The organism is Streptomyces sp. NPDC050263 (genome assembly GCF_040655955.1).
Taxonomy (GTDB): Bacteria; Actinomycetota; Actinomycetes; order Streptomycetales; family Streptomycetaceae; genus Streptomyces.
On sequence record NZ_JBFAKW010000003.1, the window covers coordinates 114,182 to 167,451 of the forward strand.

General features: G+C 72.1%; 52 protein-coding genes, 2 tRNA genes, 1 pseudogene and 1 riboswitch (1 of these 56 cut by a window edge). Of the genes and pseudogenes, 37 read left to right on the plus strand and 18 right to left on the minus strand.

Annotated elements, in window-relative coordinates; translation table 11 throughout:
• The 4 genes from dxs to AB0J04_RS02220 all read left to right on the plus strand — a co-directional run.
• Positions 1-1,559 carry the 3' portion of a 1-deoxy-D-xylulose-5-phosphate synthase gene (gene dxs, locus AB0J04_RS02205; protein WP_363166457.1) on the plus strand. 331 nt of this gene lie to the left of the window's left edge, so only the last 1,559 of its 1,890 coding nucleotides appear in the window; the start codon falls outside the window, past its left edge; the stop codon is at positions 1,557-1,559.
• On the plus strand, positions 1,556-2,941 hold the full coding sequence (locus AB0J04_RS02210) for an aspartate aminotransferase family protein (protein WP_363166458.1): 1,386 nt from the start codon (positions 1,556-1,558) through the stop codon (positions 2,939-2,941). The genes dxs and AB0J04_RS02210 overlap by 4 nt, the downstream gene beginning before the upstream one ends.
• An 87-nt stretch (positions 2,942-3,028) precedes the next feature.
• Positions 3,029-3,640, plus strand: a complete 612-nt coding sequence (locus AB0J04_RS02215; protein ID WP_363166459.1) for an XRE family transcriptional regulator — start codon at positions 3,029-3,031, stop codon at positions 3,638-3,640.
• Positions 3,637-3,759 carry a DUF6126 family protein gene (locus tag AB0J04_RS02220; RefSeq protein WP_363166460.1) on the plus strand — a complete coding sequence of 41 codons (123 nt, stop codon included), beginning with the start codon at positions 3,637-3,639 and terminating at the stop codon, positions 3,757-3,759. The genes AB0J04_RS02215 and AB0J04_RS02220 overlap by 4 nt, the downstream gene beginning before the upstream one ends.
• Before the next feature lie 30 nt (positions 3,760-3,789).
• Here AB0J04_RS02220 and AB0J04_RS02225 read toward each other — a convergent pair whose 3' ends face one another.
• Positions 3,790-4,587, minus strand: coding sequence for a tyrosine-protein phosphatase (locus AB0J04_RS02225; protein ID WP_363166461.1), 798 nt, complete (start codon positions 4,585-4,587; stop codon positions 3,790-3,792).
• A gap of 247 nt (positions 4,588-4,834) precedes the next feature.
• Here AB0J04_RS02225 and AB0J04_RS02230 point away from each other — a divergent pair, with 247 nt between their 5' ends.
• The 6 genes from AB0J04_RS02230 (at position 4,835) to AB0J04_RS02255 (ending at position 12,312) form a co-directional block, all read left to right on the plus strand.
• The gene (locus AB0J04_RS02230; protein ID WP_363166462.1) at positions 4,835-6,910 is read left to right on the plus strand and encodes an alpha-galactosidase; all 2,076 of its coding nucleotides are present in this window, start codon (positions 4,835-4,837) and stop codon (positions 6,908-6,910) included.
• Between the two features lie 304 nt (positions 6,911-7,214).
• Positions 7,215-7,372, plus strand: a riboswitch (cyclic di-AMP (ydaO/yuaA leader).
• A gap of 4 nt (positions 7,373-7,376) precedes the next feature.
• Positions 7,377-8,339 carry a LysM peptidoglycan-binding domain-containing M23 family metallopeptidase gene (locus AB0J04_RS02235; RefSeq protein ID WP_363166463.1) on the plus strand — a complete coding sequence of 321 codons (963 nt, stop codon included), beginning with the start codon at positions 7,377-7,379 and terminating at the stop codon, positions 8,337-8,339.
• Positions 8,340-8,590: 251 nt separating this feature from the next.
• On the plus strand, positions 8,591-9,757 hold the full coding sequence (locus tag AB0J04_RS02240) for an SGNH/GDSL hydrolase family protein (RefSeq protein WP_363166464.1): 1,167 nt from the start codon (positions 8,591-8,593) through the stop codon (positions 9,755-9,757).
• Positions 9,741-10,451: a DUF6250 domain-containing protein gene (locus AB0J04_RS02245; protein ID WP_363166465.1), complete on the plus strand. Its 711-nt coding sequence runs from the start codon at positions 9,741-9,743 to the stop codon at positions 10,449-10,451. Before AB0J04_RS02240 ends, AB0J04_RS02245 begins: the two co-directional genes overlap by 17 nt.
• Before the next feature lie 126 nt (positions 10,452-10,577).
• The gene (locus AB0J04_RS02250; protein WP_363166466.1) at positions 10,578-11,363 is read left to right on the plus strand and encodes an SGNH/GDSL hydrolase family protein; all 786 of its coding nucleotides are present in this window, start codon (positions 10,578-10,580) and stop codon (positions 11,361-11,363) included.
• Positions 11,364-11,580: 217 nt separating this feature from the next.
• The gene (locus AB0J04_RS02255; protein WP_363166467.1) at positions 11,581-12,312 is read left to right on the plus strand and encodes an SIMPL domain-containing protein; all 732 of its coding nucleotides are present in this window, start codon (positions 11,581-11,583) and stop codon (positions 12,310-12,312) included.
• 38 nt (positions 12,313-12,350) lie between these two features.
• Here AB0J04_RS02255 and AB0J04_RS02260 read toward each other — a convergent pair whose 3' ends face one another.
• Positions 12,351-12,971 (minus strand): TetR family transcriptional regulator C-terminal domain-containing protein, encoded by a 621-nt coding sequence (locus AB0J04_RS02260; RefSeq protein ID WP_363166468.1) that lies wholly within the window; start codon positions 12,969-12,971, stop codon positions 12,351-12,353.
• Positions 12,972-13,047: 76 nt separating this feature from the next.
• Complete coding sequence (locus tag AB0J04_RS02265) at positions 13,048-14,229, minus strand: Glu/Leu/Phe/Val dehydrogenase dimerization domain-containing protein (RefSeq protein WP_363166469.1); 1,182 nt, start codon at positions 14,227-14,229, stop codon at positions 13,048-13,050.
• Positions 14,230-14,366: 137 nt separating this feature from the next.
• On the opposite strand from AB0J04_RS02265, the gene AB0J04_RS02270 reads away from it, so the two are divergent.
• From AB0J04_RS02270 to AB0J04_RS02295, 6 genes are all read left to right on the plus strand, one after another.
• Positions 14,367-15,596 carry an MBL fold metallo-hydrolase gene (locus tag AB0J04_RS02270; protein ID WP_363166470.1) on the plus strand — a complete coding sequence of 410 codons (1,230 nt, stop codon included), beginning with the start codon at positions 14,367-14,369 and terminating at the stop codon, positions 15,594-15,596.
• A gap of 312 nt (positions 15,597-15,908) precedes the next feature.
• Positions 15,909-17,966, plus strand: coding sequence for an ATP-binding protein (locus AB0J04_RS02275; RefSeq protein WP_363166471.1), 2,058 nt, complete (start codon positions 15,909-15,911; stop codon positions 17,964-17,966).
• A 77-nt stretch (positions 17,967-18,043) separates the two neighbouring features.
• Complete coding sequence (locus AB0J04_RS02280; RefSeq protein WP_363166472.1) at positions 18,044-18,481, plus strand: roadblock/LC7 domain-containing protein; 438 nt, start codon at positions 18,044-18,046, stop codon at positions 18,479-18,481.
• A gap of 2 nt (positions 18,482-18,483) precedes the next feature.
• Positions 18,484-18,855, plus strand: coding sequence for a DUF742 domain-containing protein (locus tag AB0J04_RS02285; protein ID WP_363166511.1), 372 nt, complete (start codon positions 18,484-18,486; stop codon positions 18,853-18,855).
• A complete protein-coding gene (locus tag AB0J04_RS02290; protein ID WP_363166473.1) occupies positions 18,833-19,501 on the plus strand; it encodes an ATP/GTP-binding protein in 669 nt (222 codons plus the stop codon). Before AB0J04_RS02285 ends, AB0J04_RS02290 begins: the two co-directional genes overlap by 23 nt.
• A gap of 61 nt (positions 19,502-19,562) precedes the next feature.
• Complete coding sequence (locus AB0J04_RS02295; RefSeq protein ID WP_363166474.1) at positions 19,563-20,132, plus strand: GAF domain-containing protein; 570 nt, start codon at positions 19,563-19,565, stop codon at positions 20,130-20,132.
• Positions 20,133-20,148: 16 nt separating this feature from the next.
• Here AB0J04_RS02295 and AB0J04_RS02300 read toward each other — a convergent pair whose 3' ends face one another.
• A complete protein-coding gene (locus AB0J04_RS02300) occupies positions 20,149-20,778 on the minus strand; it encodes a GPP34 family phosphoprotein (protein ID WP_363166475.1) in 630 nt (209 codons plus the stop codon).
• A gap of 271 nt (positions 20,779-21,049) precedes the next feature.
• On the opposite strand from AB0J04_RS02300, the gene tdh reads away from it, so the two are divergent.
• The 7 genes from tdh to AB0J04_RS02335 all read left to right on the plus strand — a co-directional run bounded on the left by tdh (position 21,050) and on the right by AB0J04_RS02335 (position 26,051).
• Entirely contained in the window at positions 21,050-22,084 is a 1,035-nt protein-coding gene (tdh, locus tag AB0J04_RS02305; RefSeq protein ID WP_363166476.1) for an L-threonine 3-dehydrogenase, read from the plus strand.
• A 36-nt stretch (positions 22,085-22,120) separates the two neighbouring features.
• Positions 22,121-23,317, plus strand: a complete 1,197-nt coding sequence (locus AB0J04_RS02310) for a glycine C-acetyltransferase (protein ID WP_363166477.1) — start codon at positions 22,121-22,123, stop codon at positions 23,315-23,317.
• Positions 23,318-23,357: 40 nt separating this feature from the next.
• Positions 23,358-24,260, plus strand: a complete 903-nt coding sequence (locus tag AB0J04_RS02315; protein WP_363166478.1) for a LysR family transcriptional regulator — start codon at positions 23,358-23,360, stop codon at positions 24,258-24,260.
• 76 nt (positions 24,261-24,336) lie between these two features.
• Positions 24,337-24,951: an XRE family transcriptional regulator gene (locus tag AB0J04_RS02320; protein WP_363166479.1), complete on the plus strand. Its 615-nt coding sequence runs from the start codon at positions 24,337-24,339 to the stop codon at positions 24,949-24,951.
• Positions 24,948-25,478, plus strand: a complete 531-nt coding sequence (locus AB0J04_RS02325; protein WP_363166480.1) for a GNAT family N-acetyltransferase — start codon at positions 24,948-24,950, stop codon at positions 25,476-25,478. The genes AB0J04_RS02320 and AB0J04_RS02325 overlap by 4 nt, the downstream gene beginning before the upstream one ends.
• Positions 25,479-25,508: 30 nt before the next feature.
• The gene (locus tag AB0J04_RS02330) at positions 25,509-25,868 is read left to right on the plus strand and encodes an MmcQ/YjbR family DNA-binding protein (RefSeq protein ID WP_363166481.1); all 360 of its coding nucleotides are present in this window, start codon (positions 25,509-25,511) and stop codon (positions 25,866-25,868) included.
• A 109-nt stretch (positions 25,869-25,977) separates the two neighbouring features.
• Positions 25,978-26,051, plus strand: a tRNA-Pro gene (locus AB0J04_RS02335).
• 223 nt (positions 26,052-26,274) lie between these two features.
• On the opposite strand, the gene AB0J04_RS02340 is transcribed toward AB0J04_RS02335, so the two are convergent.
• Positions 26,275-27,615 carry a hypothetical protein gene (locus AB0J04_RS02340; protein ID WP_363166482.1) on the minus strand — a complete coding sequence of 447 codons (1,341 nt, stop codon included), beginning with the start codon at positions 27,613-27,615 and terminating at the stop codon, positions 26,275-26,277.
• Positions 27,616-28,018: 403 nt separating this feature from the next.
• Between AB0J04_RS02340 and AB0J04_RS02345 the strand changes: the two genes are divergently transcribed.
• Positions 28,019-29,329, plus strand: a complete 1,311-nt coding sequence (locus AB0J04_RS02345; RefSeq protein WP_363166483.1) for a diacylglycerol kinase family protein — start codon at positions 28,019-28,021, stop codon at positions 29,327-29,329.
• A 27-nt stretch (positions 29,330-29,356) separates the two neighbouring features.
• Here the strand turns inward: AB0J04_RS02345 and AB0J04_RS02350 are convergent, their stop codons facing one another.
• On the minus strand, positions 29,357-29,725 hold the full coding sequence (locus AB0J04_RS02350; protein WP_363166484.1) for an amphi-Trp domain-containing protein: 369 nt from the start codon (positions 29,723-29,725) through the stop codon (positions 29,357-29,359).
• A 281-nt stretch (positions 29,726-30,006) separates the two neighbouring features.
• Here AB0J04_RS02350 and AB0J04_RS02355 point away from each other — a divergent pair, with 281 nt between their 5' ends.
• Positions 30,007-30,753, plus strand: coding sequence for a sigma-70 family RNA polymerase sigma factor (locus AB0J04_RS02355; RefSeq protein ID WP_363166485.1), 747 nt, complete (start codon positions 30,007-30,009; stop codon positions 30,751-30,753).
• Here the strand turns inward: AB0J04_RS02355 and murJ are convergent.
• From murJ to AB0J04_RS02385, 6 genes are all read right to left on the minus strand, one after another.
• Positions 30,674-32,242, minus strand: coding sequence for a murein biosynthesis integral membrane protein MurJ (gene murJ / locus AB0J04_RS02360; protein ID WP_363166512.1), 1,569 nt, complete (start codon positions 32,240-32,242; stop codon positions 30,674-30,676). The genes AB0J04_RS02355 and murJ overlap by 80 nt on opposite strands.
• 98 nt (positions 32,243-32,340) lie before the next feature.
• Complete coding sequence (locus AB0J04_RS02365; protein ID WP_363166486.1) at positions 32,341-32,739, minus strand: (2Fe-2S) ferredoxin domain-containing protein; 399 nt, start codon at positions 32,737-32,739, stop codon at positions 32,341-32,343.
• Between the two features lie 6 nt (positions 32,740-32,745).
• Positions 32,746-33,276 carry an NUDIX hydrolase family protein gene (locus AB0J04_RS02370; RefSeq protein WP_351918651.1) on the minus strand — a complete coding sequence of 177 codons (531 nt, stop codon included), beginning with the start codon at positions 33,274-33,276 and terminating at the stop codon, positions 32,746-32,748.
• Between the two features lie 24 nt (positions 33,277-33,300).
• Positions 33,301-34,437 carry an amidohydrolase family protein gene (locus tag AB0J04_RS02375; RefSeq protein ID WP_363166487.1) on the minus strand — a complete coding sequence of 379 codons (1,137 nt, stop codon included), beginning with the start codon at positions 34,435-34,437 and terminating at the stop codon, positions 33,301-33,303.
• Position 34,438: 1 nt separating this feature from the next.
• Positions 34,439-35,842 carry a glutamine synthetase family protein gene (locus AB0J04_RS02380; protein ID WP_363166488.1) on the minus strand — a complete coding sequence of 468 codons (1,404 nt, stop codon included), beginning with the start codon at positions 35,840-35,842 and terminating at the stop codon, positions 34,439-34,441.
• A gap of 79 nt (positions 35,843-35,921) precedes the next feature.
• Complete coding sequence (locus AB0J04_RS02385) at positions 35,922-36,713, minus strand: SAM-dependent methyltransferase (RefSeq protein ID WP_363166489.1); 792 nt, start codon at positions 36,711-36,713, stop codon at positions 35,922-35,924.
• 122 nt (positions 36,714-36,835) lie between these two features.
• Here AB0J04_RS02385 and AB0J04_RS02390 point away from each other — a divergent pair, with 122 nt between their 5' ends.
• A complete protein-coding gene (locus AB0J04_RS02390) occupies positions 36,836-37,705 on the plus strand; it encodes a Cof-type HAD-IIB family hydrolase (protein WP_363166490.1) in 870 nt (289 codons plus the stop codon).
• Between the two features lie 4 nt (positions 37,706-37,709).
• Here AB0J04_RS02390 and AB0J04_RS02395 read toward each other — a convergent pair.
• Positions 37,710-38,121: pseudogene (locus AB0J04_RS02395) on the minus strand (response regulator transcription factor); the annotation flags it as partial.
• Between the two features lie 206 nt (positions 38,122-38,327).
• On the opposite strand from AB0J04_RS02395, the gene AB0J04_RS02400 reads away from it, so the two are divergent.
• The gene (locus AB0J04_RS02400) at positions 38,328-39,581 is read left to right on the plus strand and encodes an amidohydrolase (RefSeq protein ID WP_363166491.1); all 1,254 of its coding nucleotides are present in this window, start codon (positions 38,328-38,330) and stop codon (positions 39,579-39,581) included.
• A 62-nt stretch (positions 39,582-39,643) separates the two neighbouring features.
• Here the strand turns inward: AB0J04_RS02400 and AB0J04_RS02405 are convergent, their stop codons facing one another.
• Positions 39,644-40,444, minus strand: coding sequence for a lysophospholipase (locus AB0J04_RS02405; protein ID WP_363166492.1), 801 nt, complete (start codon positions 40,442-40,444; stop codon positions 39,644-39,646).
• Positions 40,445-40,593: 149 nt separating this feature from the next.
• Here AB0J04_RS02405 and AB0J04_RS02410 point away from each other — a divergent pair, with 149 nt between their 5' ends.
• Both AB0J04_RS02410 and AB0J04_RS02415 read left to right on the plus strand, forming a co-directional pair.
• Positions 40,594-41,367: a sulfite exporter TauE/SafE family protein gene (locus tag AB0J04_RS02410; RefSeq protein ID WP_363166493.1), complete on the plus strand. Its 774-nt coding sequence runs from the start codon at positions 40,594-40,596 to the stop codon at positions 41,365-41,367.
• A gap of 4 nt (positions 41,368-41,371) precedes the next feature.
• Positions 41,372-42,112, plus strand: coding sequence for a cobalt-precorrin-6A reductase (locus AB0J04_RS02415; protein WP_363166494.1), 741 nt, complete (start codon positions 41,372-41,374; stop codon positions 42,110-42,112).
• 27 nt (positions 42,113-42,139) lie between these two features.
• Here the strand turns inward: AB0J04_RS02415 and AB0J04_RS02420 are convergent, their stop codons facing one another.
• The 3 genes from AB0J04_RS02420 to AB0J04_RS02430 form a co-directional block, all read right to left on the minus strand.
• Entirely contained in the window at positions 42,140-44,224 is a 2,085-nt protein-coding gene (locus tag AB0J04_RS02420; protein WP_363166495.1) for an MDR family MFS transporter, read from the minus strand.
• A gap of 85 nt (positions 44,225-44,309) precedes the next feature.
• Positions 44,310-45,083, minus strand: a complete 774-nt coding sequence (cobF, locus tag AB0J04_RS02425) for a precorrin-6A synthase (deacetylating) (RefSeq protein ID WP_363166496.1) — start codon at positions 45,081-45,083, stop codon at positions 44,310-44,312.
• A 42-nt stretch (positions 45,084-45,125) separates the two neighbouring features.
• Entirely contained in the window at positions 45,126-45,620 is a 495-nt protein-coding gene (locus tag AB0J04_RS02430) for a DUF309 domain-containing protein (RefSeq protein ID WP_363166497.1), read from the minus strand.
• A gap of 99 nt (positions 45,621-45,719) precedes the next feature.
• Here AB0J04_RS02430 and AB0J04_RS02435 point away from each other — a divergent pair.
• From AB0J04_RS02435 to AB0J04_RS02455, 5 genes are all read left to right on the plus strand, one after another.
• Positions 45,720-45,796, plus strand: a tRNA-Pro gene (locus tag AB0J04_RS02435).
• A 152-nt stretch (positions 45,797-45,948) separates the two neighbouring features.
• A complete protein-coding gene (locus AB0J04_RS02440) occupies positions 45,949-46,935 on the plus strand; it encodes an aldo/keto reductase (protein WP_363166498.1) in 987 nt (328 codons plus the stop codon).
• A gap of 45 nt (positions 46,936-46,980) precedes the next feature.
• Positions 46,981-47,553 (plus strand): TetR/AcrR family transcriptional regulator, encoded by a 573-nt coding sequence (locus AB0J04_RS02445; protein WP_363166499.1) that lies wholly within the window; start codon positions 46,981-46,983, stop codon positions 47,551-47,553.
• Positions 47,554-47,751: 198 nt separating this feature from the next.
• Positions 47,752-48,930: an acyl-CoA dehydrogenase family protein gene (locus AB0J04_RS02450; RefSeq protein ID WP_363166500.1), complete on the plus strand. Its 1,179-nt coding sequence runs from the start codon at positions 47,752-47,754 to the stop codon at positions 48,928-48,930.
• 2 nt (positions 48,931-48,932) lie between these two features.
• Positions 48,933-49,691 (plus strand): SDR family NAD(P)-dependent oxidoreductase, encoded by a 759-nt coding sequence (locus AB0J04_RS02455; protein WP_363166501.1) that lies wholly within the window; start codon positions 48,933-48,935, stop codon positions 49,689-49,691.
• Between the two features lie 12 nt (positions 49,692-49,703).
• On the opposite strand, the gene AB0J04_RS02460 is transcribed toward AB0J04_RS02455, so the two are convergent.
• Positions 49,704-50,489 carry a GntR family transcriptional regulator gene (locus tag AB0J04_RS02460; RefSeq protein ID WP_363166502.1) on the minus strand — a complete coding sequence of 262 codons (786 nt, stop codon included), beginning with the start codon at positions 50,487-50,489 and terminating at the stop codon, positions 49,704-49,706.
• Positions 50,490-50,860: 371 nt separating this feature from the next.
• On the opposite strand from AB0J04_RS02460, the gene AB0J04_RS02465 reads away from it, so the two are divergent.
• From AB0J04_RS02465 to AB0J04_RS02475, 3 genes are all read left to right on the plus strand, one after another.
• Positions 50,861-51,877, plus strand: a complete 1,017-nt coding sequence (locus tag AB0J04_RS02465; protein WP_363166503.1) for a sugar ABC transporter substrate-binding protein — start codon at positions 50,861-50,863, stop codon at positions 51,875-51,877.
• Positions 51,877-52,953: an ABC transporter permease gene (locus tag AB0J04_RS02470; RefSeq protein ID WP_363166504.1), complete on the plus strand. Its 1,077-nt coding sequence runs from the start codon at positions 51,877-51,879 to the stop codon at positions 52,951-52,953. The genes AB0J04_RS02465 and AB0J04_RS02470 overlap by 1 nt, the downstream gene beginning before the upstream one ends.
• A gap of 5 nt (positions 52,954-52,958) precedes the next feature.
• On the plus strand, positions 52,959-53,270 hold a 312-nt coding region (locus tag AB0J04_RS02475; protein ID WP_363166505.1), incomplete at its 3' end, for an ATP-binding cassette domain-containing protein.

Genomic DNA, 53,270 nt, shown 5'->3' on the forward strand with positions numbered 1-53,270 from the left:
AGAACAGCCACGCCTCCACCGCGCTCGGCTGGGCCGACGGCCTCGCCAAGGCCCGCCAGGTGCTGGGCGAGAAGGGCCATGTGGTCGCGGTCATCGGCGACGGCGCGCTGACCGGCGGCATGGCCTGGGAGGCGCTGAACAACATCGCGGCCGCCAAGGACCGGCCGCTGATCATCGTCGTCAACGACAACGAGCGCTCCTACGCCCCGACCATCGGCGGGCTCGCCAACCACCTGGCGACCCTGCGCACGACCGACGGCTACGAGAAGGTGCTGGCCTGGGGGAAGGACGTACTGCTGCGCACCCCGGTCGTCGGCCACACCGTCTACGAGTCCCTGCACGGCGCGAAGAAGGGCTTCAAGGACGCGTTCGCCCCGCAGGGCATGTTCGAGGACCTCGGCCTGAAGTACGTCGGCCCGATCGACGGCCACGACGTCAAGGCCGTGGAGTCCGCCTTGCGCCGGGCGAAGCGTTTCCACGGGCCGGTGCTGGTGCACTGCCTGACCGAGAAGGGACGCGGCTACGAGCCCGCCCTCGCGCACGAGGAGGACCACTTCCACACCGTCGGCGCGATGGATCCCCTCACCTGCGCGCCGCTCGCGCCCGCCGGGGGGCCGTCCTGGACGTCCGTCTTCGGCGACGAGATCGTGGCGATCGGCGAGGAACGCGACGACGTCGTGGCGATCACCGCGGCGATGCTGCACCCGGTGGGGCTCGCCGGGTTCGCCGCACGCTTCCCGGACCGCGTGTGGGACGTCGGCATAGCCGAGCAGCACGCGGCCGTCAGCGCGGCGGGACTGGCGACCGGGGGCCTGCACCCGGTCGTCGCCGTCTACGCCACGTTCCTCAACCGTGCCTTCGACCAGCTGCTGATGGACGTGGCCCTGCACCGCTGCGGGGTCACGTTCGTGCTGGACCGGGCCGGGGTCACCGGCGTCGACGGCGCCTCCCACAACGGCATGTGGGACATGTCCGTGCTCCAGGTCGTGCCGGGGCTCAGGATCGCCGCCCCACGCGACGCCGAGCAGTTGCGCGCCCAGCTGCGGGAGGCGGTCGCGGTGGACGACGCGCCGACGCTGGTCCGCTTCCCGAAGGAGTCGGTCGGACCGGAGGTGCCGGCCGTCGGCCGGGTCGGCGGCATGGACGTGCTGCACCGGGGAGAGCGGGCGGACGTGCTGCTGGTGGCCGTCGGCGTGATGGCGCCGGTGTGCCTCCAGGCCGCCGAGCTGCTGGCGGCCCGCGGCATCGACTGCACGGTGGTGGACCCCCGGTGGGTCAAACCCGTCGACCCCGCCCTGCCCGGCCTCGCCGCCGAACACGCTCTGGTGGCCGTGGTCGAGGACAACAGCCGGGCCGCCGGCGTCGGATCGGCGGTCGCGCTGGCCCTGGGTGACGCCGAAGTCGACGTGCCCGTACGGCGGTTCGGGATTCCGGAGCAGTTCCTCGCGCACGCCAAGCGCGCCGAGGTGCTCGCCGACATCGGTCTCACGCCCGTCGAGATCGCCGGCCGGATCGGCGCGAGCCTGGCCGTCAAGGACGTCAAGGAGAAGGCGGAATGACCACGGAGTTCGACCTCGGCGCCCTCCTCGCCGAGCGCGGAGCCGAGCGCTACGAGCTGCACGGCAGATACCTCAACCACCAACTGCCGCGCATGCTCCACACCATCGGCTTCGACAAGGTCTACGAACGCGGCGAGGGCGCCTACTTCTGGGACGCGGACGGCGACGACTACCTCGACATGCTCGCCGGGTTCGGGGTGATGGGCCTTGGCCGCCACCACCCCGTGGTCCGCAAGGCGCTGCACGACGTCCTCGACGCCTCCCTCGCCGACCTCACCCGCTTCGACTGCCAGCCGCTGCCCGGGCTGCTGGCCGAGAAGCTGCTCGCGCACAGCCCGCACCTCGACCGGGTGTTCTTCGGCAACAGCGGCACCGAGGCCGTGGAGACCGCGCTGAAGTTCGCCCGGTACGCGACCGGCAGGCCGAGGGTCCTCTACTGCGACCACGCCTTCCACGGGCTCACCACGGGCTCGCTGTCGGTGAACGGCGAGTCGGGCTTCCGGGACGGGTTCGCGCCCCTGCTGCCCGACACCGCCGTCCCCCTCGGCGATCTCGACGCCCTGGCCCGGGAGTTGAAGAAGGGGGACGTCGCCGCCCTCATCGTCGAGCCGATCCAGGGCAAGGGGGTGCTGGAGGCGCCGCCCGGCTGTCTGCGGGCCGCGCAGGAACTGCTGCACCGGCACAAGGCGCTGCTCGTCGTGGACGAGGTGCAGACGGGGCTCGGCCGGACCGGTGACTTCTACGCCTACCAGCACGAGGACGGCGTCGAACCGGACCTGGTGTGCGTGGCCAAGGCGCTGTCCGGGGGATATGTGCCGGTCGGGGCCACCCTCGGCAAGGACTGGATCTTCAAGAAGGTCTACTCGTCGATGGACCGGGTGCTGGTGCACTCGGCGAGCTTCGGCTCCAACGCCCAGGCCATGGCGGCGGGGCTCGCCGTGCTGTCCGTCATGGAGAACGAGCAGATCGTCGCGAACGCCCGCGCCACCGGCGAGCTGCTCAAGTCCCGGCTCGCCGCCCTGACCGACAAGTACGAGCTGCTGGCCGACGTCCGCGGCCGGGGCCTGATGATCGGCATCGAGTTCGGCAAGCCCAGGTCGCTGAAGCTGCGCAGCCGCTGGACCATGCTCCAGGCGGCCCGCAAGGGACTGTTCGCGCAGATGGTGGTCGTACCGCTGCTCCAGCGGCACCGGATCCTCACCCAGGTCTCCGGCGACCACCTGGAGGTGATCAAGCTCATCCCGCCGTTGATCATCGGGGAGCCGGAGGTGGACCGGTTCGTCGACGCCTTCACGGCCGTGATGGACGACGCGCACAGCGGCGGCGGCCTGATGTGGGACTTCAGCAAGACGCTGGTCAAGCAGGCGGTCGCCAACCGCTGACACCGCCGGTGCCGTCGGCCCGGTCGCGGGTTTTGCCTCTGGGGCAAGGGATTTGCCACAGAGGCAATTCCGGCGTGCAATGGGGGCATGAGCTCGCCCGAATCGGAGGCGCTTCCCGTCGTCGCCCCCCAGCTGCGCGCCCTGCGGCGCCGGTCCGCCCTCACCCTGGAGGCCGCGGCCGCCGTCGCCGGGCTGTCGCCCGCCCATCTCTCCCGGCTGGAGACCGGGCAGCGGCAGCCCTCACTGCCGATGCTGCTCGCGCTCGCCCGTGTCTACGGTACGACCGTCTCGGAGCTGCTCGGTGAGACGGCCTCCGACCGGGACGCCGTCGTCCGCGCCGCCGACAAGGAGCCGACCCACGCGGGCGGCTGGACGTACTGGCAGGCCGGCGCCTCCGGGCGCGGGATGCAGGCCCTGCGCGTCCACGTCCCGTACGGCTCCCAGGGCGACATCGTGCGCGTGCACCCCGGGGAGGAGTGGCTGCACGTCCTGCGAGGGCGGCTGCGGCTGCGCCTCGGCGACACCACCGACCTGCTCGGGCCCGGGGACAGCGCGCACTTCGACTCGCTGACCCCGCACCGCATCGCCGCGCAGGACGCCGACGGGGTCGAGCTCCTCTTCGTGCACACCCTGCTGCAGAGCCCCACGGCCACCCTGTGCCTGGGCCCCAACCCCTCGGAGACCGGAGTGACGTCATGAGCAACCTCGAGGAGAAGATCCCCCGCGCCCTCTGGATCCGGCTGATCATCTACATCGCGATCGGGCACGTCTTCGCGGCGTTCCTCTGGCTGCTGTTCGAGGCGGGCGCCAACCAGTAGGCCGGCCCTTGTGCGCACGGGTCGGCCGGTTCAGCCGAGCAGTCGCTCGCGGAGCCGCTCGCGGGTCTCGGGGGAGAGCCCGAGGCCCTCCTCCAGATAGGCGTCGACGCCGCCCCAGGTCTCCTCCATGGTGTCGAACGCCGCCGTGAGGTACTCCACGCGGGCGTCGAAGAGGGGGCTGAGCAGTTCCATGACCTCGGGGGAGTAGGCCTCGGCGGAACCGGCGCTGCGCCGTACCTTGTAGCGGCGGTGCTTGGCGTTGGACTCCAGGTAGTCGGTGACGATCGCCTCGCGCTCCACGCCCAGCGCGAGCAGCGTCACCGCGATGGACAGGCCCGCGCGGTCCTTGCCCGCCGCGCAGTGCATCAGGGCCGGGACGCTGTCCTCGGCCAGCGAGTGCAGCACGCGCGCGTGCTCGGCCGTGCGCTCCTTGACGATCCTGCGGTAGGAGGCGATCATCCGGCCCGCGGCCTTGCCGTCGGCGAGGGTCTCGCGCAGCTGGTCGAGGTGGCCGTCCCGGACCATCTTCCAGAACTCGGAGCCGTCCGCCGGGTCCGACAGGGGCAGGTTCAGATTGCGCACGCCCGGCAGCTCGACGTCCGGGCCCTCCAGTTTCTGGTCCGCGGCGTTGCGGAAGTCGAAGATCGTGTGCAGCCCGAGGCCGGAGAGGAACGCGGCGTCCTCGTCGGTCGCGTGCGCGAGGTGGCCGCTGCGGAACAGCACGCCGGGCCGCACGCGCCGGCCGTCGGCGGTCGGCAGACCGCCCACGTCCCGGAAGTTGCGCACGCCGGCCAGCTCGGGCTCGGTCGACGGGATCTGCTGCGTCACAGGGCCTCCCCTCCTGTCGGGCCCGTCGGCGCGGCTCGTGGTGGCCGACGGGACACCCTCCAGGACGATACGACATGGCTTCCCCGGGCAACGGGTTGTCCACAGGCCGGCCGCCCGGACGTCCGCGCAGGTGAAGACTCGTTCGCGGACTCTTCGGCGGACTCGTCGGCCGAAAGTTGCCCAGGGGGCCGACCGCATTCGATGATGTTGGTGCTTGATCGCACCTGTTCGAATTAGTGGGGGTTTGATGCCCGAGATCGCCGACAACGGCCGTACCTGGCTCCTTTCGGGGCCCACGAGCAGCTACGCCCTCCATCTCACCGAGGCCGACGAGCTGGTCCACCTGCACTGGGGTCCGGGCATCGCGCTCGCCGACGCCGAGGCGCTCGCCGCGCTGCCGCCGTCGGAGCGGGGGGCGTCCTTCGAGTCCCCGCTCGACGGACGCGAGGAGTACCCCGTCGAGGGCGGCCCCCGCTTCGCGCGGCCCGCCCTGTCCGTGCGCACCGACGAACGGCGCGGCACCGAGTGGACCTTCGAGGCCCACGAGAGCGACGGCGACGAGCTCAGGCTGCGCTTCCGGGACGCCGGTCTCACCGTCACCCTGCACTACCGGATGCGCGGCGACGTCGTCGAGCGCTGGACGACCCTGCGCAACGACGGCACGCAGCCGCTGGAGCTGCTGCGCGCCGACTCCGCCACCTGGACCCTGCCCGAGCGCGAGGACTGGCGGCTGTCCCAGCTGCACGGCCGCTGGGCCGCCGAGTCGCGGCTCACGCGCTCCCCCCTCACCTACGGTGAGAAGGTCATCGGCAGCCGCCGCGGCCACACCGGCCACCAGCACCTGCCGTGGGTCGCCCTGGACACCGACGCGACCGAGGAGCGCGGCGAGGTCTACGGCTGCGCCCTCGGCTGGTCGGGCTCCTGGCGGATCGCCGTCGCGCAACTCCCCGACGCGCGCGTGCAGATCACCGGCGGCGCGGGCTACGACGACTCGGGCCTGCTGCGGCTGGCGGCCGGCGAGTCCTTCACCACGCCCGTCTTCGCCGGGCTGTGGAGCGACGCCGGCTTCGGCGGCGCGAGCCGCGCCTGGCACGCCTACCAGCGCGCGTACGTCGTCCCGGACGCCGAGCAGGACCGGCCGGTGCTGTTCAACTCCTGGGAGGCCACCTACTTCGACATCTCCGAGGAGCAGCAGGCGACCCTCGCCCGGCGCGCCGCGGCGATCGGGGTCGAACTGTTCGTCGTCGACGACGGCTGGTTCGGGGCGCGCACCGGCGACAACGCCGGGCTCGGCGACTGGCGGCCCAACCCCGACCGCTTCCCGAACGGCCTGAAGCCCCTCGCGGACTACGTGCACGCTCTCGGCATGCAGTTCGGCATCTGGGTCGAGCCCGAGATGGTCAACCCCGACAGCGAGCTGTACCGGGCCCACCCCGACTGGGTGCAGTTCCAAACGGGACGAAAGCGGACGGAGTTCCGCAATCAGCTCGTACTCAACCTCGCGCGAGAGGATGTCCAGGAGTATCTCTGGCAGCAGCTCCACGGGCTTCTCTCCAGTGCCCCCGTCGACTACGTCAAGTGGGACTTCAACCGCTGCTTCACCGACGCCGGCTGGCCGGACGACCCCTACCCGCAGCGCCTCTGGGTCGACCATGTGCGAGCCCTGTACGGCCTCCTGGACCGACTGCGGGCCGCCCACCCGGGCGTCGCCTTCGAGTCCTGCTCGGGCGGCGGCGGACGCATCGACCTGGGGATCATGAGCCGTACCGACCAGGTGTGGACCTCCGACAACACCGACCCGCTCGACCGGCTCGACATCCAGCACGGCTTCAGTCAGATCCACCCCGCCCGGGTCATGGCCGCGTGGGTCACCGACAGCCCCAACGCGCAGCTCAACGGCCGGACCAGCTCGCTGCGCTTCCGGTTCGTCAGCGCCATGGCCGGTGTGCTCGGCGTCGGCGGCGACCTCTCGGAGTGGGGCGAGGAGGAGTTGGCTCAGGCGCGGGAGTGGGTGGACCTCTACAAGGACATCCGGCCCCTCGTGCAACACGGCGACCTCTACCGGCTGCGTCCCCCGGCAGGCGGCCTGAGCGCCGTCCAGTACGTGCGCGGCGACGAGAGCGTCGTCCTCGCCTGGCTCCAGGCCCAGCGGTTCGGGGAGCCCGTACCGGCGCTCCGGCTGCGCGGACTCGACCCGACGGCGTCGTACGAATGCCGCGAAACGGGCGAAATCCACCGGGGTGCGGTGCTGTTGCACCATGGGCTGCGCACCGGCCTGAAGGGCGACCTCGATGCGACGGTTATCCGACTCCGTCGCATCTGAGCTTTCTGTCCGAATTGGATCCTTAATTCCAACTCGCTCCGGAATAAAGGATCCTGGAGGGCTGTCACGTGAGGAGCGTCATATCCGTGACCGTACGTCGTACGTCATGTTCACGTAATTCATGCGCTTTTCAAGGGTATTCAGTGAATCGCGGGCGTTTGGATTCACGGAGCGTGACCGGGAATTCTCGCAGCAGATCAAGAGAAATGCATTAGCCGTGCAACCTCTGCTTGTCCCCGTGCGTCTTGGTCGCTTACGTTCCACACCAATCCGGACGGATGCCTAATCCTGCCGCCGCCCGGAGTCCGCACACCCACCCGTCCACGGCAGGAGCGGGGGACCCACAGGCACAACCGCCTGTTCCGGTCCCGGAACAGGCTTGGGGTAAAGCCGCGCCTCGGCGCGGCCGGGCATCTCCAGCTCGCACCCGACAGCTCACCTCGCAGGCGCCGGAGAGGAATTCGCCATGCCCGCGAAGGGTAAGCACCGCCGTCCGAAGACCCAGCGCTTCACTCGTTCCATAGCCGTCGCCGGAACCGGCGGCGCAGCGCTCGCCCTTCCGCTCATGGGCGCCACCGGCGCCCACGCGGCCCCCGCCCAGTCCGCTTCCCAGTCGGTCGCGCAGACGGTTTCGGAAAGCGCCGTGCAGGCCGCTCCGGTCACCCGGAAGACCGCCGCCGCCAAGACCTACATCGTGCGGTCCGGCGACTGCCTCTCGAAGATCGCGGACGAGCAGAACGTCAGCGGCGGCTGGCAGAAGCTGTACCAGGACAACCGCGCGGCCGTCGGCGACGACCCCTCGCTGATCCACCCCGGCCTCAAGCTCTCGATCGGCAAGCGGGCCGCGACCGGCACGACCGAGTCGTCCGGTTCGTCCTCCTCTTCGGGCGGCTCGTCGTCGAAGTCCTCGACGTCCTCGAAGTCGTCGAAGTCCTCGAAGTCGTCCGACTCGAAGGCCTCCACCTCGTCCTCGTCCTCGAAGGCGACCACCCAGGCCGCCGAGAGCGGCACGAGCGCCTCCAGCGGTTACCGGCTCCCCGTGGCCGGCGCCTCCGTCGGCACCGCGTACCACGTGGCCGGCAGCATGTGGTCCAGCGGCTACCACACCGGTGTCGACTTCGTCGTGCCGACCGGCACCTCCCTCAAGGCCGTGGGCGCGGGCACCGTCGTCTCCGCGGGCTGGGGCGGCGCGTACGGCAACCAGGTCGTCATCAAGCTCGCCGACGGCTACTACGCCCAGTACGCCCACCTGTCGCAGCTGTCGGTCTCGGCCGGTCAGACCGTGACCGCGGGCCAGCAGGTCGGTCTCTCCGGCGCGACCGGCAACGTGACCGGCCCGCACCTGCACTTCGAGATCCGCACCACGCCGAACTACGGCTCGGACGTGGACCCGATCGCCTACCTGCGCTCGCACGGAGTCTCCGTCTAGAGCAGGTCCCGGTCGTCCGACCCCCGCTGACGACCCACCGCCTGACACGCAGCCGAAGGCCGGACCCCGATCCCCGGGTCCGGCCTTCGGTGTTTCCGTAGGCGTTTCCTTGATCGTTTCATTGCGCTGGTGTGGCATGCGTATGGCAGCCCCATGGCATCCGTTTTCGCCCCATCGACAGCCGGGCCAGAGTGAGTACACAGTGATCTCCGTCAGGGGGCAAGCGCTTTCTACCGCTCTTCGGAGGTCTCGTGTCCGGCATCGTCCACCGACGCACCGCCGTCTTCGAGTGCGCCGCGACCAGTGCCGTCCACACCCTGTGCGACGTCTCGTCGGTCACCGTGCCCGCGCAGGTGTACGTCTCCGTCGACGGCGGCCCCGAGCGGCTGTACGCCGTCGACCGCGGCGACCGCGGCGACCTCGGGATCACGGCGACCGGGCGGGGGCCGCACACGGCCGAGCTGTCCGTGAAGGACGTCTTCTCACGGGTGAACCGGTGGGCCCCGCCGCTGGAGTCGGGGGTCGCGCTGACCGGGATCCGCGGCCGCCTGCTGGAGCGACGTGCCGTGAGAGCACCGGAGTCGGTCTTCTACGGCGACTTCGTCACCCAGGGTGTCCTGGCGCTCTGCGCGGACGACGCCTCGGACTGCGCCGACGGGACGGCCGCCCACCCCACCCCGGTCGCCGACGCCCTGCACGCCTCGCTCGCCCAGGTAGGCTTCGGCCGCCAGGGTGTGCTCCAGGCCGGCCACGGGGGAGTGCCGGCCGCCGGTGACGCGTACGGCTGGAACTGCGCGGGCTCCCCGGCCCGGCCGGACCGCGACGCCGACGTGATCGTCGTCAACCAGGGCGCCGACGACACCGCGTTCGGCTCGGCCGAGTTCCGCGCCGCCTGCCGCGCCCATCTCGAACGTCTGCGGGCGGCCGCACCGTACGCCCGCCTTCTCGCCCTGCGTCCCTTCGGCGGAGCGCACGCCGCCGACATCGTCGCGGTGGTCGCCGAACTCGCCGACCGGCGCACGGAGTTCGTCGACGCCACCGGCTGGCTCGCGGCGGCGGACGGTGACTTCCACGACACCGTCCACGCCGAGCGCCCAGGGCCACCGCACGGCGGCCGACCGCCTGATCCCCCTCATCGGAAAGCCCGTGAAGGAGCACCGGTGAACGCCACCCGCCGTCGAAGAACCGTCGCCGTCACCGGCGACCGCACCGCCCCGCACCTCTACACCTCCACCGAGCCGGCCGCCAGCCGCGGCCGCGCGCTCGCCCAGAACCCCGCGTACCGCCTCGGCCGGACCGTGCGCGGCCACCTCCGGTCCGTGTACCCCGACTACTGCCTCGGCACCGAGACCCGCCGTGTCCCCGGGCCCGCCATCACCCTCCCCGAAGGAGCAGACCGTCGTGACGACCACGCGTAGAGCATTCGGAGCCCTCGCCGCCGGCACCGCCCTGGCCGCCCTCTCGCCCGCCGCCACCGCGAGCGCCACGCCCCGCCGCCACCGCCGTCTCATGGCGCACGACGACTTCCGGCACGGGCTGCGGCAGTGGGCCGTGGAACTGGAGAAGGGCGGGACCGTCACCGCCTCGCGCGAAACCCTGGAGGTCGACGTGCCCGCCGGCGCGACGATCTGGTTCAAGCGGCCGTTCACCGGGCCGTACGTCATCGAGTACGTCGCCACGCCCGTCTCCGCGGGCGGGGTCAACGACCGGGTCTCCGACCTCAACAACTTCTGGAACGCCGTCGACGTCCGCTCCCCGCAGGACCTCTTCGCCACCTCGCGCGGCGGGGCCCTCGCCGAGTACGACCACCTCAAGACGTACTACGTCGGCTACGGCGCCAACACCAACACCACGACCCGGCTGCGCCGCTACGTCGGCGAGGCGGGGGTGCGTCCGCTGATCTACGACTACACCGAGCCGCTGCTCGTGCCGAACGAGCCGCACCACGTCCGTATCGTCTCCGACGGTCCGGCCGTCCGCTGGTGGAACAATGGGCGGCTGGTGTTCGACTACACCGACCCGGAGCCGTACCCGAGCGGGCACTTCGCCTTCCGTACCACGTGGAGTCACTTCCGGATCAAGAACTTCCGGGTCTGGTCCCTTATTCCCTGATTGGCAAACTCTTTAAGAGTGTCATATCTCACCGTTCGTCAACCCCTTCCTACGATCGCGTAGGTCACATTCGAGGGTGAATGATGAACGGCTGTGGCAGACGATTCGAAGAATGACAACAGATCAGTGATCGGGTCGTACGTGGCGGTGGGGGACAGCTTCACCGAGGGCGTCGGCGACCCCGGCCCCGACGGGGCGTTCGTCGGCTGGGCCGACCGGTTCGCGGTACTCCTCGCGGACCGGCAGCCCGAAGGCGACTTCAACTACACCAACCTCGCGGTCCGCGGAAAGCTGCTCGACCAGATCATGGAGGACCAACTCCCCAGGGCGGTGGCACTCGCCCCGGACCTGGTCTCCTTCTGTGCGGGCGGCAACGACATCATCCGTCCAGGCACCGACCCGGACGAGGTCGCCGAGCGTTTCGAGCGCGCGATCTCGGCCCTGACCGCCGTAGCCGGCACGGTCATGGTGACCACCGGCTTCGACACCCGAGGCGTCCCCGTGCTCAAGCATCTGCGCGGCAAGATCGCCACCTACAACGGACATGTGCGTGCCGTCGCCGACCGGTACGGCTGCCCGGTGCTCGACCTGTGGTCCCTGAAGTCCGTGCAGGACCGCAGGGCCTGGGACGGCGACCGGCTCCACCTCTCCCCGGAGGGCCACACGCGCGTGGCGCTGCGCGCCGGGCAGGTCCTCGACCTGGAGGTACCGGCCGACCCGGAGCAGCCCTGGCCGCCGCTCCCGCCGCGCGGCCCCCTCGACGTGCGGCGCGACGACGTCCACTGGGCGCGCGAGTACCTCGTGCCGTGGATCGGACGCCGGCTGCGCGGGGAGTCCTCCGGCGACCACGTGACCGCCAAGGGCACGCTGTCGCCGGACGACATCCGGATGCGGATCGCGGCCGTCGCCTGAAGAGACGGTCGCGTGGAGCAGCTGGTGCGTGGAGCAGCTGGTGCGTGGAGCAGCGGTCGGCCGTCGACGTCGTACGGTCGGCCGCTCGCTCCACCAGTGAGGTGAGCGCACGGGAGTGGTGCCCGGGCGGGGCCCGTCACGAGTGCTGGGATGACCCCACCCGCGCCCGCCGCAGTCGCACCCCGTCCCCTCCGCCACCTCGAAGGACCGGTCCCGCATGCGCCTTCCCCGTACGCCCGTCGCCGTGGCCCTCGTCTCCCTGCTCGCCCTGGGCGTCCCGACGCTCGCCGCGGCGCCGGTCGCGGCCCGTCCCGCGCCGGCCGTCCCCGCCACCGTGACGGTGACCGGCGAAGGCAGCGCGAGCGCACCGCCCGACCTCGCGGTGGTCGCCGCCGGTGTGGCGGCCTCCGGCAAGACCTCGCAGGCCGCGCTGGACACGCAGAACAAGGCCGCCGCCGCGCTGCTGGCCGCCGTCCGCGCCCAGGGCGTCGCCGACCGGGACGTCCGCACGGAGAGCGTCTCCCTCAACCCCGTCCACGACCACACGGGCGGGGCCTCCCGGCTGACCGGCTACCAGGCCGCGCAGTCCTTCTCGGTGAAGGTGCGCGAGGTGGCCAGGACCGGCGCGGTCCTCCAGGCCGTCACCGACGCCGCAGGCGACGCGGCCCGCATCGACTCCGTCGTCTTCGACGTCGCCGACCCCGCCCCGCTGAAGGCTCGCGCCCGAGAGGCCGCGCACGACGACGCCCGCGCCAAGGCCGCGCAGTACGCCCACCTCAGCGGCCGCGACCTGGGCCGACTCGTCTCGCTCAGCGAGGACGCGGCCGCCTACCGGCGCCCCGGGCCGTCGGCCGGGGACGCCCCCGGCGCGGGCATGAGCGTCGTGCCCGTCGCCCCCGGCGAGATCCGCGCGGCGGCAACGGTCACAGCGGTGTACGAACTGGCCTGAACCGGACCCGGTCCACTTCTGCACCCGCCCCGGCGGACTCAGCGCTTCTGGGCGCTCAACGTTTCGGAGGGCAGGCCGAGTTCCCGGTCCAGCGCTTCGTCGACCCAGGTCTGCGCGGCGGTACGGGACACCGCGCCGGCGTAGGACGTCAGCTGTACGGCGAGGCCGTCGAGGAGGGCCGTCAGCCGCAGGGCGGCGCCGGACGGGTCCGGGCAGTGGAACTCGCCCGCGGCCACGCCCTCCGCGATCACCTCGGCGAGCGCCGCCTTCCACTCCTTGTCGAGATCCCGGGCGACCTCCCGCAGCGCGGGCTCGCGCAGCGACACCGCCCAGCCCTCGATCCACAGCCGCCAGCCCTTGGCCTGACCGGTGGGCGCGTACCAGCGCACGGCCGACCGCAGCCGGCGCAGCGCCGTCGTGCGGCGGCCGAGCAGCTTGCGCAGGCGCGCGAGGTCGTCCTCGGCCGCGTAGGCGAACGCGCCGGCGACCAGCTTCTCCTTCGTCGAGAAGTGGTAGAGCACCAGCGCGTTGCTCACACCGAGGGCCGCGGCGACGTCGGCGATCCTGACCGCCGCCACGCCCCGCGTCTCGATCTGCTGGATGGCCGCCCGCAGCAGCTCCTCGCGCCGCTCGGCCACGCTCAACCGGACCCTCGCCACGCCGTCACCCTACACAGCCGCCCCGACCTGCGCCGATGCCTTCATCGACGTCTCGTCGGCGTCCGCGTCGGCGCCCTCATCGGTGGCGGCCGAACCGCTCGGTGATCACCGGCAGCCGTTCCGCCGCGAGCGCGTGCGCGGCGGCCCGGGGTGTCGTGCCGTCGGCCTCCGCGCGGGTCAGCACCAGCTCCATCAGGGTGCGCATCGAGCGGCGCGTGTACGCGAAGGCCTCCTGAGGATCCGCGCCGATGTCGCCGAAGAGCGTCCACCACCACCAGGCGTTCGTCCCGGAGTTGACGACCACGTCCGGCAGCACGCTCACCCCGCGCGCGTGCAGCAGTTCCTCCGCCTCGGGCAGCACGGGCATGTTGGCCGCCTCGGCGATCCACCGCGCGTCGATCCGCTCCGCCTCCTGCGCCCCGATCGCGTACGACACGGCGGCCGGTACGAGGACCTCCGCCTCCGAAGTCAGCCAGGCGTCGCCCGGCAGCTCCCGGTCGCCGGGGCGCAGCGCCGCGCGGTCCACCGTGCCGTGGCCGTCCCGAGCGGCCAGCAGTGCCTCCACGTCGAGGCCGGCCGGGTTGGCGATCGTGCCCTTGACGTCGGCGACGGCCACGACCGTCAGCCCCGCGCGCGTGAGGAAGCGCGCCGTGGCCCCGCCCATGGTGCCCAGCCCCTGGAGGGCGACCCGCGTCCCCGCGTAAGCGACCCCGGCCCGGTCCAGAGCGGTCAGCACCGACTCGGCGACCCCGCAGCCGCCGACCAGCTCGTCCAGCCCGATGCCGTCGACCTCGACGGCGAAGGCGGCCGCCAGTCGCGCGCGGGCCGCGCTCTCGTCGTCGAGCAGCGGGTGGACCGCCTGCACCGACGACACCAGCCCCACGTCGGCGATCGCCCGATCCACCAGGTCCTGGGTCAGGCCCAGATCCTCGCCGGTGGTCCAGCAGCTCTCCACGTACGGCCGCACCGCCCGCAGGTACCGCACCAGCAGCCCGTAGGCCGCCGGGTCCCGGGGATCGCAGTCGATGCCGCCCTTGGCCCCGCCCAGCGGGACGTAGCGGGCCTCGGGGTCGTAGTGCAGCGCCTCCTTGAGGCTCATTCCGCGCGCGAGGCCGGTCACCTCCTCCAGGGTGCAGCCCTCCCGCATCCGCAGACCGCCGCTGCACACCCCGCGCACGAGCCGGTCGACGACCAGGAACCCGCGACGGCCCGTGACGTCGTCCGTCCAGGTGAGGGACAACAGGGGGGCGGTGGTCATACGGGCTCCTCGACGTCGTCGACAGGGATCGCTACTGAACAGTGGGTCAGTATCGGAAGCCAGGGCGAAGGCTGTCAACGGGATGTCGGAGGGGGCGACCATAATGGAATGCCTCAGCGACTCCACCTGGAGGTACCGTGTCCGGTTTCCGTTCCCTGCGCTCGGGGCTCCGCGCTCTGCAGCCCGAGGCATTCGGCGCGGATCCCAGTGGTGAGCGCATGGCGCGCATCCGCAGATCGCCCCACTTCAAGGACGGGGTCTTCCAGAACCCCGGCGGTACCGCGCGGACCCGTCCCTCGGGTTCGACGCTCGACTTCGCCAAGGTCTTCTTCGACAAGGAGCAGCGCCCCCGCCGTGCCCCCGTGGGCACCGTGCCGGTGCATGCCACCACTCTCGCCGACCTCGCCAAGCCGCCCGCCACGGGCCTCAGGGTGACCTGGATGGGGCACTCCAGCGTGCTCGCGGAGATCGACGGGCAGCGGGTGCTGTTCGACCCCGTCTGGGGCGAGCGCTGCTCCCCGTTCGCCTTCGCGGGGCCCAAGCGGCTGCACCCGGTCCCGTTGCCGCTGGCCGCGCTGGGCCCGGTCGACGTCGTCGTCATCTCGCACGACCACTACGACCACCTGGACCTGCCCACGATTCTGGCGCTGGCCGGCACCGACACGCTGTTCGCCGTGCCGCTCGGCGTCGGCGCCCACCTCGAGCACTGGGGCGTCTCGGCCGACCGGCTGCGCGAGCTGGACTGGCACGAGGCGACGAAGGTCGGCGGACTCACCCTGACCGCCACCCCGGCCCGTCACTTCTGCGGCCGGGGTCTGCGCAACACCCAGCACACCCTGTGGGCCTCCTGGGTCGTCGCCGGCGAGGAGCACCGGATCTACCACAGCGGCGACACCGGCTACTTCGAGGGCTTCAACGACATCGGCGCCGACCACGGCCCGTTCGACGCGACGATGATCCAGATCGGGGCGTACTCGGACTTCTGGCCCGACATCCACATGACCCCCGAGGAGGGCATGCGCGCCCACCTCGACCTCCAGGGCGGCACGGGCGGGGTGATGATGCCCATTCACTGGGCCACCTTCAACCTCGCCACGCACGCGTGGGCGGAGCCGGGGGAGGGCACGCTGGCCGCCGCCGGCGCGGTCGGGGCGCGCGTCGCCCTGCCGCGTCCCGGCGAGCCCTTCGAGCCCACCGCCGAGACCGTTCCGGGCGAGCCGTGGTGGCGGGTGGTGGCACGCGCCCCGGTCGGCGGCTGGCCGGTCCCGACCGAGACGGCAGCCAAGGCCAAAGCCGATACCGAGGGTGACATTCCGCAGGGCGCCGCCGAGGACGGCGAGGCGCCGGAGGCGATACCGGCGGGCTGATCGGAGCACGCGAAACGGTCGGCTGTGCGGGTCGGGGAGCTAAAGACTCCCTGGCCCGCACAGCCGTTTTCCGACCACCTCTGACCAGGTCTGATCGAACTCTTTCCGTGCTGTTCCTCGGATCGCGCGCCGTATTCGGTCTGCCGTGCGAAGCCTCATACCAGAGCGGGACGCTCGCTGCGGGACTTTGTCAACTGCCCACCGCACCTGATGCGTTGCCGACTACTGTGAGTGGCCGTCGGGCGACACCGGGCCGAATTCTTCGGCTCCCCGACCGACGACCCGGCTCGACGGACCAGTACGAGGACACCGATGTCTCACCTCCGCGCACCCGCCGCACGCGCAGACCGCCGTGAGGGCGGGCGGCACGGGCGGCCGGTCGCCCGCACCGCACCAGCGCCGACCGAGACACACATACGGCCCCAGCTGCTGCGGCTCGCCGTGCTCCCCCCGACCGCGGTCGCCCTCAGCGCCTGCGCGGTCGTCCTGTTCACCGTGCGCTCCACCGGCGTCCGGCCCGGCGCCACCCTGTGGGCGGTCCTGGCCGGCGCGGTCGCGGTGACCGGCGTCGGCATCGTGATCGCCGCCGTGGCCGCGGACCGCGCCGCCCGCTCCGTCAGCGACCGTGTCGCGGCCCTGCGCCGGGGCAGCGCACGCGGCGAGGCCGACCTGCGCCATGTCGTCGAGGCGCTGCGCCGCGGCGAGACCCCGCCCCAGCGCAGGTCGCGCGGCGGCCCGCCCGGCGCGGACGCCGACGACTTCGAGCTGCTCGCCGCCGACCTGGCCCGGGCCCACGACGGGGCCGTCACCGCCGTCGTGCAGGCCGCACAACTGTCCAGCCAGACCGGCAGCGAACAGAAGCTGGAGGTCTTCGTCAACCTGGCGCGGCGTCTTCAGTCCCTGGTGCACCGCGAGATCTCGATCCTCGACGAGCTCGAGAACGAGATCGAGGACCCCGACCTGCTCAAGGGCCTCTTCCACGTCGATCACCTCGCCACCCGCATCCGCCGCCACGCCGAGAACCTCGCCGTCCTCGGCGGGGCCGTCTCCCGGCGGCAGTGGAGCAACCCGGTCTGCATGACGGAGGTGCTGCGCTCCGCCATCGCCGAGGTCGAGCAGTACTCGCGGGTCAAACTCGTCCCGCCCATCGACGGCGAGCTGCGCGGCCACGCCGTCGCCGACGTCATCCACCTGCTCGCCGAACTCGTCGAGAACGCCACGGTGTTCTCCGCCCCGCACACCCAGGTGCTGCTGCGCGCCAACCTCGTCACCTCCGGGCTCGCCGTGGAGGTCGAGGACCGCGGGCTCGGGCTGCCCGTCGAGGAGCAGAGCAGGATGAACGCGCTGCTCGCCGACCCCGACCAGGTCAACGTCGGCCGGCTCCTCGCCGACGGGCGGATCGGCCTGTTCGTCGTCTCCCAGCTGGCCCGACGGCACGGCATCCGGGTCCGCCTCCAGAGCAACATCTACGGCGGCGTCCAGGCCGTCCTGGTCGTCCCGCAGGCGCTGCTGGGCTCCGCGCCCGGCGTCGCCGGAGCCGTGCCGCAGGGACCGGACACCGACGGCGCCGGCCTGCCCCTCGTACCCTCCACGACGCCGCCTGCCACGACCGAGGCGGCCCGCCCGCCCCTGCCGCCGGCCCAGACCGCCCGGCCCACGCCCGGGGGCGGCCGGCCGCCCGCACCGCCGTACCTCCCGCAGAGGACCGCCGACATGGTCCGGCGGCCGGGCGGAGAGCATGTTCCGCCTCCGGCTCAGGCGCCGGAGGCCACCGGCGGAGGCTGGTCGCCGGGCTCGACGCAGGTGCCGGGCGCGACGCCCGTCGGCCCGCAGACGCAGCACACGCCCGCTGCGGGGGTGCCGCTGATCTCCTCGCGTCCGCAGGGCGGTCCGGACCCCGCCGGTGGGGCGACGCCCCCGCACCCGTCGGACGCCCCGAGGGCGAACGGCGGTCGGCCCGCGCCGTTGCCCGTGCGCGGGGCCGCTCGGGCGGCGCGGGCCAATCCGGCCGAGGCCGTGCCCGGCATCCGGCCCGCCGACCGCCCCACCGTCGAAGAGCACGCGGGCATCGCACCCACCCCGCGCGTCGGCACCGTGCGCGGCACCATGGGCAAGCCCCAACTGCCGCGCCGTCGCGCCCAGGAGCACATCGTGCCCCAGCTGCGCGGCGGCCCGGCCCCCCGCCAGGACACCGAGCAGCCCGCCGGCCACGACCCCGGCCTGATGGCGTCCTTCCAGCGCGGCGTCGGCCTCGCCGAGGCCCAGCAGAGCCTGGAGGCGGACGTCATGGACGTGCGGCAGTCCCCGATACCCGAGGCGCATTCCGACCTGTCCACCGCCCGGCACGACGGGAGCGCACCAGCCGGATGACCACTCTCAGCACCCCCACCCCCACCCCCACCCCCAGCGCTCCCGCAGACCTTCGTACCCCAAGGAGTCGATCCACCATGGCGAGCGATGCGCCGACGACCGGCCAGGTATCCGATCTCGACTGGCTGATGAGCGGCCTCGTGCAGCGCGTGCCGCACACCATGAGCGCGGTGCTGCTCTCCTGCGACGGGCTCGTGAAGTCGGTCCACGGCCTCGACCCCGACAGCGCCGACCACATGGCCGCCCTGGCCTCCGGCCTGTACTCGCTCGGCCGCAGCGCCGGCGTCCGGTTCGGCGACGGCGGGGACGTACGGCAGGTCGTCGTCGAACTCGACTCGACGCTGCTGTTCGTCACCACGGCCGGTTCCGGCGCGTGTCTCGCGGTGCTCGCCGGGCGGGAGGCCGACGCGGCGGTGCTCGGTTACGAGATGGCGATGCTGGTCAAGAGCGTCCGGCCGTATCTGATGACCGCGCCCCGGCAGCACGCCGTCGAACCGTCGGTGATGGGGCCTTGAACGTGGCGGCGGCCGGCGACGGGCCCTGGCTCGACGACGCGGCCGGACGGCTGGTGCGCCCTTTCACGGTCAGCAACGGCCGGACCAAGCCCAGCGTCGCCCTCGATCTCATGTCCCAGGTCATGGCCACCGGGGCGACCCCCCTCGGCTACCTCGGCCCCGAACACGCGACCGCGCTCCACCTGACCCGTGCACCCGTGTCGGTCGCCGAGATCGCGGCCCATCTGAAGCTGCCGGCAGCGGTCACCAAGGTGCTGCTGTCGGACCTCCTCGACTGCGGGGCGTTGACCACCAAGCCCCCCGAGTTCCAAAACAACCCCACCGACCGGGCCCTACTGGAGGCAGTGCTCGATGGACTACGACGACAGCTCTGACTGCGACGATCACGACACGTACGGAGATCACCGTGACCACGGCGCTTCCGACGGAAACGGCCCCGACCCCTTCCCGACCGCCCTGAAGATCCTGGTCGCGGGCGGCTTCGGGGTCGGCAAGACGACCTTCGTCGGCGCCGTCAGCGAGATCGCGCCGCTCAGCACGGAGGAGCTGCTCACCACCGTCAGCGCCGCGACCGACAACCTCGACGGCATCGAGAACAAGGTCGAGACGACCGTCGCCATGGACTTCGGCCGGATCACCCTCGACCCGCACCATGTCCTCTACCTGTTCGGCACCCCGGGCCAGGAACGGTTCTGGTTCATGTGGGACGAGCTGTCCGAGGGCGCCCTCGGCGCGGTCATCCTCGCCGACACCCGTCGGCTCGAGGAGTGCTTCGCGGCCGTCGACTTCTTCGAGGAACGCGGACTCGCCTTCATCATCGCCGTCAACGAGTTCGACGGCTCCCACCGCTACGACCCCGAGGAGGTGCGCGCCGCCATCGACCTGGACCCGGCGATCCCCATCGTGCGCTGCGACGCCCGGATCTCCGCCTCCGGCGTCCAGACCCTGCTCACCCTCGTCAGACACCTCATCGCCCACGCACCGGCCGCACCCCAGCCGAGCCGCGGCGCCCACATGTGACGCCCGCACCCAACGCCCCGGAGCCGCATATGACGTACGTCCACAGCGACGGAACCCGGACATGAGCTACGACCCGTCGCGCCCGACCGGTCGTCTGCTGCTCACCCCGGAGGACAGGGAAGCCCCCGCCCGTGCCCTCAGGCTGCGCCGACTCGGCCTCGGGGAACAGCCGGAGCCCGCCCTGGACGCCTTCGCGGACCGGCTCGCCGAGGTGATCGGAGCGCCGTACGCCATGGTCAACTTCCCCGACGAGGAACGGCAGTTCTTCGCCGGGCTGCACACCCCGCAGGGCGGCCGGGCCGCCCGGGGCGGCAAGCCCCGGGTGGGCCGCCGGCTGCCCCGCGACTACGGCTACTGCCCGCATGTCGTCGTCCGGCGCAAGGCGCTGGTCCTGGAGGACGTGGGCGACTACCCGCGCTTCGCCGGCAACCCGGTGGTCGACGAGTACGGCATCCGCTCCTATCTCGGCGCCCCGCTCATCGACACCACCGGCATGGTGCTGGGCACGGTGTGCGTCGCCGACCTCGCGCCCCGGCCCTGGGGGAAGGCCGGCCTGGAGACCATCAAGGCGACGGCCGCCGACCTCGCCGGCCGACTGCAACGCCGGGAGAGCGGCGGATTCCCGCCCTGAGCCCCCGGAGCCCGGGTCAGAAGGCCCGCCAGACGTTGTTGAAGGCCGCGTCCTCGATGGACCGTCGTCGCCGGACGGCGTCGAGCTCCGCCACCGCGTCGCCGACCGCCGCCAGGATCGTCACGACCGCGTCGTCGAGGCGGTCCGGGCCGCCGTCGGCCGGGTCCTCGCGCAGACCGACGGCGGTGGCCAGCGCGGCGAGGACCGGCTCGTCCGACGCCCAGCGCGCGGTGGCGCGCCGACGGGCCGGCGAGTCGACGGGCGCCGTCCGCGCGGACCGGACGCCGAGCAGCCGCCCGCGGGGCCGGCCGACCACTCCGTCCGCCTCCAGCCGGTCGGTATAGGCCGAGGACAGGCCACGGCCCCGGCGCCACAGCCAGTCCTCGACCGACTCGTACGGTTCCTCCCGGACGAGCGCCGCCGCGGCCTCGGCCAGCAGCGGATCGTCCGGCTCCGAGGGCGGGCCGGGCACCAGGAGGTCGTCCTCCACGGTGAGCGCTTCGGCCCGGAGCAGATCGATCGCCTCCGCGCCCGCGAGGGCGAGCGCCAGATCGCCCTGTCCGACCTCACGCACCGCGGTGACGCCGGACGGCACGTCGGGGGTCACGTCCAACGCGACGATCATCAGGTCCCGTGCTGTGGTCATCAGGGGCTCCACGTCAGTCGGCCGGCTCGTGCGGGTTGCGGTCCAGGGTGACACGCCCCAGCGTGGTGTGCGGGAAAGCCGGTCCACAGGAGCGAGGCCACTCGTGTGAAGCGCACTCGTGTGAAGCAGAGCTGTGGCGGCGCTTAAGAAAAGCTCGATGGACCTGGGCCGGTGGAGTGCGGCAGATTGCTGCACGAATCCACACGTCTTCCCGGATGCGGGGCCGCTTCGGCCTGTCCGCGCCCGGGCCCTCACCACGGGAGCCGTTGCGTTGAAGGCACTGGTCAAGGAGAAGGCGGAGCCGGGGCTGTGGCTCACCGACGTCCCGGAGCCCGAGATCGGTCCCGGCGACGTACTGATCAAGGTGTTGCGCACCGGCATCTGCGGCACCGATCTGCACATCCGGTCCTGGGACGGCTGGGCGCGGCAGACCATCCGCACACCGCTGGTGCTCGGGCACGAGTTCGTCGGCGAGGTCGTCGAGACGGGCCGGGACGTCGACGCCGCCGACATCGCGGTGGGGGACCGGGTCAGCGGTGAGGGACACCTCGTCTGCGGCAAGTGCCGCAACTGTCTCGCCGGGCGCCGCCATCTGTGCCGGGCCACCGTCGGCCTCGGCGTAGGGCGCGACGGCGCGTTCGCGGAGTACGTCGCCCTGCCCGCCTCCAACGTGTGGGTGCACCGGGTCGAGGTGGACCTCGACGTGGCGGCGATCTTCGACCCGTTCGGCAACGCCGTGCACACCGCGCTGTCCTTCCCGCTCGTCGGCGAGGACGTGCTGATCACCGGCGCCGGACCGATCGGCCTGATGGCCGCCGCCGTCGCCCGGCACGCGGGCGCCCGCAACGTCATGGTCACCGACGTCAGCGAGGAGCGGCTGGAGCTGGCCCGCAAGATCGGCGCGAGCCTCGCGCTGAACGTGTCGCAGGCGTCCATCGCCGACGGACAGCGGGAGTTGGGGCTGCGCGAGGGCTTCGACGTCGGCCTGGAGATGTCCGGCCGGCCCGAGGCGCTGCGCGACATGATCGCCAATCTGACGCACGGCGGCCGGATCGCCATGCTGGGGCTGCCCGCCGAGGAGTTCCCCGTCGACTGGTCCCGGATCGTCACCTCGATGATCACCATCAAGGGCATCTACGGCCGAGAGATGTTCGAGACCTGGTACGCGATGTCGGTGCTGCTGGAGGGCGGCCTCGACCTCGCCCCCGTGATCACCGGCCGGTACGGCTACGGCGACTTCGAGGCGGCCTTCGCCGACGCGGCCGGCGGCCGCGGCGGCAAGGTCATCCTCGACTGGACCGCGTGACTCCCTTCCTGCGCAAGCACTTCTAGGAGCTTTGAGATGTTCGACTCCGTGCGCGACGACCTGCGCGCCACCCTCGACGAGATCCGTGCCGCCGGTCTGCACAAGCCCGAGCGCGTGATCGGCAGCCCGCAGTCGGCGACCGTATCCGTGACCGCGGGCGGCCGGCCGGGCGAGGTCCTCAACTTCTGCGCCAACAACTACCTCGGCCTCGCCGACCATCCCGAGGTCGTCGCGGCCGCCCACGAGGCCCTCGACCGCTGGGGCTACGGCATGGCGTCCGTGCGCTTCATCTGCGGGACGCAGGAGGTGCACAAGGCGCTGGAGGCGCGGCTGTCCGCCTTCCTCGGCCAGGAGGACACGATCCTGTACTCCTCCTGCTTCGACGCCAACGGCGGAGTCTTCGAGACGCTGCTCGGCCCCGAGGACGCGGTGATCTCCGACGCCCTCAACCACGCCTCGATCATCGACGGCATCCGGCTGTCCAAGGCCCGCCGCTTCCGCTACGCCAACCGTGATCTGGAGGATCTGGAGCGGCAGTTGAAGGACGCGTCCGACGCGCGTCGCCGACTGGTCGTCACCGACGGCGTGTTCTCCATGGACGGCTATGTGGCGCCCCTCGCCGAGATCTGCGACCTCGCCGACCGCTACGACGCCATGGTCATGGTCGACGACTCGCACGCCGTCGGCTTCGTCGGCCCCGGCGGCCGCGGCACCCCCGAACTGCACGGCGTGATGGACCGCGTGGACATCGTCACGGGCACCCTGGGCAAGGCGCTCGGCGGCGCGTCCGGCGGTTACGTCGCGGCGCGCGCCGAGATCGTCGCCCTGCTCCGCCAGCGCTCCCGCCCGTACCTCTTCTCCAACACCCTCGCCCCGGTCATCGCCGCCGCCTCGCTCAAGGTCATCGACCTGCTGGAGTCGGCCGACGACCTGCGCGTACGGCTGGCCGAGAACACGGCCCTGTTCCGCCGCCGGATGACGGACGCGGGCTTCGACATCCTGCCCGGCGACCACGCCATCGCCCCCGTGATGATCGGCGACGCGGCGCGGGCGGCCCGGATGGCCGAACTGCTCCTGGAGCGTGGGGTGTACGTGATCGGCTTCTCCTACCCGGTCGTCCCGCAGGGACAGGCCCGGATCCGCGTCCAGCTGTCCGCCGCGCACTCCACGGACGACGTGAATCGGGCGGTCGACGCCTTCATCGACGCGCGGGCCGAGCTGGCGGGGGTCTGACGGGCCCGAGCGGCCCGGACACATTGCGATAATCGATCCCATGATCGAGGCGCGGCGGCTCCACATCCTCCGTGCGGTGGCCGACCACCGCACCGTGACGGCGGCGGCCGCCGCGCTGTATCTCACCCCGTCCGCCGTCTCCCAGCAGCTGACGGCCCTGGAGCAGGAGACCGGCCACCGGCTGGTCGAGCGCAGCGCCAAGGGCGTACGGCTCACCCCGGCCGGCGAGATCCTGCTCGCGCACACCAACGCCGTCCTCGCCCAGCTGGAGCGGGCCGAGGCCGAGCTGGCCGCCTACAGCTCCGGCGCGGCCGGCACGGTCACGGTCGCCGCCTTCGCGACCGGCATCGCCCTCGTCGTGGCGCCCGCGGTGGCCCGGCTCGCGGGCGTCGCCCCCGGGATACGGATCCGGGTCCAGGACACCGAGGGCGACGCCAGCCTCACGATGGTGCTCGACCGGCAGGTGGACGTCGCCGTGGCCGTCGAGTACCGGGGCGCCCCGGCCGCCGACGACCCCCGGCTCGCGCACATCCCCCTCTACGCCGAGCCCTTCGACGCGGTCGTCCCCGTCACCCACCGTCTCGCCGACGCCCCCGAGGTCCCCCTCGCCGAACTGGCCAAGGACACCTGGATCGGCCCCTACCCCGGCAACCCCTGCCATGACGTGGTCGTCCTGGCCTGCGAGCACGCCGGCTTCCAGCCTCGTCTGGAGCACTCCTCGGACGACTTCCGCGCGGTCGTCGCGCTGGCCTCGGCCGACGCGGGCGTGGCGCTGGTGCCGCGTTCGGCGCTGCGCGGCATGGACCTCACGGGAGTGGTCGTCCGGCCCGTCGACGGGGTGGCGCCGACCCGACGGGTCTTCGCGGCCGTCCGCCGGGGAGCGGAGGAGCATCCGCTGATCCGGCCGGTGCTGGAGGCGCTCGGCGAGGCCGCACGAGGCTGAGCTGCCGGCGGGTGAGGCGCACGCAGGTGAGGCATCCGTAACGCTGTCGTCTCATATTCGGGATAACTTCCCTGATATGAGAAACGAAGAGGATGCGGAGGATGCTGTGGGCGCGGCGGACGCGGTCGAGCCCCCGGACCCCGTCGACGCGCGCCTCGCCGCACGCCTGGCCGAGTTGCGGGCCGAACGCGGTTGGTCGCTGGGGGAGTTGGCGGAGCGCAGCGGGATCAGCCGGTCCACCCTGTCGCGGGCCGAGCGGGCGGAGATCAGCCCGACCGCCTCGCTGCTCAACCGCCTGTGCCATGTCTACGGCCGGACCATGTCCCGGCTGCTCGGCGAGGTCGAGGCGGAGCCCGCGCCGCTGGTGCGGGCCGGCGAGCAGTCCGTCTGGGCGGACCGGGCCTCCGGGTTCGTCCGGCGCTCGGTGTCGCCGCCGCACCCCGCGCTGCGCGCCGAACTGGTCGAGGGCCGGCTCGCCGTGGGCGCCGACCTCAGGTACGACCGGCCGCCCGTGGCAGGGCTGGAGCAGCACATCTGGGTGCTGGACGGCGTCCTCGCCGTGACCGCCCAGGGCGCCGAGCATCGCCTCGACGCGGGGGACTGTCTGCGCCTGCGGGTATGGGGGCCGACCCGGTTCCGGTGCGTGGGCGACGCGGAGACGCGGTATGCGCTGGCGGTGGTGCTGCCGTGACCGATGCCTTCGCGACCCGGCTCGACGCCGTCCGACTGCTCGAGCGGGTCGAGGAGTTGGCCGACCTGCTGATCGACACGGTCGACGGCGGAGCCTCGGTCGGCTTCCTCGCCCCGCTGGACCGGGCGGACGCCCTCGCCTGGTGGAAGGAGCGGGCGCAGGGCGTGGCCGCCGGGCGGCTCGCCGTCTGGGCCGCCCACGACGGCGACCGTGTCCTCGGCACCGTCAGCCTCGCCTTCGCCGGCAAGCCCAACAGCTCGCACCGCGCCGAACTCGTCAAGCTGATGGTCCACCGGGACGCCCGCGGGAAGGGCCTCGGCCGCGCCCTGCTGACCCTGGCCGAGGAGGCGGCCGGCGCGGCCGGCGTCACCCTGCTCCACCTGGACACCGAGACCGAGAGCCCCGCCGAACACCTCTACCGCGCCGCCGGGTGGACCAGCGCCGGGGTCATCCCCGACTACGCGGCGAGCCCCTCCGGCGTGCTCCGGCCGACCACCCTGTACTACAAGCACGTCGCGGCCGGGTGACTGTCAGTGGCAGCCGATACGGTGCGAAGCATGCCGGACGCCGAAGACGTACGTCGTATCGCCCTGTCCCTGCCGGACACCACGGAGAAGATCGCCTGGAGCATGCCCACCTTCCGCGTCGCGGGGAAGATGTTCGCCACTCTGCCCGAGGAGGAGACCTCCCTCGCCGTGCGCTGCCCCAAGGAGGAGCGCGACGAACTGGTGCTCGCCGAGCCCGGGAAGTTCTGGATCGCCGACCACGAGGCCCAGTTCGCCTGGGTACGGGCCCGCCTGGCGGCCCTGGAGGACGAGGACGAGCTGCGGGCCGTCCTCGCCGACTCCTGGCGGCAGGCGGCCCCGAAGCGGCTGCTGGAGGCGTACCCGGAGCTGGGGGTGGCCCCGCAGGACTGACGGCGGCCCGGCGGTCGGGGCGCGAGAAACGGGTGCGCGACCATCGACCCGAGTGCGGTATTGTTTCCATGCGCGTTCGGCCAGGGGAAACCCCAGGTCAGATGGGCAACGGGACGTGGCGCAGCTTGGTAGCGCACTTGACTGGGGGTCAAGGGGTCGCAGGTTCAAATCCTGTCGTCCCGACTTTACGAAGTCGGAGGTCGAGCACCGTTTCAGAGGGAATCTGAAACGGTGCTTTGGCCATTCTCGGGACAAGCCCGAGATGTGAGGCAGTGCCCCTGAGCCACGTCGCGGCACGGCATCGCGGCGTGGCTCAGCCGGCTCCGTCCAGCGGCCGGCGCAACTCGATCTCAAGCCATTGGCTCTCGTGGCGCCACGCGTCCGGAGCGCGTGCCCGGCGAACCGTTCACCCGCCGCCTTGCGGGCGGGGTGGTGCCGCCGACTCGGCATCGGTGGTGGCGCGGCCGGTGGCGGCGAGGAGGGCGAGCAGTGCGAGGACGGCCAGCAGGATGATGACCAGCAGCAGGATGGTCAGGACCGTCGGGTGGTTCCAGAGCGCGAAGACGAGGGCCACGATCAGCAGGGCGGCCAGGGCGATCCACCGGCGGTGGGCCTGGGTCCAGGTGCCCACCCGGCCGGTGCCGACCTGGTGGGCGTAGGCCCACCGCGCCGTGGAGTCCGCGGCGCGCTCGGATGTGCCCCTGACGGCGCGCGCCAGTCGTCCGGGGCCGATCAGGTAGGCGCCGAGCGCGATGACCACGCCGAGCACGATCGCCGTGCGCAGGCTGACCCTGAGGAAGTGCACCAGGGTGTCGAAGACGGCTGCCGCGGCGGCCTCCGACTGAACCTGGGGCGGGAGATGATCCAGGTAGTAGCGGCGGGCGACGACCAGGACGATGGCCACGACCAGGCAGGCGAAGGCCGCGCCCAGAGCCGTACGGGCCAGGGCCCGGCGGCGCCGGTGGGCCAGGAGCACGCCGGCCGCGCCGGTCACCACGACGAGCACGGGAAGCCAGTTCCCGATCACGTCCAACAGATGGGCGCCCTTGCGGATCTTCTCCAGTTGGTCGGACTGGAAGAGCACCATCTGCTTGTCGACGTCGGGGATCTTGGCGGCCGGGGACAGCCCGGCGTCCACGAGTGCCTGTTTGACCTGGTCGACGGCTTCGCCGACGTCGAGGGTCACCGTCCCGCCTTCCACGCCCACGGCGCCGCGGCCTTCGCCGGTGAGCGCGTGCACGACTGCGGCGTGGGCGCGCCGGTTGGCGTTCGTCCAGATCCGCTCGAAGCGGTCGCTCTGTACGAAGCGGGTGGCCACCTTCTCGACCGTGTCGTTGACCGCGGAGTCGAGTTGCGGGCCCAGCCCCTTCACGGCCTGCGCGGCGCGCGGCGGAAGCCCCTGCGACTGGAGCCAGCCGGCGATGTCCGCGGCGGCCTGGCTGCCGTCCACCCGTACGTCCGCGGCATGGGTGATGCGCTTGACGGCCGCGTCCTCGATCGCCGGATCCGAGGCGAGCGGCGAGACGGTCTCCACGTACCGGTCGGTGTCCAGCGCGATGTCGTGCACCCACACCGTCAGGAGGGCGACGGGCACGAGGATGCAGGTGAGCACGATGAGAACGGCCGAGAGGGTGTTCCGCGTGATCCGTGTGGCCGCCGAACCGTGCTTGGGCCCGCCCCCCGCCGCGTCACCCACGCCCGCCTCCGGGACGGCATCGGGCTCGGACGGCTCGTGCGGGCTGGTCATGGGATGCTCCAGGGCTCCTGGGGGATCGGCCTGTCTCCATTTCCGCCGCTCTACGGCGATACGGCCCGCCCAGGCGGTCCGTACGGGCGAGACACGGTCGACCGCCCGCAGCGGTGACGCCGGCCCCGGGGAGACATGAAGGCTCGGCAGCGACGGAAGGTCCGCCGGTCGGCGTGTCGATCGATTCGGGCGGGGGTCAACGCCGGCGGCGGCGGTGAACAGGCGGCGCACACCGCCGGGTGGTGCAATGGGCATGGTGGCGGGAGTGCCCTTGCGTGCACGGCTCGCGGTCGTCGGCGACCCGATCGGCGAGGGCGGACCGGGAGACCGGGGGCCGCAGATCGCCACTGGACGCGGTGCCACGCACAGTCGCGTCGGTCGTGCCCACCGGGCAGGAGGCTCCATGCACAGGGACTCCGGGGCGCGCGGTCGCCTCGTACAGCGTTGGTCCGCACGGCTTGCCCTCGTGGCGGGGCTCGCTGCGGTGGTGGTCCTGCTCGTTTTCGCCGGAGTCCAGAGCATCGTGCTCCTGGGCGCCGGTCTGGCCGGGCTGGCCATATCAGGGGCGAGCCTGTGGTGGGCACTGACCCTGCGTGGAATCGGCAGGCTGCTCTCCTTCACCCTGGCCGCCGTCGCCCCGCTCGCGGTGCTGGCGCTCTTCGCATGGGCGGATCTGCTGTGGGTCGTACTCGCCTCTCTTGCCCTGTGGGCCCTCGCGGTCTCCGTCGGCGGAGCGGCACTCAGCAGGGACGTCGAGCCGGCCGGGCCCCCGGAGACGCGGACTGCTCCTCCCCAGCGCCCCTTCCTCATCATGAATCCACGATCAGGCGGGGGAAAGGTGGGGAAGTTCCACCTCAAGGAGAAGGCCGAGGCGCTCGACGCCGATGTCCTCCTGCTGGACACAGCTCATCAGCAGGACGTGGTCGCGCTCGCCGACAAGGCAGTCGAAGACGGCGCCGACCTCCTCGGAGTCGCGGGCGGCGACGGCACACAGGCCCTGGTCGCGGGAGTCGCCGCCAGGCACGGCATTCCCTTCATGGTGATCTCGGCCGGAACCCGCAATCACTTCGCCCTCGACCTCGGCCTGGACCGGGACGACCCGTCGACCTGCCTGGACGCGCTCGCCGACGGCGTCGAACTCCGCGTCGACCTCGGTTTCATCGGTGAGCGAGCCTTCGTCAACAACGCGTCCATCGGCACCTACGCGGCCGTCGTGCAAAGTCCCGCCTACCGCGACGACAAGGTCCGCACCGTCCTCCAGACGCTTCCCGACCTGCTGACCCACCGACGCGGCCCCCGGCTGGCCGTCCGCACCGCGGACATGGCCATCGACGGCCCCCAGGCCGTGCTCGTCAGCAACAACCCCTACCGGATGGGCGACCTCGCCGGCCTCGGACGCCGCGAGGTCCTGGATTCAGGCGCCCTCGGCGTCCTGGGCGTCAACGTCGACAACGCCGCGCAGGCAGCCGAGTTGCTCGCGGGGAGGCACGCGCCCGGCCTCACCACCCTGACGGCCGAGGAGGTCGTCATCGACGCGGACGAGCCCGAGATCGAAGCCGGGGTCGACGGTGAGGCACTGACCCTGCCGACGCCCGTACGGTGCACGATCCACCCCCGGGCTCTGCGCGTCCGCGTACCACGCCACCGCCCCGGCGTGCCCCGGACGAGGGCCCCCATGGACTGGCGGCGGATACGGAAGCTGGCCCTGAGCTGAGGAGCCGCCGTCCTTCCCCGGCACGATTCAGGGCGTCTTGGCGGCGGACCGCTTCGCGCTTTTGCTCCTGCGGGCGCCCGTGCTGCTCCGCCCGGGCTCGGCGGGCGCATTCTTCCGCTTCGCGGCCTTCTCGGCGCCTGCGACCGTCCGCGACGGCGCTGTCCTGGTCGGCGCGGTCGGCCACTTCAACTCGATCTCCAGCTCGATCTCCCCGTTGCCGATCTCGACCTCCATCTCGCTGCGAAGGTCGTCGGGGATCCGCAGGCTCAGCGTTCCGGGGCTGAGTTCCAGTTCGGCATCCCCGCCTTCCCTCAGCGCGGCTGCGAGTGCCGTGAGCTGGTCAGCCGCCTCAAGGCGTGACAACGTGCGCTTCTGCTCAAACTTGAGGTCCTTCATGAGGGTCTCCGATCTGACAGAAAGAGTGGATAACACCCATTCTGGTGTCATGTGCGGGATCGGACATCCTCATGGCCGGCAGGGTCGCTTGCTCGAACCAGGCCGAGGAGTGGTCCAGGGGCAGCAGAAGGCACAAGGCCACCAGCGCGGTGGCGGATCCCGCGATCCGCAGAAAAACCGCACGATCGCGCCCGACGCCCTCGCTGTGAGTCCGCCGGGCAGCCTGTGGATTCGCCCAACCCCGCGTGACGTCCACGGCTCCGCTGCCAGGATCAGGCGCCATGAGCGCAGGGCACCGCAAGGCCGACCAGCACCGCAGGCCCCACGAGACCGCCAAGGCCGAGAAGCACCGGACACCGCACCGCGCCGGGCACGCGAAGCGGGCCGGCAAGGCGGTGCCGGCCGACGAGTCGACGACCGCGCTGGCGCTGGCCGCCCGGGGCGGTGACGCGGCGGCCGTCGAGGGGTTCGTGCGCGCGCTGCACCGAGACGTGGTCCGCTACGTCGCCCATCTCAGCGCCGATCCGCAGGCCGCGGACGATCTGGCGCAGGACACCTTCCTGCGGGCGCTCGGCGCGCTGCACCGCTTCGAGGGCCGCTCCTCGGCACGGGCCTGGCTGCTGTCCATCGCGCGCCGGGCGGTGTTCGACAGCTACCGGTCCGCCGCTGCCCGGCCGCGCCTCTCGGACGAGGCCGACTGGCAGACGGCCGTGGAGCTGGCCCAGCCGCGCGGGCTGCCCGGCTTCGACGACGGCGTCGTCCTGCTGGATCTGCTGGCCGCGCTGCCGCGGGACCGGCGGGAGGCGTTCGTGCTGACCCAGTTGCTGGGGCTGCCGTACGCGGAGGCGGCCGAGGTCGGCGACTGCCCCGTGGGCACCGTCCGCTCACGCGTGGCCCGCGCCCGCGCCACCCTGGCCGAACTGCTCACCGAGGCGGGCGCGCCCATGGTCAGCGCAGACCTCGCAGCGAGCGCAGTTCGTCGACCTTCGTCAGGCGGGCCACAGCGACGTAGACCAGGCCGAGGGTGAGGACGCCGGCCGTGAGGGCGGTCGCGGTCGGCAGGGTTCCCTCGCCGAGCGCTGCCGCGCACGCCCGGTCGGCGGCCCGGCCCGCGGCGGCGGCGAGGCCCGCGGCGCACAGCAGCTTGGCGTACGTGCGGCGCAGCGCGCCGTCGTCCAGCCGGCCGCCGGTCCGCCGGCGCAGCAGACGCGCGGTGAGCGCAAGCCCGGCCAGGTAGGACAGGGCGTAGGCGCCGGCCATGCCGGTCACCGCCCAGCGGTCGGGCAGCAGCAGATGGCAGCCGGTGGCCAGGGCGATGTTCACCGCCGCGATCCAGACCGCCATGCAGAACGGGGTGCGGGTGTCCTCGAAGGCGTAGAAGCCGCGCAGCAGCAGGTACTGCGCGGAGAACGGGATCAGCCCGAGCCCGAACGCCTGGAGCATGTGCCCGAGCGGCGCCGCGGAGGCCGCGTCGGCCGCGCCGTGCGCGAACAGCAGGGTGGAGATCCGCGGGCCGAGGGCGAGGAACAGGAACGCGGCCGGGACGATGACGACCCCGCTGACCCGCAGCCCGCGCGACAGGTCCGCGCGCACGTCCCCGATCCGCCCCTCGGCCACGGCGCGGCTCATGCGCGGCAGCAGCGCGGTCACCAGGGACACCGTGACCACCGACTGCGGCAGCATCCAGATGGTCTGCGCGTACATGTACGCCGTGTAGCCCGCGCCCGCGTCCGGCAGCTTCTGGTCGACCGTGTTGGCGTAGTTGGTGACGACCGTCAGCGAGACGAGGTTCGTCAGCACCAGCAGCAGCGTCCACTTGGCGGCGTGCACCCCGGAACCCAGGCCCGAGCCGCGCCAGTCGAAGCGCGGCCGGAACCGGAACCCGGCGGCCCGCGCGAACGGCACCAGCGCGAGGGCCTGCACCGCGATGCCGGCCGTGGTGCCGAGGCCCAGCAGCCGGACCTGGGTGTCGGTGATGTCCGCGACCCGCTCCGGAACGGTCATCAGGCCGAGGTAGGCGCCGAACATACCCAGCAGGACGACGTTGTTGAGGACCGGCGTCCACATCATCGCGCCGAACCGCTCACGGGCGTTGAGGACTTGGCCGTACATGTTGAACAGGCCGTAGAAGAAGATCTGCGGGAGCAGGAAACGGGCGAAGACCACCGTCAGTCGGTACGCCTCGTGGGTGTCGGGGGTGTCGCGCAGGTACAGCGAGACGATTCTCGGGGCCGCCCACACCGCCAGCGCGGTCCCCACCGCGAGGACGGACACCACCAGGGTGACGAGCCGCTGCTCGTAGGCCCGTCCGCCGTCCGGGTGGGTGGCCCGAGCCCGCACCAACTGCGGTACCAGCACGGCGTTCAGCGCGCCGCCGATCAGCAGGGTGTACAGGCTGGTCGGCACGGTGTTCGCCGTGTTGTACGTGGTCGCCAGCAGCCCGGTGCCCAGCGCGGCGGCCTGGAGCACCTGGCGGATCAGCCCGGTCGCCCGGGACGCCACCGTGCCCAGTGCCATCAGCGCCGACGAACGGGCCGCCCCGCCGGAACGTTTCCCCGCCCGCTCTTGTGTCGTAGCCCCCATCGGGTCAACGTACGGCATCAAGATCGATCGGCCTAACGGCGGCTGCGGACCCTCGCGTCCCTCGGGGGTTCGATGAACTGGAGTTCCAGCGCGGCCGGCGGCGGGGTGAGCCCGGGGCCGCCGACCGCCGCCCAGGCCAGGATCTCGTCCGTGCAGTCGTCGTCCATGGCGAAGCCCACCCAGGTGGGTCGGCCGCCGGCCTGCCGCCCGCCCGCCGAGGGCTGGACGACGATCACGTTGGCCTGGTCGCACGGGCCGAGGCAGTCCGTCGTCCGGACCGCGAACGCGCCGCCCGAGGCGACGGCGGCCGACCGCAGCCGCTCCAACTGCCCGTCGTGGTCGAAGCCGGGGTGCTTGCGGGCGTCGCCGCAGCAACAGCCCCTGCACACGACGAGTGTGCAGGGGCGTTGCCGACCGGGTATCGGCGTCATCTTCGTTCAGGAGGCCGAGAGGCCGACGTGGGCCAGGGCCTGCCGCAGCAGGAACCCGTGCCCGCCCGGCATCTCGCTCTGCACCGCGGGCGAGGCGGCCTCCTGCGGGCTGAACCACACCAGGTCCAGCGCGTCCTGCCGGGGCCGGCAGTCGCCGGTCACCGGCACGATGTAGGCCAGCGACACCGCGTGCTGACGGGGGTCGTGGTACGGGGTGACGCCGTGCGTGGGGAAGTACTCGGCCACCGTGAACGGCTGGAGCGAGGTGGGCACCCGGGGCAGCGCCACCGGGCCGAGGTCCTTCTCCAGGTGGCGCAGCAGGGCGTCCCGGACGCGCTCGTGGTGCAGGACCCGGCCGGAGACCAGGGTCCGGTTGACATTGCCGTCCGGTCCGATCCGCAGCAGCAGGCCGATGCTGGTGACTTCGCCGCTGTCGTCGACGCGCACGGGCACGGCCTCGACGTAGAGGATCGGCATACGGGCGCGCGCCATCTCGAGCTCGTCGGAGCTCAGCCAACCCGGCGTGGTTTCGGTCAAGTCAGACATTGCTTGATCATACTTTCAGTGTCCGTCGGGAAGCCGGTAGACCCGGCGGGCGTTGTCCGCACCGGCCCAGCGTGCCAGGCGCAGCGCGTCGGGCAGGCCCAGTTCGTCGGCGTCCACCCGGTCCTGGAGCAGATCCCCCAGGCCCCGGCGGAACGCCAGCGCGCCGAGCCGGTAGAACTCAGCCACACCATAGGCGTCCGAGCTGTACAGCAGTTTGCGGAACGGTGTGATCTCCAACGCCTCCTCCAGCACCGCCCGTGCTCGCGGGGGGCCCACATGGTGCAGCGTGAGCCCCACGTCCAGGTACACCCGCTCGAACACCGCGGCCAGGTAGGCGGCCTGTCGCTGGTAGGGCCAGCAGTGCAGGAGCAGTACCGGGATCGTGCCCGCTGTGAGGCGCAGCCAGTCCGTGAGATGCGTCGGGTCCACCCGGTGCAGGCGGATGTCGTTGTCGCCGAACCCGGTGTGCAGTTGGAGCGGCAGCCCCAGATCGACGGCCGTCCACAGCAGCTGCCGGACCAGCACCGGCTCGTCCAGGCGCCCGCCGCGCGCCAGCCAGTGCCGGGCGGCCCGGGTGACGTCGGCCTCCGAGGGCCGGGCCGGGTCCAGGTCGAAGCCCGTGCGGTAGGCGGCCACCGACTTCACCGCGACCACGCCGGGCCGCCGTACCGCGTCCAGCGCGGCGGCCCGGAACGCGTCGGCGTACCCGTCGGCCTCGACGCCCCGGGCGGCCACGGCCTCCGCGACGGACTCCAGCCGCACGACCTGATGGGCGACCGCCGGTCCGCAGAGCTCGGCCAGTTCGGCGGGCGTGGTGACGCGGTGCGGGGCGAACCCGGTGTCGACGCAGAACACGGCGGTCCGGGCGGCTCTGAGGAACCGCCGGTTCACCTCGCGCGGGCCCAGTTCGGCGCGCCGGGCCAGATAGAGGTCGGCGGGGGCGTGTCGCTCCAGGTCGAGCAAGGGCGCGCAGTGGCGGCGCACGGCCACCCCGGCCGGGGTGTCGAAGGTCGAGACGCCGGGCCACCGCCCGCCCTCGGTGAGCAGGGCCTCGAAGGCCGGCCGGTCCAGCGGGTCGGTGACGACTCCGTGGCAGTGGTGGTCCACCAACTCCAGCTCGGCGAGCGCCTCGTGGATCGGTCCGCCGGTCACTTCAGTACTTCCAGCGGTAGGCGGCGGCCACCTGCTCGTCGTCGAGCCCGTCGACGGAGTCGATCTCGCCCTGCCGGACGGCGCTGACCGCGTCGGCGAGGACCGGACCGAGCGCGCCCCGCAGCACCTCGTCCTTCCTGAACTCGACGACCGCCTCGGCGAGCGAGGCCGGCAGCCGGCGCACACCCCGGGCCGCGGCCTGCTCTGCGCCGAGCCGCGCCGGATCCCCGGTCGTCTCCTCGGGCAGGACGGCGCCCGAGGCGAGCCCGTCCAGTCCGGCGGCGATCAGAGCGCCGAGGGCGAGATACGGGTTGGCGGCCAGGTCGACCGGTTTGACCTCCAGGTTCGCCTGCTCCGCGCGTCGGCCCACGGTGCCCCGCACCAGGCGCACCGCCGACTCGCGGGTCTCCAGGCCCCATGCGGTGAACACCCCGGCCCACTGGGAGGGTTTGAGGCGCAGATAGCTCGCCGGGCTCGGCGCGGTCACCGCGGTGAGGGCCGGGAGACGGGCCAGGACACCGGCCGCGAACGCCTCGGCATCGCCCGTCAGGCCGTGCCGCCGGTCGCCGCCGGCGTGCAGGTTCACGCCGTCCCGCCAGGCGGAGAGGTGGATGTGGCCGCCGTTGCCGACGCCCTCCGCGACGACCGCGGGGGAGAAGGAGACCCGCAGGCCGTGCCGCCGGGCCACCGCGCGGATCGTCTGGCGGACCAGGACGCTGCGATCGGCCGCCGCCACCGGGTCCAGGGCGCCCACGGAGATCTCGAACTGGCCGGGCGCGTACTCGGGATGGACCTGGTCGACGTCCACGCCCTGTGCCGCGCACGCGGCCAGCAGCTCGGCGGTGTACTCGCTCAACTCGACCTGCCGGGTCGCCGCGTACGCCGGCGCGGTGGTCGCCGGGACGAACTCCCCGGCGGGTGCGGAGTCCAGGCCGAGCGCCCACTCGATCTCGATGCCCGCCTTGAAGGCGAGACCGTGCTCGCGGGCCGCGTCCGCGACGACGCGGCGCAGGAAGGTGCGGGAGCAGCCCGGGTGCCGTTCGCCGTCCTGCGTGATCCGGTCGACCGGCGCCCACGCCCAGCCGGGCTGCCCCGCCAGGGCCACCAGCCGGTCGAGGTCCGGGTACAGGCGCAGGTCGCCGTCCGGGGAGCCCAGCACATCGGTCGTGACGATGTGGTCGTTCGCCAGGAACGTGTCGAACACCGGCGACATGCCGACGCCCCAGGCCGCCGCCGAGGCCAGCGCGGCCGTGGGGATCGTCTTCACCCGGCCCACGCCCGCGGTGTCGACATAGGCCAGGACGACGCCGTGCACGCCCCGCGTGGACAGCTCGCCGCCGAGCGCGGTCGCCCGCTCGACGTCACCGGGACGCCCGCCGGGGACGGGATCGGCAAGGGTCGTCATGCGTCCTCCACGAGCGGTGCGTCCTGCACGAGCGGTGCGTCCGGCACACCCGATACATCCGGTACGTGCGTCATGTCCGTCAGGGTTTCACGGCCACCGCTCCGTACTGCGGCACCACCGCGAGGGAGTCGGCCTCGCCGCGCCAGCGCGAGCAGGACACCAGGCCCGGCTCCAGCAGCTCCAGGCCGTCGAAGAACGCGGTGATGTCCGCGCCGCTGCGCGCCGTGATCGGCGGCTTGGCGTTCTCGTTCCAGAACTTCATCGCCGGGATCTGGCCCTCGCCGCCCACCTCGCCGTCGTACGTGGGATGTGTCAGGACCAGGAAACTTCCGGAGGGGACCTCGGCCATCACGTTGCGGACGACGTCCTTGGCCTCCTCGACGTCCAGCACGAAGTTCAGGATGCCCAGCATCATCACCGCGACCGGGCGCTCGAAGTCCAGGGTGGCCGAGGCGCGTTCGAGGATCGCGGCCGGATCGTGCACGTCGGCGTCGATGTAGTCGGTGACGCCCTCGGGCGTGCCGGTCAGCAGCGTGCGCGCGTGCGCCAGCACGATCGGGTCGTTGTCCACGTACACGATCCGCGACTCGGGCGCGACGCGCTGCGCGATCTCGTGGGTGTTGTCGGCCGTCGGCAGCCCGGTGCCGATGTCCAGGAACTGCCGGACCCCGCGCTCCTCGGCGAGGAACCGCACCGCCTGCCCCAGGAACCAGCGGTCCGCGCGGGCGATCTCCCGGATGAGCGGGAACATGCCGGCGACGTGCTCGCCGACCCCCCGGTCGACCTCGTAGTTGTCCTTGCCGCCGATCCAGTAGTTCCACACCCGCGCGTTGTGCGCCACGCTGGTGTCCAGCCGCGTCGGCCCGCTCACGTGACCGCCCCTTCCCACGTCCTGCCCGTGTCACGGGCCTCATCCGGCCATTGTGCCGCCGGATGATCACCGCTGTCCCCGGTAGGGTGAAAATCCGGTGATCCCGTACCAGGAAGCAGGACATGCCCTACTCGCACGCCCCCCGGCTGACCGGCCCCGAGCCCTCGGCAGGCCCCGTCGACATACGCCTGGTCGTCACCGACATGGACGGCACGCTCCTCGACGACGACAAGCGGATCCCGGACGGACTCTGGGAGGTGCTGGCGCGGCTGCGCGAGCGCGGGGTGCTGTTCAGCCCGGCGAGCGGACGCCAGTACGCCTCGCTGGAGCGGGAGTTCGCCGCCGTGGCCGACGGGATGGTGTTCATCGCGGAGAACGGCGCCTACGTCATCCGCGACGGCGAGGAGCTGAGCTCGGACCCGCTGGAGCCGGGCGTGCTCGCGCGGCTGGTCGACGCCGTGCGCGGGCTCGCGGCCGGTGGCGTCGACGTGGGGGCCGTCGTCTGCGGTAAGCGGTCGGCGTACGTGGAGCGGGCCGACGAGGCCTTCCTGGCCGAGGTCCGCAAGTACTACGTGCGCCACCAGGTCGTCGAGGACGTCGCCGCCGTCGACGACGAGGTCATCAAGGTCGCCCTGTTCGACTTCGGGCCCGCCGAGCGGACCACCGCGCCTGCGCTGGCGCCCTTCGCGGACACCCACCAGGTCGTGGTGTCCGGCGAGCACTGGGTCGACGTCATGAACCGCACCGCGAACAAGGGCGCCGCCCTGCGCCGGCTCCAGCGGGAGCTGGGCATCACGCCCGCGCAGACCCTGGTCTTCGGCGACTACCTCAACGACCTGGAGATGCTGGACGCCGCCGAGTGGTCCTTCGCCATGGCGGGCGCCCACCCCGAGGTCGTCCGCCGGGCCCGGCATCTGGCGCCGTCCAACAACGACAACGGCGTGCTGCGGACCGTCGTCCGCCTGCTCGAGCTGCCGGTCACCGGCCTCTGACCCCTCAGGGGCGGGGCTGGGCGTGACCTTGCTGCCAGGCCCAGGCCGCGATCTCGACCCGGTTTCGGGCGCCCGGTTTGAGCTGCACGCTGGACAGGTGCGTCTGCACCGTCGACAGCGAGACGTACAGCTCGGCGGCGAGTTCCGCGTCCGTCCGGCCCAGTGCGACCGGCCGGACGACGTCCGGTCAGGTGTTGGAGCAGACGGACGACGTCCGGTCAGGTGCTGGAGCAGACGGACCGTGACCGACGGGAGACCAGGGAGTCGCCCGCGGCGGCCGCCCGGACCGTCTCCGCGAGGAGGGTCGGCCCGGAGTCCTTCAGCAGGATGCCGCAGGCGCCGCCGCGCAGCGCCCCGTACACGCACTCGTCCAGGTCGAAGGTGGTGACCACGACCACCCGCAGCGGGTCCGCGACGTCCGGACGTCCGGTCCGGCCGGCAGCCGGTGGGCGGGAAGTGGCTCCGCCTTCGCGTGCCGCGGCTTGCGCCCGCCTCGGCCGAACGGCCATGGTTCGCGGCGGGTTCCTCGGCCTATCGGACTTCAGGCCTTTCGGCAGTTCGGTCTTTTCGGTCTGCCTGCCGGGGGTGCGGTCACCGGGACCGTCCTCGTAGGCTGCGTGGTATGACCGCACCGGACGTCGTCGCCCGACTGACCCGGGAGATCGCCTCGGGGCTGAAGCCCGGCGACCTCGAAGCCTTCTACCAGGATCTGCACCGCCACCCCGAGCTGTCCTTCCAGGAGCACCGCACCGCCGCGAAGCTCGCCGCCCGGCTGCGCGCGGCCGGGTACGAGGTGACGGAGGGGGTGGCCCGCACCGGTGTGGTCGGGGTGCTCGCGAACGGCGACGGGCCGGTGGTGTGGCTGCGCGGCGACATGGACGCGCTGCCCGTGCCCGAGGCGACCGGCCTGCCGTACGCCTCGACCGTGGCCGGGGTGATGCACGCCTGCGGCCACGACCTGCACATCACCTGGCTGGCGGCCGCCGCCGAGGTGCTCGCCGCCGCCCGGGAGACCTGGTCCGGGACGCTCGTAGTGGTCGGACAGCCCGCCGAGGAGGCCGAGGGCGGGGCGGCGGCGATGGTCGCGGACGGGATCCACGCCCGCTTCCCGCGCCCCGACGTGCTGTTGGGTCAGCACGTCGCGCCCGGGCTCGCCGGGTTCTACCCGCACACCCCCGGCCCGACCCTGGCGGCCTCGGACGACGTCGACGTCGTCGTGCACGGCGTGGGCGGTCACGGTTCGCGGCCCGAGTCGACCGTCGACCCGGTGGTGACGGCCGCGTACATCGTGACCAGGCTGCAGACCGTCGTCTCACGCGAGATCGCGGCCGGCGAGTCGGCCGTGCTGACGGTGGGGCGGTTCCACGCCGGTACGCAGCCCAACATCATCCCCGCCGAGGCCCGGCTCGGGCTGAACGTGCGCACGCAGGACACCCGGGTGCGCGAGCGCGTCCTGACCGCGATCCGCCGGGTCGTCGAGGGGGAGTGCGCCGCCGCCGGCTGCCCGGTCCCGCCCGAGGTCACCGTCGTCCCCGGCTATCCGAACACCGTCAACGACGCCTCCCTGGACGGGGAGATCGCCGCCGTGCACCGGGGACTCCTCGGCGAGCACACGGTGTTCGACTTCGGCCGGACGATGGGCAGCGAGGACTTCTCCCTGCTCGCCCCGCAGGGCGTGCCGTACGACTACTGGTACGTGACCTCGACCCCGGCGCACGTCTGGGAGGCGGCGCCGGGGGAGGAGTTGAGGGAGAAGTTCGACGCGGTGCCGGGCAACCACAGCCCGCTCTTCGCACCGGACCTGTCGGTACTGGTGCCGGGGGTGCTCACCCTGGTGTCGGCGGCGCTGTCCCGGTTCGCTCTGCGAACGCTCTGAACCTCGGCTTCCCGGCGGTCGGTTGTCGTGGCGGTCGGTTGTCGTGCGGCCGCTTCTCCGCCTCAGCGGGCGAGCGCCGCGTCCAGGAAGCGGGTCAGGTCGGCGAAGACGTCCGCCCTGTTCGTCTCGAGGAAGACCTCGTGCCGGGCCCCGGGGTAGATCCGCTCCGCCCGCGTGTCGCCGGTCAGCCGCTCGACGCCGATCCGGCTGCCGGGCAGCGGGACCAGCCGGTCCTCCTCGCCGTGCAGCCACAGCAGGGGCAGCCCGCCGACGTCGCCCTCCTCGGCGACCCGGTCCAGGGTCCGTACGAAGGCCTCCAGCGTCGGCCGCTTCATCGGTCCGTGCCAGACCAGCGGATCCGCCGCGTACGCCGCGCCGACCGCCGGATCGCGGGAGAGCGCCGCGGGGTTGATGGGAACGTCGGGGATCTCCGCCTGCGCCAGCAGCCGCCCGGGCGTCTCCCAGACGCCGATCACCGGGCCGGACAGCACGAGCGCGGCGAGCGCGTCGCGGTGCAGCTGGGCGTACCGGGCCGCGATCAGGCCGCCCGCCGAGTGCCCGATCACCACCAGCGGGAGGTCCGGGTGCGCGGCCCGGGCGAGTCGCGCCACGGTGTGCACGTCGGTGACCACGTCCTCGAAGTCCTCGATCACGACGCGCTCGCCCGCCGACCGTCCGTGCCCCATGTGATCGGGCGCGAACACCGCCGCGCCGTGCCCGGTCAGCACGGCGGCGAGTTCCCCGTAGCGGCCGGCGTGCTCGCCGTAGCCGTGCACGAGGAGCGCGAGGTAGCGGGGCCGCGCCCGGGGCCATTCGTGCGCGACGATCGTGCCGCGGGCGCCCGCGAGGACGTGCTCGGACATGTCTCCTCCAGCGCTGCGTCGAGCTGTGTCGGCGAAGGTGCCCGTGGATCTTCCCAGGGAGCGGCCCGGCGGTCCACGGTGGGCGTCCCGGCCACCTGGCGAGACGGCTCTGTGGGCATCCGTTAGATGTGCGTAGCATCGGTCTCCGCATGAACACGATGACGTTGTGGCACATCACCGGCTGGGAGTTCGCGGCGCTCGCCGCCGCGGCTCTGCTGGTCGGCTTCTCCAAGACGGCCGTCAGCGGCGCCAACACGGTCAGCCTCGCGATCTTCGCGGCGATCCTGCCCGCCCGCGCCTCCACGGGCGTCCTGCTGCCGATCCTGATCGCCGGCGACGTCCTGGCCGTCCTCACCTACCGGCGGCACGCCCACTGGCCCACGCTGTGGCGGCTGTTCCCGGCGGTCGCGGCCGGCGTGGTCTTCGGGACGGTCTTCCTGGTGTGGGCCGACGACGGGATCGTCCGGACGTCGATCGGCGCGATCCTGCTGTTCATGGCGGGCGTCACGGTGTGGCGCCGCCGCACGGCCGAGGCGGCGGACGAACCCGACGCGGTGGTCACCCGGTCCGGCCGGATCAAGGCCCGCTCCTACGGCGTCCTCGGCGGCTTCACCACGATGGTCGCCAACGCGGGCGGCCCGGTGATGTCGATGTACCTGCTCTCGGCGGGCTTCCGCAAGCTCGGCTTCCTCGGCACCTCCGCGTTCTTCTTCCTGATCGTCAACGTCGCGAAGGTGCCGTTCAGCGCGGGCCTCGGTCTGATCGACGGCAACTCGCTGCTCCTGGACGCCGCGCTCGTGGCGTTCGTCGTCCCCGGCGCGCTGCTCGGCAAGTGGGCGGTGCACCGCATCAACCAGCGGCTGTTCGAACAGCTGGTGATCGCGGCGACGGTGGTCGGCGGCCTGCAGCTGCTGCTGAGGTAGCCGCATGACCCGGCATGTCCTGGTGCTCGGCGGCACCACAGAGGCGCGAGAACTCGCCGCGGCGCTCACCGCGCTGCCCGGCGTCCGCGTCACCACCTCGCTCGCGGGCCGCGTGACCCGGCCCGGGGCGGTCGCCGGGGACGTACGCGTCGGCGGCTTCGGCGGCGCGGACGGCCTCGCGGACTGGCTGCGCGAGCAGCGGGCGGACGCGGTCGTGGACGCCACGCATCCCTTCGCCGCCGGCATCACCGCGAACGCGGCGCGCGCCGCGGCGGCGACCGGCCTGCCGCTGGTCGTGCTGCGCCGCCCGGGCTGGCGCCCGGACGCCGGGGACCGATGGCACGAGGTCGCCTCGCTGCCCGCGGCGGCCGAGCTGCTGCCACGCGTGGGCCGCAGGGTCCTGCTGACGACGGGCCGGCTGGGCCTCGCGGCCTTCGCCCGCCTCGACGGGCTGCACTTCGTCGTACGGTCCGTGGAGCCGCCCGCGGCGCCGCTGCCGTCGGACGTCCGACTGGTCCTGGCCCGTGGCCCGTTCACCGTCGCCGACGAACTGACACTGCTGCGCGAGCACCGCATCGACGTCGTCGTCACCAAGGACAGCGGGGGAGCGGCGACGGCGGCGAAACTTCACGCGGCGCGCGAACTCGGGCTGCCGGTGGTGGTCGTGCGGCGGCCGCCGCTGCCGCAGGGCGTGACGGTGGTGCCGGACGTGGGGGGCGTGCTGGAGCGGCTGGGGCTCGGCTGACCGGTGGCGCGTCCGCGCGAGCGGCTCTCAGGGCGCGTCGACCGCCGGCTCCGCCGGCCGCCCGCGCTGGGGCAGGCGGTCGTCGAGGTCCTCGACCAGGAGTCGCTTGGAGATGGTGTCGACCGCTGCCCGCAGGTCGCTGCCGGACGGGCGGCCGATGTCCTGTGCGACGCGGTCCTCCAGCCATCTGCCCCATTCCTCGGTGATCACCCGGGCTTCGCGGGCGCCCGCCTCCGTGTGGCTGAGGAGGGAGCCGTGGCGGGTCACATAGCCCTCGTCGACCATGCGGTCGAACACCGGCAGCAGCACCTCCGGCGGCATGTGGCGGCGGGCCGAGATCAGGCCGAGGCTGGCGTGGCCGACCATCCGGGTGAACAGCTCGACCTGCATCACCGCCCAGGCGCCGGCCACGTCGAGGCGGGTGTCGGACTGCTCGAAGAGGCGGCGCGCGGTGTTCGGGTCCGCCTGGCCGATGATCTTCGCGACGGAGGCCTCCAGGACCCGTCGGGAGTCCGCGCCGGACGGCTGGCCGAAGCCCTCGCCCATGTCGGTGGAGCCCATCCGCGCACTGTCGCGCAGCTGGACCTGCTTGAGGAACAGCGCGACGACGAAGCCGACGGCCGCCACCGGCACGGTCCACAGGAACACCGTCTCGATGGTGTCCGCGTAGGCCTGGATGATCGGGGCGGCGACGTCGGAGGGCAGGTCGTGCAGGCCCTCCGGGCTGGTCGCCGCCCTGGCGATGGTCGCGGTGTCGACGCTGCCCGCGGCCGCCGAAGCGGCGGACCCGATGCCGTCCTTCAGGTTCGGCGTCAGCGAGTTGGTGTAGAGGGTGCCGAAGACGGCCGTGCCGAAGGAGCTGCCGAGGGTGCGGAAGAAGGTGACGCCGGAGGTGGCGGTGCCGAGGTCGGCGTACTCGACGGTGTTCTGCACGGCGATCGTCAGCACCTGCATGCTCAGGCCGATGCCGGTGCCGAGGACGAACATGTACAGCGACTCCAGCCACGCGCTCGTGCCGGGGCCCATGAGGGACATCAGATACAGGCCGACGCCCATCACCAGCGAGCCGACGATCGGGAAGAGGCGGTACCGCCCGGTCCTGCTCACCACGTTGCCGCTGAAGATCGACGCGATGAGCAGACCGAGCACCATCGGCAGGGTGCGCACGCCGGAGACCGTGGCCGAGTCGCCGTCGACGTACTGGAGGTAGGTCGGCAGGTAGGTCAACGCGCCGAGCATCGCGAAGCCGACGATGAAACTGAGGATCGAGCAGACCGTGAAGACAGGGTTGGCGAACAGCCGCATCGGGAGCATCGGCTGCGCGGCCCGGGTCTCGACCACGCAGAACAGGGCGAGGGCGATCGCACCGCCGACGAACAGGCCGATGACGACGCCCGAACCCCATGCGTACTCGTTGCCGCCCCAGCTCGTCGCCAGGATCAGCGCGCTCGCGCCGACCGCGACCAGCGCGATGCCCAGGTAGTCGATGGCCGGCCGGACCGCCGACTTCACCACCGGGATGGTGCGGGCGGCCGCGAAGACGACGAGGATCGCGAGGGGCACGTTGACGTAGAACGCCCACCGCCAGGACAGGTGATCCGTGAACAGCCCGCCCAGCAGCGGTCCGACGACGGTCGCCACGCCGAACACGGCGCCGATCGCGCCCTGGTACTTGCCCCGCTCGCGCAGCGGGATGACGTCGGCGATGAGCGCCATCGCCGTCACCATCAGCCCGCCCGCGCCGACGCCCTGGAGCGCCCGCCAGGCGATCAGCAGCGTCATGTCGGTCGCCAGGCCGCACAGGAACGAGCCCGTGATGAAGACGATCGCCGAGATCTGGAAGACCACCTTGCGGCCGAACAGGTCGCCGAACTTGCCGACCAGCACGGTCGCGACGGTCTCCGCGAGGAGGTACGACGTGACCACCCAGGACATGTGCGCGGCCCCGCCGAGGTCCGACACGATGGTCGGCAGCGCCGTGCCCACGATCGTCTGGTCCAGCGCCGCGAGCAGCATCCCCAGCACGATGGTCCCGAAGACGATGTTCCGGCGGCGCGGATCCAGGACGGGGGGCTGGGCGGTGGCCGGGGCGATTTCCTCGGTGGCGGTCACGAGGTCACGATCACACCGGCCCGCCGTCCCTGCACGTGGGGCGGGCCGCCCGGGGCAACCCGGCGGGCGGGCCGGCCGGCCGGCGCTACTCCTGGCCCGGGTTGCGACGCAGCAGATACGTGTCCATGATCCAGCCCTTGCGCTCACGGGCCTCGGCGCGCAGCCGCTCGATACGCGGACCGGCCTCGGCGATCGGACCGGAGACGAGGATCTCGTCCGGGGTGCCTATGTAGGCGCCCCAGTAGATGTCGACGTCGTCCTCGGCGTACTGCCGGAACGTCTGGTGGGCGTCCAGCATCACCACCACGTCGTCCACCCCCTCCGGGAAGCCCTCCGCGAGGCGCCGGCCGGTGGTGATCTGCACCGGCCGCGCCACCCGGTTCAGACCGGTGCGGTGCCGGGCGACGAGCGCCGAGACACTGCTGATCCCGGGCACGACGTCGTACTCGAAGGCCACCGTGCCGCGGTCCAGCACCTCCTTCAGGATGCCCAGCGTGCTGTCGTACAGCGCCGGGTCGCCCCACACCAGGAACGCGCCGCTCTCGTCCTCGCCGAGCTCCTCGGCGATCAGCCGCTCGTAGATCTCCGCGCGGGCGCTGCGCCAGTCGCCGACGGCCGGGGAGTAGGCAGCGCCGCCGGCCCGGCGGTCCCGCTCCGGATCCCGGGCCTCGACCACCCGGTAGGAGCCGTGCGGTATGTGCGTGTCCAGCAGGTCGTGACGCAGCCGTGTCAGGTCGCTCTTCACCTCGCCCTTGTCCAGGACGAAGAACACGTCCGTGCTCCGCAGCGCCCGGACCGCCTGGAGGGTGAGCTGCTCGGGGTCGCCCGCGCCGATGCCGATGACATGAATCTTTCGCACGCCCCGAGTCTGCCGTACGCCACTGACAGTGACCGTGCCGGGTCAGCGCAGCCGTGGAGCCCGCGCCCGCGCGTCGACCGCCTCGCCCGTCCGCTCCACGGTGTCCGCCAGCTCATGCGCCCAGCGGACCAGCCCGGCGAGATCCATGCCGTGCGGCCGCCCCCGCTCCGGTCCCGCGTCCGCCTCCCACTCCGCCACGGCCCCGGCGCCCCGCCGCAGCAACCGCACCCCGCCCGTGAGGTTCCCCCGGGCCGCGTGCGTCAGCCCCACCGCGAGCTGGGCGAGCCCCCGCCACAGGGCGCGCTCCGCCTCGGGGCCGGACTTCCAGGCGTCCTCGAAGACCTCGTGCGCGTGGAACGGCTTTCCGGCGTCCAGCAGGGCCTGCGCCTCGGCGACGCTCTCCTGCGGCGTGCGCACCACGCCCTCGGGCTGTCGCTCCACCCCGGCCGCGCCGTACGGCAGCGGCCGGCCCAGTCCGTCCCGCGGCCGTGCGTTGCGCGCCCGCCCCTCGCCGTCCCGGTCCCGCGTCGTGTCCATACGGCGATTGTCCCGCGCTCCGGTCGCCTTCGGCGCAGCGCCCGGCGTGGGGTAAAGTGCTGTTCGCGCGATCACACGGACACGCCGTGTACAGCGCATCGGGACGTGGCGCAGCTTGGTAGCGCACTTGACTGGGGGTCAAGGGGTCGCAGGTTCAAATCCTGTCGTCCCGACCAGCTTTCTTCAGCGGGTCGGTAGCCGCCTTCTCAACTTTGAGAAGGCGGTCTTTTTCGTTGTGCGGGCCTTGCGCTGAAGTGCACTTCAAGTTGAAGACTCCCCTTCGGGCCGGAGCGGACGGACCGACGCCGGCCGAACGGGAGGATCCATCATGAAGTACCGCACCATAGGCACCGACCCGGCCACCCGCCGCGAGGTCAGCGTGCTCGCGCTCGGGGCGATGTGGTTCGGGTCGGCGACCGACGAGGACACGTCCTTCGCGATTCTCGACCGGTACGTCGAGGCCGGCGGGAACTTCGTCGACACGTCCGACAACTACGCCTTCTGGACCGACGGCGGCCAGGGCGGACAGAGCGAGGAACTGCTCGGCCGGTGGCGGCGCAGCCGGGGCGTCGGCGACGAGATCGTCTTCGCGACCAAGCTCGGCGCCCGCCCGCTGGCCCCCGGCACCAGCTACACGGACAACCCGGAGGGGCTCTCGGCGAAGGTGATCCGCGAGTCCGCGGCACGCAGCCGGGACCGGCTCGGCGTCGAGAAGCTGGATCTGCTCTACGCCCACATCGACGACCACACCGTCCCGCAGCGCGAGACCGTCGAGGGCTTCGCCGAGCTCGTCGCCGAGGGCACGGTCGGGCTGCTCGGGGCGAGCAACCAGGCCATGTGGCGGGTGGAGCGGGCCCGTGCCCTGGCCGCCGCGGCCGGCCTGCCCGGCTACGAGGTGCTCCAGTACCAGCACAGCCATCTGCGCCCGCGCGCCGACATCCCCGACGACCTCTTCCCGGACGGCAGCCTCGGCCACGCCGGCCCCGAACTCCTCGGCTACCTGCGCGCCGAGCCCGGCCTCACCCTGGTCGCCTACTCGCCGCTGCTCAAGGGCGCCTACACCCGCGAGGACCGGCCGCTGCCGCCGGCCTACGACCACCCGGGCACCCCGGCCCGGCTCGCCGTACTGCGGGAGGTCGCCCGGGAGACCGGCGTGAGCGTCAACCAGGTCGTGCTGGCCTGGCAGTTGGGCGGGGAGCTGCCGATCGTCCCGCTGGCCGGGGCGTCGTCGGTGGCGCAACTGGAGGAGAACCTGGCCGCCGTCGACCTGGAGCTGACGGAGGATCAGCGCGCGCGGCTGGACTCGGTGCACTGACGACGTGCGAGTGACCGGCTGGTAACCGGGGACTACGCTGGGATCATGCCGTCCCCCCGCCGTACCGCCAGACAGGCGGACCTGCTGGAACGACTCGTCGCGCTGCTGACGGCGGAGGGGTTCGCGGACCTCACGCTCGACGACCTCGCCGAGCGGCTGCGCTGCTCGAAGACCACGCTCTACCAGCTCGCCCGCAGCAAACAGGGGCTGGTCGTGGAGGCGGTCAAGCACTACTTCCGAGGGGCCACCGAGGCCGTCGAGAAGCGGGTGGCGCAGACGGTCGACCCCTCGGACCGGGTCCGGGCGTACCTGACCGCCGTGGCCGAACAGCTGCGCCCGCTCTCGCGCCGGTTCCTCGACGACGTGGCGGACTTCCCGCCCGCCCGCGAGGTGTACGAGGCCAACACCCGGATGGCCGCGGAGCGGGTGCGCCGGCTGATCGCCGAGGGCGTCTCGGGCGGTGCCTTCCGAGAGGTGAACACCGCGTTCGTCGGCGAGGTCGCCGCCGCGACCATGCGCCAGATCCAGCAGGGCGAGCTCCAGGCGCGCACCGGACTGACCGACGCCGAGGCCTACGAACAGCTCGCCTCGCTGATCGTGCACGCCGTCTCGCCCTGAAGTCCTGAAGTCCGGACGTCCTGACGTCCTGACGTCATGAAGTCCGGACTGCATGACGTCCTGACGTCCTGACGTCCGGAAACCTGGCTTGTTCGCGTTCCTGCCGCGCGCGCCGTGGCCGTACTGTGGATGATACGTTCGTACGCACCCCAGTATCATTTCCAGTATCATTTCCAGCACTACTCCGTGGAGGTCGCCATGCCTGCCACCCGCGCCCTGCCGACCGAGGAGGCCGTCGAGCTCATCCAGCTCACGCGCACCCTCGCCGCCAAGGAACTCGCACCCCGGGTCGCCGACGCGGAGGCGGACGGAGCGTTCCCCCGGGACGTCTTCCGCACGCTCGGGCGCAGCGGCCTGCTCGGTCTGCCCTTCGCCGAGCGGGACGGCGGGGCGGACCAGCCCTACGAGGTCTACCTCCAGGTGCTGGAGGAGGTCGCGGCCGTCTGGTCGAGCGTCGCCGTGGGCATCTCCGTGCACGCCCTGTCCTGCTTCCCGCTCGCCCGCTTCGGCACCGACGAGCAGCGGCGCAGGTGGCTGCCGGACATGCTGAGCGGTGAGCTGCTCGGCGCGTACTGCCTGTCGGAGCCGCACGCCGGCTCCGACCCGGCGGCCATGCTCACGCGCGCGGTGCGCGAAGGCGACGAGTACGTGCTGAACGGGACCAAGGCCTGGACCACGCACGGGGGCTGTGCCGACTTCTACACGGTCATGGCCCGTACCTCCGACGACCGCAGCCGTGGCATCTCCTGCTTCCTCGTCCCGGCCGACGCCCCGGGGCTCAGCGCCGACCCGCCGGAGCGGAAGATGGGTCTGACGGGCTCGGCGACCGCGACCATGCGCCTGGAGGACGTGCGGGTGCCCGTGGAGCGCCGGATAGGGGAGGAGGGGCAGGGGCTGAAGATCGCGCTCGCCTCCCTCGACCACGGCCGGCTCGGCATCGCCGCCGTGGCCTGCGGCCTCGCGCAGGGCGCTCTCGACCACGCGGTGCGTTATGCCCGCGAGCGGGAGACCTTCGGCAAGCCGATCATCGAGCACCAGGGGCTGGCGTTCGTGCTCGCCGACATGAGCGCCGCGATCGAGTCGGCCCGCGCCAGCGCGCTGTCCGCCGCCCGGTTGAAGGACCTCGGCCTGCCCTTCACACGGGAGGCGTCGATCGCCAAACTCGTGGCCACGGACAATGCCATGAAGGTGACCACGGACGCCGTGCAGGTCCTCGGGGGGTACGGGTACACCCGTGACTTCCCCGTGGAGCGCTATATGCGCGAGGCCAAGGTCATGCAGATCTTCGAAGGAACCAACCAGATCCAGCGCATGATCATCTCCCGTGCGCTGGACCGTGACGAGGGCGGTGTGCTCACCGTCCTCGGCAAGGAGTGATGATGCAGCTCGCCCACACCGCCGCCCTCGTCACCGGCGGTGCGTCCGGCCTCGGCGCGGCCACCGCGAAGGCGCTCGCCGGGCGCGGCGCCCAGGTCTTCGCCCTCGACCTCAAGGACGGCATCGACAAGGCGCCCGAGGTCGACGGCGTCACCTACGTCCCCGCCGACGTCACCGACCCCGAGCAGGTGCGCGCCGCCGTCGCGACCGCGGCGGGGTCCGGCGTTCCGCTGCGGACGGTCGTCAACTGCGCCGGCATCGGCCCGTCGGCGCGGATCCTCGGCAAGAAGGGCGTCCACGACCTGGGTCTGTACGCCAAGGTGATCCAGATCAACCTGATCGGCACCTTCAACGTGCTGGCGCTCGCCTCGGAGGCCATCGCCGAGACCGAGGCCGACGAGAACGGCCAGCGGGGCGTCATCGTCAACACCGCCTCCGTCGCCGCCTACGACGGTCAGGTCGGCCAGGCCGCCTACTCCTCCTCCAAGGGCGGCGTCGTCGGCCTGACCCTGCCCGCCGCCCGCGACCTCGCGCAGTACGGCATCCGGGTGTGCACCATCGCCCCGGGCATCGTCGAGACGCCCATGCTGGCCACGGTGTCGGAGGAGTTCCGCGCCTCGCTCGCGGCCGGCGTGCCCTTCCCGCGCCGGCTGGCCCGGCCCGAGGAGTACGCCGACCTGGCGCTGGCGATCGTCGACCACGACTACCTCAACGGCGAGACCGTCCGCATGGACGGCGCGCTGCGGATGGCCCCGCGATGAGTCTTCGAGGGCTCAGGGTCTGACCAGGAGCTGGAAGTCGAACGCGTAGCGGGACGCGCGGTAGATGTGCGTCCCGTACTCGACCGGGCGGCCGGTGTCGTCGTACGCCGTGCGTTGCATGGTCAGCACGGCCGCCCCCTCCTGTTCCGCGAGGAGAGCGGCCTCCTCGACGGTGGCGGAGCGGGCGCCGATGGTCTGGCGGGCGCTGTGCAGCGTGATGCCCGCCGAGCGCAGCATCCGGTACAGGCCGGTCGACTCCAGGCGGTCCGTGTCGAGGTCCAGGAGCGCCGGGGGCAGGTAGTTGCACAGGAACGCCACCGGCTGTCCGTGAGTGGCCCGCAGCCGTTCCAGGAGCGTGACCTCGCTGCCCTCCGAGATGCCGAGCGAGGCCGCGACGTCGGCGGGCGCCGGCACGCGTTCGTTGCGCAGGACATGCGTGGTCGGTCCCTGGCCGGCCGACTCCAGGTCGTCGTAGAGGCTGCTCAGTTCCAGCGGCCGTTTCACCTGGCTGTGCACGACCTGGGTGCCGACTCCCCGGCGGCGCACCAGCAGGCCCTTGTCGACCAGTGACTGGATGGCCTGGCGGACCGTCGGACGGGACAGCCCGAGGCGGGTCGACAGGTCGATCTCGTTGCCCAGGAGGTTGCCCGGGGCCAGCGCCCCCTGCTCGATCGCCGCCTCCAGCTGCTGGGCGAGCTGGTAGTAGAGCGGTACGGGGCTCGTGCGGTCCAGCGCGAAGTGCAGCGCGTCGAGCGCGGAGCCGGGCACGGCGCGGGTGCGGTCGCCGGTCTTGGCCATCGGGGCGCCTCCTCGGTTCGGTGGGGTCGTGATCAGGTCGGTGAGTGGGCCGACGCGCCGATTTGAGAGACTCCTTCGGTGGTCGGGGGTGTGGCGTCTCCCAGGTGTAGGTCCCGAGGGCTCGCACTGTCAAGACTTTGTTCTTACATTCGGACCTGCTTGTGAAATGATGTCTTAACAAAGTATTGACAGTGAGCTCGCCAAGGGATTGGATCCGGTCCCATCAGTGCACGGGCCCGGTCCAAGACAACCGAACAGTCGCGGACCTGGCTCCATGGCCCCAATCTGAAGTGAAACGGGCCCCGGATCCTCGTGATCGCCTCTCCCCTTCCCCGTCGTTTCCCCCCGTCGCACAGTGAGGTGCAGGAAAGATGGAAAGCTCTCCCTTCCGCTCGCGCAGAATCGCCCCGATCGTGGCCATGGCCGCGGCGGCGGCCCTGACCCTCGCGGGCTGTTCCAGCGGCTCTGGTGGCAAGAAGGCCGAGGAGAGCGCGGACGGCGCTTCCGCGGGCAAGGCGAGTACCCCTCAGATGACCGTCGCGCTGGTGACCCACCAGTCTCCCGGCGACACCTTCTGGGACATCGTCCGCAAGGGCGCCGAGGCCGCCGCGGCGAAGGACAACGTCAAGCTGGTCTACTCCGCCGACCCGAGCGCGGGCGGCCAGGCCAACCTGGTGCAGAACGCGATCGACCAGAAGGTCGACGGCATCGCGGTCACCCTCGCCAAGCCGGACGCGCTGAAGGACGTCATAGCCAAGGCGAAGACCGCGAAGATACCGGTGGTCGGCCTCAACTCCGGTGTGAGCGACTGGCAGAAGCTCGGTCTGTTGGAGTTCTTCGGCCAGGACGAGACGGTGGCGGGCGAGGCGCTCGGCAAGCGGCTGAACACGGCCGGCGCCAAGAAGGCCGTCTGTGTCATCCAGGAGCAGGGCAACATCGGTCTCACCCAGCGCTGTGACGGTGTGAAGAAGACGTTCACCGGATCCACCGAGGTGCTCTACGTCAACGGCACCGACATGCCGTCGGTGAAGTCGACGATCACCGCCAAGCTGACCCAGGACAAGGCCATCGACTACGTCGTCACGCTCGGCGCCCCCTTCGCCCTGACGGCGGGTCAGTCGGTGACCGACGCGGGCAGCAAGGCCAAGGTCGCCACCTTCGACCTCAACAAGGACCTGACCACCGCCATCAGCAAGGGCACGGTCGAGTTCGCCGTCGACCAGCAGCCCTACCTCCAGGGCTACCTCGCGATCGACTCGCTCTGGCTGTACAAGAACAACGGCAACTACATGGGCGGCGGCGAGGCCCCGGTGCTGACCGGCCCCGCCTTCGTCGACAAGACGAACGTCGACGCGGTGGCGGCGTTCGCCGCGAAGGGCACCAGGTGATGAGTATGGCCCAGCATGCCGAGCCGGCGGTGACCACACCGCCGGCCTCCGGCCCGCAGAAGACCGACTGCCGGACCGCGCAACGCCCGCTCGCACTACGTCTGTTGGCCCGTCCCGAAGTCGGCGTGTTCCTCGGCGCCGTCGCGGTGTACGTGTTCTTCCTGATCTCCGCGCCGCCGGTGCGCGAGGGCAGCTCGATGGCCAACATCCTGTACCAGTCGTCGACGATCGGGATCATGGCCCTGCCCGTCGCGCTGCTGATGATCGGCGGGGAGTTCGACCTGTCCGCCGGCGTCGCCGTGATCACCTCGGCGCTCACCGCGAGCATGCTCGCCTACCAGCTCAGCATGAACGTGTGGGTGGGCGTGATCGTCGCCCTGATCGTGTCGCTGGCGATCGGTTTCCTCAACGGCTGGATGGTCGTCAAGACCGGTCTGCCCAGCTTCCTGATCACCCTGGGCACCTTCCTGATCCTCCAGGGCGTCAACCTCGCGGTGACCAAGCTGGTCACCACCAACGTGGCCACCGACGACATCAGCGACATGGACGGCTTCGGCCAGGCGAAGAAGGTCTTCGCCTCGTCCTTCGAGGTCGGCGGCGTCCAGGTGAAGATCACCATCGTGTACTGGCTGGTCTTCGCGGCGCTGGCCACCTGGGTGCTGCTGCGCACGAAGTACGGCAACTGGATCTTCGCGGTCGGCGGCAACCAGGACAGTGCCCGGGCGGTCGGCGTGCCCGTGAGGTTCACGAAGATCTCGCTGTTCATGCTGGTCGGCTTCGGCGCCTGGTTCGTCGGCATGCACCAGCTGTTCACCTTCAACACCGTGCAGTCCGGCGAGGGCGTCGGCCAGGAACTGATCTACATCTCGGCGGCGGTGATCGGCGGCTGTCTGCTGACCGGCGGCGCCGGCAGCGCGATCGGCCCGGTCTTCGGCGCGTTCATGTTCGGCATGGTGCAGCAGGGCATCGTCTACGCCGGCTGGAACCCCGACTGGTTCAAGGCCTTCCTCGGCGTCATGCTCCTGGGCGCCGTCCTGATCAATCTGTGGGTCAGCCGCACGGCGACCCGGAGGTGACCCCCATGACATCCAGCAAGAAGACCGGCACCCACGGGGCCGTCATCGCGGACACCGCTCCCGAGAGCGCGGACGGGGCGATCGTCGAACTCCGCAACGCGGGCAAGGCGTACGGCAACATCCGCGCGCTGCACGGGGTGAGCCTGACCGTGCACCCGGGGAAGGTGACCTGCGTCCTGGGCGACAACGGCGCGGGCAAGTCGACCCTCATCAAGATCATCTCGGGGCTGCACCAGCACACCGAGGGCGAGTTCCTCGTCGACGGCGCGCCGGTGCGCTTCAGCACCCCGCGCGAGGCCCTCGACAAGGGCATCGCC

Bases quoted from the DNA above. Each gene is read 5' to 3' on its own strand.
- AB0J04_RS02450 (WP_363166500.1), top strand. From the start codon at position 47,752: ATGCCTGCCACCCGCGCCCTGCCGACCGAGGAGGCCGTCGAGCTCATC.
- AB0J04_RS02465 (WP_363166503.1), top strand. From the start codon at position 50,861: ATGGAAAGCTCTCCCTTCCGCTCGCGCAGAATCGCCCCGATCGTGGCC.
- AB0J04_RS02460 (WP_363166502.1), bottom strand. From the start codon at position 50,489: ATGGCCAAGACCGGCGACCGCACCCGCGCCGTGCCCGGCTCCGCGCTC.
- AB0J04_RS02405 (WP_363166492.1), bottom strand. From the start codon at position 40,444: ATGTCCGAGCACGTCCTCGCGGGCGCCCGCGGCACGATCGTCGCGCAC.
- AB0J04_RS02320 (WP_363166479.1), top strand. From the start codon at position 24,337: ATGAGAAACGAAGAGGATGCGGAGGATGCTGTGGGCGCGGCGGACGCG.
- AB0J04_RS02440 (WP_363166498.1), top strand. From the start codon at position 45,949: ATGAAGTACCGCACCATAGGCACCGACCCGGCCACCCGCCGCGAGGTC.
- murJ (WP_363166512.1), bottom strand. From the start codon at position 32,242: ATGGCACTGGGCACGGTGGCGTCCCGGGCGACCGGGCTGATCCGCCAG.
- AB0J04_RS02255 (WP_363166467.1), top strand. From the start codon at position 11,581: ATGCGCCTTCCCCGTACGCCCGTCGCCGTGGCCCTCGTCTCCCTGCTC.
- AB0J04_RS02330 (WP_363166481.1), top strand. From the start codon at position 25,509: ATGCCGGACGCCGAAGACGTACGTCGTATCGCCCTGTCCCTGCCGGAC.
- AB0J04_RS02355 (WP_363166485.1), top strand. From the start codon at position 30,007: ATGAGCGCAGGGCACCGCAAGGCCGACCAGCACCGCAGGCCCCACGAG.
- AB0J04_RS02275 (WP_363166471.1), top strand. From the start codon at position 15,909: ATGTCTCACCTCCGCGCACCCGCCGCACGCGCAGACCGCCGTGAGGGC.
- AB0J04_RS02455 (WP_363166501.1), top strand. From the start codon at position 48,933: ATGCAGCTCGCCCACACCGCCGCCCTCGTCACCGGCGGTGCGTCCGGC.
- AB0J04_RS02310 (WP_363166477.1), top strand. From the start codon at position 22,121: ATGTTCGACTCCGTGCGCGACGACCTGCGCGCCACCCTCGACGAGATC.
- AB0J04_RS02470 (WP_363166504.1), top strand. From the start codon at position 51,877: ATGAGTATGGCCCAGCATGCCGAGCCGGCGGTGACCACACCGCCGGCC.
- AB0J04_RS02220 (WP_363166460.1), top strand. From the start codon at position 3,637: ATGAGCAACCTCGAGGAGAAGATCCCCCGCGCCCTCTGGATCCGGCTG.
- AB0J04_RS02340 (WP_363166482.1), bottom strand. From the start codon at position 27,615: ATGACCAGCCCGCACGAGCCGTCCGAGCCCGATGCCGTCCCGGAGGCG.
- AB0J04_RS02415 (WP_363166494.1), top strand. From the start codon at position 41,372: ATGACCCGGCATGTCCTGGTGCTCGGCGGCACCACAGAGGCGCGAGAA.
- AB0J04_RS02290 (WP_363166473.1), top strand. From the start codon at position 18,833: ATGGACTACGACGACAGCTCTGACTGCGACGATCACGACACGTACGGA.
- AB0J04_RS02300 (WP_363166475.1), bottom strand. From the start codon at position 20,778: ATGACCACAGCACGGGACCTGATGATCGTCGCGTTGGACGTGACCCCC.
- AB0J04_RS02295 (WP_363166474.1), top strand. From the start codon at position 19,563: ATGAGCTACGACCCGTCGCGCCCGACCGGTCGTCTGCTGCTCACCCCG.
- AB0J04_RS02445 (WP_363166499.1), top strand. From the start codon at position 46,981: ATGCCGTCCCCCCGCCGTACCGCCAGACAGGCGGACCTGCTGGAACGA.
- AB0J04_RS02365 (WP_363166486.1), bottom strand. From the start codon at position 32,739: ATGACGCCGATACCCGGTCGGCAACGCCCCTGCACACTCGTCGTGTGC.
- AB0J04_RS02350 (WP_363166484.1), bottom strand. From the start codon at position 29,725: ATGAAGGACCTCAAGTTTGAGCAGAAGCGCACGTTGTCACGCCTTGAG.
- AB0J04_RS02380 (WP_363166488.1), bottom strand. From the start codon at position 35,842: ATGACGACCCTTGCCGATCCCGTCCCCGGCGGGCGTCCCGGTGACGTC.
- AB0J04_RS02390 (WP_363166490.1), top strand. From the start codon at position 36,836: ATGCCCTACTCGCACGCCCCCCGGCTGACCGGCCCCGAGCCCTCGGCA.
- AB0J04_RS02280 (WP_363166472.1), top strand. From the start codon at position 18,044: ATGGCGAGCGATGCGCCGACGACCGGCCAGGTATCCGATCTCGACTGG.
- AB0J04_RS02235 (WP_363166463.1), top strand. From the start codon at position 7,377: ATGCCCGCGAAGGGTAAGCACCGCCGTCCGAAGACCCAGCGCTTCACT.
- AB0J04_RS02210 (WP_363166458.1), top strand. From the start codon at position 1,556: ATGACCACGGAGTTCGACCTCGGCGCCCTCCTCGCCGAGCGCGGAGCC.
- AB0J04_RS02430 (WP_363166497.1), bottom strand. From the start codon at position 45,620: ATGGACACGACGCGGGACCGGGACGGCGAGGGGCGGGCGCGCAACGCA.
- AB0J04_RS02230 (WP_363166462.1), top strand. From the start codon at position 4,835: ATGCCCGAGATCGCCGACAACGGCCGTACCTGGCTCCTTTCGGGGCCC.
- AB0J04_RS02215 (WP_363166459.1), top strand. From the start codon at position 3,029: ATGAGCTCGCCCGAATCGGAGGCGCTTCCCGTCGTCGCCCCCCAGCTG.
- AB0J04_RS02400 (WP_363166491.1), top strand. From the start codon at position 38,328: ATGACCGCACCGGACGTCGTCGCCCGACTGACCCGGGAGATCGCCTCG.
- AB0J04_RS02265 (WP_363166469.1), bottom strand. From the start codon at position 14,229: ATGACCACCGCCCCCCTGTTGTCCCTCACCTGGACGGACGACGTCACG.
- AB0J04_RS02410 (WP_363166493.1), top strand. From the start codon at position 40,594: ATGAACACGATGACGTTGTGGCACATCACCGGCTGGGAGTTCGCGGCG.
- AB0J04_RS02345 (WP_363166483.1), top strand. From the start codon at position 28,019: ATGCACAGGGACTCCGGGGCGCGCGGTCGCCTCGTACAGCGTTGGTCC.
- AB0J04_RS02315 (WP_363166478.1), top strand. From the start codon at position 23,358: ATGATCGAGGCGCGGCGGCTCCACATCCTCCGTGCGGTGGCCGACCAC.